General features: G+C 42.8%; 58 protein-coding genes, 1 tRNA gene, 1 pseudogene and 1 other annotated feature (2 of these 61 only partly in view). Of the genes and pseudogenes, 14 read left to right on the plus strand and 46 right to left on the minus strand.

Annotated features, from left to right (window positions below):
* The 9 genes from CALPO_RS0102755 to CALPO_RS0102795 all read right to left on the minus strand — a co-directional run.
* Window positions 1–1,147, minus strand: the 5' portion of a protein-coding gene (locus CALPO_RS0102755) for a bifunctional folylpolyglutamate synthase/dihydrofolate synthase (RefSeq protein ID WP_026485966.1). 152 nt of this gene lie to the left of the window's left edge; only the first 1,147 of its 1,299 coding nucleotides appear in the window; the start codon lies at window positions 1,145–1,147; its stop codon lies beyond the left edge, outside the window.
* A 4-nt stretch (window positions 1,148–1,151) separates the two neighbouring features.
* Window positions 1,152–1,694: a GNAT family N-acetyltransferase gene (locus CALPO_RS0102760; RefSeq protein ID WP_407638212.1), complete on the minus strand. Its 543-nt coding sequence runs from the start codon at window positions 1,692–1,694 to the stop codon at window positions 1,152–1,154.
* A gap of 5 nt (window positions 1,695–1,699) precedes the next feature.
* Complete coding sequence (locus CALPO_RS0102765) at window positions 1,700–4,324, minus strand: valine--tRNA ligase (RefSeq protein WP_026485968.1); 2,625 nt, start codon at window positions 4,322–4,324, stop codon at window positions 1,700–1,702.
* A gap of 53 nt (window positions 4,325–4,377) precedes the next feature.
* Window positions 4,378–4,560 (minus strand) — a binding site (T-box leader).
* A gap of 111 nt (window positions 4,561–4,671) precedes the next feature.
* On the minus strand, window positions 4,672–6,315 hold the full coding sequence (hcp, locus tag CALPO_RS0102770; RefSeq protein ID WP_026485969.1) for a hydroxylamine reductase: 1,644 nt from the start codon (window positions 6,313–6,315) through the stop codon (window positions 4,672–4,674).
* Window positions 6,316–6,404: 89 nt separating this feature from the next.
* A complete protein-coding gene (gene zwf, locus CALPO_RS13095; protein ID WP_035172034.1) occupies window positions 6,405–7,916 on the minus strand; it encodes a glucose-6-phosphate dehydrogenase in 1,512 nt (503 codons plus the stop codon).
* 34 nt (window positions 7,917–7,950) lie between these two features.
* Window positions 7,951–8,472 (minus strand): CDP-alcohol phosphatidyltransferase family protein, encoded by a 522-nt coding sequence (locus tag CALPO_RS0102780; protein WP_026485970.1) that lies wholly within the window; start codon window positions 8,470–8,472, stop codon window positions 7,951–7,953.
* Complete coding sequence (locus CALPO_RS0102785; RefSeq protein WP_026485971.1) at window positions 8,469–8,948, minus strand: ribonuclease H-like YkuK family protein; 480 nt, start codon at window positions 8,946–8,948, stop codon at window positions 8,469–8,471. The genes CALPO_RS0102780 and CALPO_RS0102785 overlap by 4 nt, the downstream gene beginning before the upstream one ends.
* 126 nt (window positions 8,949–9,074) lie before the next feature.
* Window positions 9,075–10,169 carry a DUF362 domain-containing protein gene (locus CALPO_RS0102790; RefSeq protein WP_026485972.1) on the minus strand — a complete coding sequence of 365 codons (1,095 nt, stop codon included), beginning with the start codon at window positions 10,167–10,169 and terminating at the stop codon, window positions 9,075–9,077.
* Between the two features lie 18 nt (window positions 10,170–10,187).
* Window positions 10,188–11,300, minus strand: coding sequence for an aldo/keto reductase (locus tag CALPO_RS0102795; protein ID WP_026485973.1), 1,113 nt, complete (start codon window positions 11,298–11,300; stop codon window positions 10,188–10,190).
* A 136-nt stretch (window positions 11,301–11,436) separates the two neighbouring features.
* Here CALPO_RS0102795 and CALPO_RS0102800 point away from each other — a divergent pair, with 136 nt between their 5' ends.
* Entirely contained in the window at window positions 11,437–11,766 is a 330-nt protein-coding gene (locus tag CALPO_RS0102800; protein ID WP_245589875.1) for a winged helix-turn-helix transcriptional regulator, read from the plus strand.
* Here CALPO_RS0102800 and CALPO_RS0102805 read toward each other — a convergent pair whose 3' ends face one another.
* Window positions 11,767–13,242, minus strand: a complete 1,476-nt coding sequence (locus CALPO_RS0102805; RefSeq protein WP_026485975.1) for a long-chain-fatty-acid--CoA ligase — start codon at window positions 13,240–13,242, stop codon at window positions 11,767–11,769.
* 161 nt (window positions 13,243–13,403) lie between these two features.
* Between CALPO_RS0102805 and CALPO_RS0102810 the strand changes: the two genes are divergently transcribed.
* Complete coding sequence (locus CALPO_RS0102810) at window positions 13,404–14,261, plus strand: DMT family transporter (RefSeq protein WP_035172038.1); 858 nt, start codon at window positions 13,404–13,406, stop codon at window positions 14,259–14,261.
* On the opposite strand, the gene CALPO_RS0102815 is transcribed toward CALPO_RS0102810, so the two are convergent.
* From CALPO_RS0102815 to CALPO_RS0102880, 14 genes are all read right to left on the minus strand, one after another.
* Window positions 14,247–15,062: an ABC transporter permease gene (locus CALPO_RS0102815; protein ID WP_026485977.1), complete on the minus strand. Its 816-nt coding sequence runs from the start codon at window positions 15,060–15,062 to the stop codon at window positions 14,247–14,249. The two genes, CALPO_RS0102810 and CALPO_RS0102815, sit on opposite strands and share 15 nt — an antisense overlap.
* Window positions 15,049–15,783: an ABC transporter ATP-binding protein gene (locus CALPO_RS0102820; protein ID WP_035172277.1), complete on the minus strand. Its 735-nt coding sequence runs from the start codon at window positions 15,781–15,783 to the stop codon at window positions 15,049–15,051. The genes CALPO_RS0102815 and CALPO_RS0102820 overlap by 14 nt, the downstream gene beginning before the upstream one ends.
* A 78-nt stretch (window positions 15,784–15,861) precedes the next feature.
* Entirely contained in the window at window positions 15,862–16,839 is a 978-nt protein-coding gene (locus tag CALPO_RS0102825) for an ABC transporter substrate-binding protein (RefSeq protein ID WP_407638214.1), read from the minus strand.
* 105 nt (window positions 16,840–16,944) lie between these two features.
* Window positions 16,945–17,169 carry a helix-turn-helix domain-containing protein gene (locus CALPO_RS13100; protein ID WP_035172041.1) on the minus strand — a complete coding sequence of 75 codons (225 nt, stop codon included), beginning with the start codon at window positions 17,167–17,169 and terminating at the stop codon, window positions 16,945–16,947.
* Between the two features lie 76 nt (window positions 17,170–17,245).
* A complete protein-coding gene (lon, locus tag CALPO_RS0102835) occupies window positions 17,246–19,567 on the minus strand; it encodes an endopeptidase La (RefSeq protein WP_035172044.1) in 2,322 nt (773 codons plus the stop codon).
* Between the two features lie 82 nt (window positions 19,568–19,649).
* On the minus strand, window positions 19,650–21,329 hold the full coding sequence (lonB, locus tag CALPO_RS0102840) for an ATP-dependent protease LonB (RefSeq protein ID WP_026485981.1): 1,680 nt from the start codon (window positions 21,327–21,329) through the stop codon (window positions 19,650–19,652).
* Between the two features lie 47 nt (window positions 21,330–21,376).
* The gene (clpX, locus tag CALPO_RS0102845) at window positions 21,377–22,651 is read right to left on the minus strand and encodes an ATP-dependent Clp protease ATP-binding subunit ClpX (protein WP_026485982.1); all 1,275 of its coding nucleotides are present in this window, start codon (window positions 22,649–22,651) and stop codon (window positions 21,377–21,379) included.
* A gap of 22 nt (window positions 22,652–22,673) precedes the next feature.
* Window positions 22,674–23,258, minus strand: coding sequence for an ATP-dependent Clp endopeptidase proteolytic subunit ClpP (gene clpP / locus CALPO_RS0102850; RefSeq protein ID WP_026485983.1), 585 nt, complete (start codon window positions 23,256–23,258; stop codon window positions 22,674–22,676).
* Window positions 23,258–24,577, minus strand: a complete 1,320-nt coding sequence (gene tig, locus CALPO_RS0102855; protein ID WP_026485984.1) for a trigger factor — start codon at window positions 24,575–24,577, stop codon at window positions 23,258–23,260. The genes clpP and tig overlap by 1 nt, the downstream gene beginning before the upstream one ends.
* 149 nt (window positions 24,578–24,726) lie before the next feature.
* Window positions 24,727–24,808: transfer RNA gene (locus tag CALPO_RS0102860), tRNA-Leu, on the minus strand.
* 52 nt (window positions 24,809–24,860) lie between these two features.
* Window positions 24,861–25,613 carry an ABC transporter permease gene (locus tag CALPO_RS0102865; protein ID WP_026485985.1) on the minus strand — a complete coding sequence of 251 codons (753 nt, stop codon included), beginning with the start codon at window positions 25,611–25,613 and terminating at the stop codon, window positions 24,861–24,863.
* Window positions 25,610–26,344 carry an ABC transporter ATP-binding protein gene (locus CALPO_RS0102870; RefSeq protein WP_026485986.1) on the minus strand — a complete coding sequence of 245 codons (735 nt, stop codon included), beginning with the start codon at window positions 26,342–26,344 and terminating at the stop codon, window positions 25,610–25,612. The genes CALPO_RS0102865 and CALPO_RS0102870 overlap by 4 nt, the downstream gene beginning before the upstream one ends.
* Window positions 26,345–26,434: 90 nt before the next feature.
* Window positions 26,435–28,207 (minus strand): thioredoxin domain-containing protein, encoded by a 1,773-nt coding sequence (locus tag CALPO_RS14110; protein WP_051585796.1) that lies wholly within the window; start codon window positions 28,205–28,207, stop codon window positions 26,435–26,437.
* 117 nt (window positions 28,208–28,324) lie between these two features.
* Window positions 28,325–29,368: an Mrp/NBP35 family ATP-binding protein gene (locus CALPO_RS0102880; RefSeq protein WP_026485987.1), complete on the minus strand. Its 1,044-nt coding sequence runs from the start codon at window positions 29,366–29,368 to the stop codon at window positions 28,325–28,327.
* 195 nt (window positions 29,369–29,563) lie between these two features.
* Here CALPO_RS0102880 and CALPO_RS13110 point away from each other — a divergent pair, with 195 nt between their 5' ends.
* Both CALPO_RS13110 and CALPO_RS0102890 read left to right on the plus strand, forming a co-directional pair.
* On the plus strand, window positions 29,564–30,793 hold the full coding sequence (locus CALPO_RS13110) for a methyl-accepting chemotaxis protein (protein WP_051585797.1): 1,230 nt from the start codon (window positions 29,564–29,566) through the stop codon (window positions 30,791–30,793).
* Between the two features lie 61 nt (window positions 30,794–30,854).
* The gene (locus tag CALPO_RS0102890) at window positions 30,855–32,612 is read left to right on the plus strand and encodes a GGDEF domain-containing protein (protein WP_026485988.1); all 1,758 of its coding nucleotides are present in this window, start codon (window positions 30,855–30,857) and stop codon (window positions 32,610–32,612) included.
* Window positions 32,613–32,826: 214 nt separating this feature from the next.
* Here CALPO_RS0102890 and CALPO_RS0102900 read toward each other — a convergent pair whose 3' ends face one another.
* On the minus strand, window positions 32,827–33,852 hold the full coding sequence (locus tag CALPO_RS0102900) for a Gfo/Idh/MocA family protein (RefSeq protein WP_026485989.1): 1,026 nt from the start codon (window positions 33,850–33,852) through the stop codon (window positions 32,827–32,829).
* A gap of 190 nt (window positions 33,853–34,042) precedes the next feature.
* Here CALPO_RS0102900 and CALPO_RS0102905 point away from each other — a divergent pair, with 190 nt between their 5' ends.
* Window positions 34,043–35,377 (plus strand): dicarboxylate/amino acid:cation symporter, encoded by a 1,335-nt coding sequence (locus tag CALPO_RS0102905; protein WP_026485990.1) that lies wholly within the window; start codon window positions 34,043–34,045, stop codon window positions 35,375–35,377.
* 44 nt (window positions 35,378–35,421) lie between these two features.
* Here the strand turns inward: CALPO_RS0102905 and CALPO_RS0102910 are convergent, their stop codons facing one another.
* The 4 genes from CALPO_RS0102910 to CALPO_RS0102925 form a co-directional block, all read right to left on the minus strand.
* The gene (locus CALPO_RS0102910; protein ID WP_026485991.1) at window positions 35,422–36,561 is read right to left on the minus strand and encodes a glycerate kinase; all 1,140 of its coding nucleotides are present in this window, start codon (window positions 36,559–36,561) and stop codon (window positions 35,422–35,424) included.
* 30 nt (window positions 36,562–36,591) lie between these two features.
* Window positions 36,592–37,935, minus strand: coding sequence for a PhoH family protein (locus CALPO_RS0102915; RefSeq protein WP_026485992.1), 1,344 nt, complete (start codon window positions 37,933–37,935; stop codon window positions 36,592–36,594).
* Between the two features lie 77 nt (window positions 37,936–38,012).
* On the minus strand, window positions 38,013–38,873 hold the full coding sequence (gene thrB, locus CALPO_RS0102920; protein ID WP_051585798.1) for a homoserine kinase: 861 nt from the start codon (window positions 38,871–38,873) through the stop codon (window positions 38,013–38,015).
* A gap of 17 nt (window positions 38,874–38,890) precedes the next feature.
* Window positions 38,891–39,334: an ACT domain-containing protein gene (locus CALPO_RS0102925; RefSeq protein ID WP_026485994.1), complete on the minus strand. Its 444-nt coding sequence runs from the start codon at window positions 39,332–39,334 to the stop codon at window positions 38,891–38,893.
* Window positions 39,335–39,464: 130 nt separating this feature from the next.
* Here CALPO_RS0102925 and CALPO_RS15200 point away from each other — a divergent pair, with 130 nt between their 5' ends.
* The 5 genes and pseudogenes from CALPO_RS15200 (at window position 39,465) to CALPO_RS14115 (ending at window position 41,433) form a co-directional block, all read left to right on the plus strand.
* A complete protein-coding gene (locus CALPO_RS15200; RefSeq protein ID WP_407638215.1) occupies window positions 39,465–39,653 on the plus strand; it encodes a histidine kinase dimerization/phospho-acceptor domain-containing protein in 189 nt (62 codons plus the stop codon).
* 67 nt (window positions 39,654–39,720) lie between these two features.
* Window positions 39,721–39,870 (plus strand): ATP-binding cassette domain-containing protein, encoded by a 150-nt coding sequence (locus CALPO_RS15005; RefSeq protein ID WP_218915139.1) that lies wholly within the window; start codon window positions 39,721–39,723, stop codon window positions 39,868–39,870.
* An 80-nt stretch (window positions 39,871–39,950) separates the two neighbouring features.
* Window positions 39,951–40,613, plus strand: coding sequence for an ATP-binding cassette domain-containing protein (locus CALPO_RS14810; protein ID WP_281172737.1), 663 nt, complete (start codon window positions 39,951–39,953; stop codon window positions 40,611–40,613).
* A 172-nt stretch (window positions 40,614–40,785) separates the two neighbouring features.
* A pseudogene (locus CALPO_RS0102940) lies at window positions 40,786–41,145 on the plus strand (ABC transporter permease); the annotation flags it as partial.
* 51 nt (window positions 41,146–41,196) lie between these two features.
* Complete coding sequence (locus CALPO_RS14115) at window positions 41,197–41,433, plus strand: ABC-2 family transporter permease (RefSeq protein ID WP_156940120.1); 237 nt, start codon at window positions 41,197–41,199, stop codon at window positions 41,431–41,433.
* A gap of 186 nt (window positions 41,434–41,619) precedes the next feature.
* On the opposite strand, the gene CALPO_RS0102955 is transcribed toward CALPO_RS14115, so the two are convergent.
* From CALPO_RS0102955 to CALPO_RS0102980, 5 genes are all read right to left on the minus strand, one after another.
* Entirely contained in the window at window positions 41,620–41,823 is a 204-nt protein-coding gene (locus CALPO_RS0102955; RefSeq protein ID WP_026485997.1) for a heavy-metal-associated domain-containing protein, read from the minus strand.
* Window positions 41,824–41,941: 118 nt separating this feature from the next.
* Complete coding sequence (locus CALPO_RS0102960) at window positions 41,942–43,051, minus strand: sodium ion-translocating decarboxylase subunit beta (RefSeq protein ID WP_026485998.1); 1,110 nt, start codon at window positions 43,049–43,051, stop codon at window positions 41,942–41,944.
* 203 nt (window positions 43,052–43,254) lie between these two features.
* A complete protein-coding gene (locus CALPO_RS0102965; protein ID WP_026485999.1) occupies window positions 43,255–43,830 on the minus strand; it encodes a DUF5317 domain-containing protein in 576 nt (191 codons plus the stop codon).
* Window positions 43,820–45,094: an HD-GYP domain-containing protein gene (locus tag CALPO_RS0102970; RefSeq protein WP_026486000.1), complete on the minus strand. Its 1,275-nt coding sequence runs from the start codon at window positions 45,092–45,094 to the stop codon at window positions 43,820–43,822. The genes CALPO_RS0102965 and CALPO_RS0102970 overlap by 11 nt, the downstream gene beginning before the upstream one ends.
* A gap of 373 nt (window positions 45,095–45,467) precedes the next feature.
* The gene (locus CALPO_RS0102980) at window positions 45,468–46,364 is read right to left on the minus strand and encodes a phosphate ABC transporter substrate-binding protein (RefSeq protein WP_026486001.1); all 897 of its coding nucleotides are present in this window, start codon (window positions 46,362–46,364) and stop codon (window positions 45,468–45,470) included.
* Between the two features lie 259 nt (window positions 46,365–46,623).
* On the opposite strand from CALPO_RS0102980, the gene CALPO_RS0102985 reads away from it, so the two are divergent.
* A complete protein-coding gene (locus tag CALPO_RS0102985; RefSeq protein WP_026486002.1) occupies window positions 46,624–47,529 on the plus strand; it encodes a DMT family transporter in 906 nt (301 codons plus the stop codon).
* Here the strand turns inward: CALPO_RS0102985 and CALPO_RS0102990 are convergent.
* Both CALPO_RS0102990 and CALPO_RS13125 read right to left on the minus strand, forming a co-directional pair.
* Window positions 47,493–48,185 carry an endonuclease/exonuclease/phosphatase family protein gene (locus CALPO_RS0102990; protein ID WP_026486003.1) on the minus strand — a complete coding sequence of 231 codons (693 nt, stop codon included), beginning with the start codon at window positions 48,183–48,185 and terminating at the stop codon, window positions 47,493–47,495. The two genes, CALPO_RS0102985 and CALPO_RS0102990, sit on opposite strands and share 37 nt — an antisense overlap.
* Window positions 48,186–48,214: 29 nt before the next feature.
* Window positions 48,215–48,655 (minus strand): CBO0543 family protein, encoded by a 441-nt coding sequence (locus tag CALPO_RS13125; RefSeq protein ID WP_156940121.1) that lies wholly within the window; start codon window positions 48,653–48,655, stop codon window positions 48,215–48,217.
* 63 nt (window positions 48,656–48,718) lie between these two features.
* On the opposite strand from CALPO_RS13125, the gene CALPO_RS0103000 reads away from it, so the two are divergent.
* From CALPO_RS0103000 to CALPO_RS0103010, 3 genes are read left to right on the plus strand one after another with little or no spacing between them, the layout of a single operon-like run.
* Window positions 48,719–49,030: an ArsR/SmtB family transcription factor gene (locus CALPO_RS0103000; RefSeq protein ID WP_245589876.1), complete on the plus strand. Its 312-nt coding sequence runs from the start codon at window positions 48,719–48,721 to the stop codon at window positions 49,028–49,030.
* Window positions 49,027–49,974: a permease gene (locus tag CALPO_RS0103005; protein WP_026486005.1), complete on the plus strand. Its 948-nt coding sequence runs from the start codon at window positions 49,027–49,029 to the stop codon at window positions 49,972–49,974. Before CALPO_RS0103000 ends, CALPO_RS0103005 begins: the two co-directional genes overlap by 4 nt.
* Window positions 49,975–49,998: 24 nt before the next feature.
* Complete coding sequence (locus tag CALPO_RS0103010) at window positions 49,999–50,241, plus strand: thioredoxin family protein (protein ID WP_026486006.1); 243 nt, start codon at window positions 49,999–50,001, stop codon at window positions 50,239–50,241.
* 12 nt (window positions 50,242–50,253) lie between these two features.
* On the opposite strand, the gene CALPO_RS15310 is transcribed toward CALPO_RS0103010, so the two are convergent.
* The 10 genes from CALPO_RS15310 to CALPO_RS0103055 form a co-directional block, all read right to left on the minus strand.
* The gene (locus CALPO_RS15310; protein WP_281172719.1) at window positions 50,254–50,652 is read right to left on the minus strand and encodes a class I SAM-dependent methyltransferase; all 399 of its coding nucleotides are present in this window, start codon (window positions 50,650–50,652) and stop codon (window positions 50,254–50,256) included.
* Window positions 50,653–50,675: 23 nt separating this feature from the next.
* Window positions 50,676–50,876: a class I SAM-dependent methyltransferase gene (locus tag CALPO_RS15315; RefSeq protein WP_281172720.1), complete on the minus strand. Its 201-nt coding sequence runs from the start codon at window positions 50,874–50,876 to the stop codon at window positions 50,676–50,678.
* 25 nt (window positions 50,877–50,901) lie between these two features.
* Window positions 50,902–51,726 carry a purine-nucleoside phosphorylase gene (locus CALPO_RS0103020; RefSeq protein ID WP_035172056.1) on the minus strand — a complete coding sequence of 275 codons (825 nt, stop codon included), beginning with the start codon at window positions 51,724–51,726 and terminating at the stop codon, window positions 50,902–50,904.
* Between the two features lie 29 nt (window positions 51,727–51,755).
* Window positions 51,756–53,105: a radical SAM protein gene (locus CALPO_RS13135; protein WP_035172059.1), complete on the minus strand. Its 1,350-nt coding sequence runs from the start codon at window positions 53,103–53,105 to the stop codon at window positions 51,756–51,758.
* Window positions 53,106–53,128: 23 nt separating this feature from the next.
* Window positions 53,129–53,716: a TetR/AcrR family transcriptional regulator gene (locus tag CALPO_RS0103030; RefSeq protein WP_026486008.1), complete on the minus strand. Its 588-nt coding sequence runs from the start codon at window positions 53,714–53,716 to the stop codon at window positions 53,129–53,131.
* Between the two features lie 138 nt (window positions 53,717–53,854).
* Window positions 53,855–54,352 carry a peroxiredoxin gene (locus CALPO_RS0103035; protein ID WP_026486009.1) on the minus strand — a complete coding sequence of 166 codons (498 nt, stop codon included), beginning with the start codon at window positions 54,350–54,352 and terminating at the stop codon, window positions 53,855–53,857.
* A gap of 98 nt (window positions 54,353–54,450) precedes the next feature.
* Window positions 54,451–55,545 (minus strand): GerAB/ArcD/ProY family transporter, encoded by a 1,095-nt coding sequence (locus CALPO_RS0103040; protein ID WP_026486010.1) that lies wholly within the window; start codon window positions 55,543–55,545, stop codon window positions 54,451–54,453.
* 57 nt (window positions 55,546–55,602) lie between these two features.
* Complete coding sequence (locus CALPO_RS0103045) at window positions 55,603–56,193, minus strand: class I SAM-dependent methyltransferase (protein WP_026486011.1); 591 nt, start codon at window positions 56,191–56,193, stop codon at window positions 55,603–55,605.
* A 34-nt stretch (window positions 56,194–56,227) separates the two neighbouring features.
* Window positions 56,228–57,454, minus strand: a complete 1,227-nt coding sequence (locus tag CALPO_RS0103050) for a PDZ domain-containing protein (RefSeq protein ID WP_026486012.1) — start codon at window positions 57,452–57,454, stop codon at window positions 56,228–56,230.
* A gap of 14 nt (window positions 57,455–57,468) precedes the next feature.
* Window positions 57,469–57,671 carry the end of a S41 family peptidase gene (locus CALPO_RS0103055; protein WP_026486013.1) on the minus strand. It continues 1,006 nt past the right edge of the window, so only the last 203 of its 1,209 coding nucleotides appear in the window; its start codon lies beyond the right edge, outside the window — the gene reads right to left on this strand; the stop codon is at window positions 57,469–57,471.

Here is a 57,671-nt window from a genome sequence, read left to right on the forward strand (position 1 = left end):
ACTTTACCCTCATCTTTATCATCTCAGCTAACACGTCAGCATCCAATGCCCTGTAACTATCAGGCCTTGTAGCTATTACCACATCAGCGAAAGGCGCTATATTGTTAAGTATTCCGTCTACGTCCTTGTCTTTCAAAACCCCTATCACCAGTATTAAACGCTTATAAATAAACAAATCCTTTATATTCTTTGCCAGCGTACTGGCTCCCTGAGGGTTGTGCGCTCCATCTATGACTATAAAGGGATGTTCTCTTAAAACCTCCAATCTGCCTGGCCATCTGGCGCATTTCAGCCCTTCCAGCAACGCCTTTTCGCTTATACTTACGCCGTTTTTTTCCAGTGTCCATAGGGCCTCAATGGCAGTAGCAGCATTTAAGACCTGATGCATACCCACCAGCCCTATTTCCACGTTTTTAAGGTGTTTGTAATCAAATACCTCTCCTGCGTGCGTGGCCTTTTTTACCCTCAGCGATGCCATGTCTACTTTTATGAGTCTCGCGGAAAGTTCACGGCAGCGCTCTTCTATGACAGCCATGGCCTCATCTTTTTGCGGATATGTAACTACCAAGCCGTTATTCCTTATTATACCTGCTTTTTCAAAGGCGATCTTCTCTATAGTATTGCCCAGGGTTTTCATGTGATCCATATCTATCGTCGTTATCACGGACACGTCCGTACGCTCTACAGAATTGGTGGCGTCAAACCTGCCTCCTAGCCCTACTTCCAGTACCGCTATGTCCACCTTTTGAATCTCATAGTATTTAAGGGCGATCGCCGTAATGAATTCAAACTCTGTAGGATGATTATAACCTTCTTTTACCATCTGCTCTGCCAGCGGTTTTACGTAATCCACCATTTTCACCAGATCACTATCAGGGATATTTTCACCGTTTATGCGTATGCGCTCGTTAAAAACCTCCAGGTACGGCGATGTGTAAAGGCCAGTTTTATAACCTGCCGCCCTCAAGACGCTGTCAATCATGGCGCACGTAGAGCCTTTGCCGTTAGTGCCTGCTACATGGACGATCTTATAAGACCTGTCGGGATGACCCATCATTTCAAGCAGCTTTTTCATGTTCTCAAGGCCCAACTTTACCCCAAATTTAGATATGCTGTGTATATATGCTACAGCTTCCTCATAAGTCATTTTCTCACCTCGTCAAAAATTTCCCCATCATTATCTCATCTACGTACATGCCTTCTATTATAAATTGCCTCCTCCTTACACCTTCCTCCTCAAATCCAAACTTCTTATACAGGTGTATTGCCTTTTCATTGGTGCTGAATACGCTGAGGCAGAGTTTTTCGTACCCATGGGTACAAGCCCAGCGAATAGCATACTCCAAAAGCCTGCTGCCGATCTTCTGATCCCTATACTCTTTTTTCACGCTGATTCCAATCTCTCCTACGTGCTGCACCTTAGGGGATCTGCCACCGTAATACCTAAAAAGGGTAAGACACCCTACGATGTCATTACCCTTTGCAGCCACAAAAATCATGTCCTTTTTTCTGTCCAATCGCTTGATAAAAGAGCGTTCTTCCTCTTCCGTCCATGGGAAATGTTCGGTTACAGTAAATACTTTTTCGCTGCCCACGTTTTGCATAACCTCAATGATACCTCTGGCATCACAGGGCTTTACCTCTCTTATGACTACTTCCTGTGTATCAGGACCTTTTTTGAAGAAGGCGAAGATAGACGTCATCTTTCCAGTTCACTTATCCTCTCTTTCAAATTATACCACATATTTTTATACTTCTGATACTTTTCTTTTTCCGCATCCACCACATTCTTTGGTGCCTTGCTCAAAAAACCCTGATTTGACAAAAGCTTCTCGGATCGAGCTATCTCTTTTTCTACATCGCTCAATTCCTTTTTCAACCTTTCCAGCTCCTGAGATATATCTATTAAATCCTCAAGGGGTATATATATCCTGCCTCCTTCAAACACAGCTGTCATGGTTTTTTCTGGAGCTTTATCACTAAATATTATATCACTGACACCGGCCAATTTCATGATGTAATCTTTGCAATCCATTAACAATTCGCTTGCGTTTTCGTCGGCATCTACGATAGCCTTAACTCTTTTAGAAGGTGGAACATTTACCTGCGCCTTTATATTCCTTATCTCCTTCACCACATCCATCAAAATACCTATGGCATCAGCTTCTCTTTCAAATATCAGCTCGTCGCTGTGCTCAGGCCATTGAGCCCTCATGATAGTCTCTCCCTGGTGAGGTATGTTAAGCCATATCTCTTCAGTAATAAAGGGCATAAAAGGATGTAGTAACCTTAATGTGTTATCCAGCACGTAACGCAGTACATCCCGTGTAACTTCAGCCCTATCGTCATCGTATGCCATGTTCACTTTAGCCAGCTCGATATACCAATCACAGTATTCGTTCCAAACAAATGTATAGAGTTTTTGAGCAGCTACACCCAGCTCAAACTTTTCGAGGTTTTCGGTTACTTCCAGCACTAGCTGATTGTACCGGTGAAGTATCCACTTATCAATTATACCCAGTTTACTGACATCAGGTATCCTGACAGGTCTATCGCCTATATTCAAAAGCACAAATCGGGACGCGTTCCACAGCTTGTTGGCAAAATTGCGGCTGGCCTCTACCCTATCGTAGCTAAAACGCATGTCATTGCCCGGGGAATTATTGGTGGCAAGGGTAAACCTCAAAGTATCAGCGCCGTATTTTTCTATGACATCAAGGGGATCGATGCCGTTGCCCAAAGATTTGCTCATTTTCCTGCCTTTCTCATCCCTCACCAACCCGTGAATAAAAACGTACTCAAAAGGCGGTTTGCCCATAAACTCTAACCCCATGAATATCATCCTGGCCACCCAGAAAAATATGATGTCATATCCCGTTACCAGCACATTGGTGGGGTAAAAATACTCGAGGTCATCAGTATCCTCTGGCCAACCCAGCGTGGAAAAAGGCCAAAGAGCAGAGCTAAACCATGTATCCAGCACATCTTCATCCTGATGTATTTCCCTGCTGCCACAGTTTTCACATACTTCAACGTCTTCTATAGACACAGTAGTGTGGCCGCAAGCATCGCAGTACCATGCCGGTATCCGGTGACCCCACCACAGCTGCCTTGATATACACCAGTCTTTAATGTTTTCAAGCCAGTTTATATATACCTTTGAGAACCTGTCGGGCACAAACTTAACCTGTCCTTCTTTGACCACTTTGAGCGCAGGCTCTGCCAGCGGCTTCATAGACACAAACCACTGCTTGGATATCAAAGGCTCTACCACTGTATGGCACCTATAGCAATGCCCTACATTGTGCACGTGATCTTCCACTTTTACAAGATAGCCTTCCTGCTCCAGCATCTTTACGATTTTTTCCCTGGCTTCATACCTATCCATGCCGGCAAACTGGCCAGCGATTTCCGTCATACGCCCATCGTCACCGATGACCTTTATAGCTTCTAAATCATGGCGCAAACCTACCTCAAAATCGTTGGGATCATGGGCCGGCGTAATCTTAACTGCCCCTGTACCGAATTCCCTTTCCACGTATTCATCAGAAATCAGGGGTATTTCTCTTCCTACAATAGGCAATATCAGGGTTTTACCTATCATGTCTTTGTACCTGCCGTCCTCCGGATGAACCGCTACCGCTGTATCGCCCAACATGGTCTCAGGCCTGGTGGTAGCTATCGTAACGCTTCCCGATCCGTCTTTGAAAGGGTATCTTATGTACCAGAGGTGACCTTTTTCTTCTTCATACTCTACTTCTGCATCGGAAAGGGCCGTATTGCAATCAGGACACCAGTTTATTATCCTGTCGCCTCTATAGATTAGCCCTTTTTTGTACAGTCGGTAGAAAACCTCCCTCACAGCACGGGAACAGCGCTCATCCATGGTAAACCTTTCGCGGGTCCAATCACATGAACTGCCCAGCTTTTTAAGCTGTTCCAGAATCCTGCTCCCGTATTTTTCTTTCCACTTCCAGGCCCTCTCCAGAAATCCCTCCCGGCCTAGATCAAATTTCGTAAGCCCCTCTTCTCTCAGCTGTTCGACAATTTTCACCTCTGTAGCTATGCTGGCGTGATCTGTGCCTGGCAACCACAGCACGTTGTAACCCTGCATCCTTCTCCACCTTACGAGCACATCCTGCAGGGTATTGTCTATGGCATGGCCCATGTGCAGGTAACCGGTTATATTGGGAGGCGGCATCACAATCGTAAATGGCTTTTTGCTTTTGTCTACAGAAGCAGTAAAATAACCGTTGTCAACCCAGTTTTTATACAGCCTATCTTCAAAACTCGATGGGTCATAGGTCTTTGGCAATTCCTTCATCCTAATACCTCCATAATAGCATTCTCTATCTATAATATTAAAAAAGCCTTCGCACTAAGGGCGAAAGGCTCCGCGGTACCACCTTATTTCCATCAAGGCGCTCTTTAGCGATAACGGGCATACCCGAAAAGCTCCTGAGCTACCTTCAGCGGCCGTTCTTAAGAAAGCCTTTCAGCCTGCGAGCTTTCCTCTCTTTTAAGCCGATACCGCTTACTCCTCTCATTCATCGCCGCTAACCTTTTTATATATTCATATAATATACTAAAAACTGAACAAATGTCAATACAATGCAATAAAAAAACGCGCGATTGATTCCCTCTAAGGGGATCATTCGCGCTATCCAATCCTTACGCGCCCATAAACATCTTGATATCATCGTCTACGTTGGTTATCCCGCCTATGCCAAACTTATCTACCAACACTTTTGCCACATTAGGCGAAAGGAATGCCGGCAATGTGGGACCCAGATGGATATTCTTTACACCCAGGTACAGAAGAGCCAAAAGCACGATTACGGCTTTTTGTTCATACCATGCGATATTGTAGGATATAGGCAGTTTATTTACGTCATCCAGGCCAAATACTTCTTTCAACTTTAATGCGATAACAGCCAGCGAATACGAATCATTGCACTGACCTGCATCCAGTACCCTGGGTATCCCATTGATGTCTCCAAGGCCCAGCTTGTTGTACCTGTATTTTGCGCAGCCCGCTGTAAGGATCACAGTATCTTCAGGCAACGCCTTGGCAAAATCCGTATAATACTGTCTGCTCTTCATCCTGCCGTCGCAACCTGCCATTACGAAAAACCTCTTTATAGCGCCCGACTTAACAGCTTCCACTATTTTATCCGCCAGGCTCAGTACCTGATTGTGAGCAAACCCTCCGACGATCTCTCCTGTCTCTATTTCCACAGGAGGCTTACATCTTTTGGCATGCTCTATTATCTCCGAGAAATCCTTCTTTCCATCAGGTCCCACTGGAATATGCTTTACACCTTCAAATCCCACAACGCCTGTGGTGTAAAGCCTGTCCTTGTAAGAGTCTCTAGGCGGTATCATACAATTGGTGGTCATCAATATGGGACCGTTAAAGCTCTCAAACTCTTTATCCTGTTGCCACCAGGCGTTACCGTAATTACCCGCAAAATGAGAGTATTTCTTAAAAGCGGGGTAATAGTGAGCAGGCAACATTTCACCATGGGTGTACACGTCTACACCTGTGCCCTCAGTCTGTTTTAACAATTCTTCGAGATCTTTTAAGTCATGCCCGCTTATGAGGATACCCGGATTTTTCCTCACACCTATGTTCACTTTTGTGATCTCGGGATGGCCATAAGTAGAGGTATTGGCTTTATCCAGCAAAGCCATGACATCAACGCCGTGTTTGCCCGTCTCCATAGCCAAAGCTACCAGATCGTCCGCTGACAGGGTATCGTCTACCGTGGCAGCCAATGCCTTCTCCATGAATTCAAACAAGCTGTCATCTTTATAGCCCAGGGCATAAGCATGATATGCGTAAGCTGCCATACCTTTGACGCCATAGGTTATAAGCTCCCTTAATGACCTTATGTCTTCATCCTGAGTAGACAATACGCCTACCTGTGCGGCCTTTGCGTAAAGATCCTCGTCGCTCTTTGGGCTCCATCTGGTGGAATCATGTAAACCATCTACTCTGACGCCAGCCTGTACCAGCTTCTCTTTTATTTCGTCTCTTATAGCAAGCGCCTCTTTTATTTTTTCTACAAAGTAATTTTTGTCGAAGTTTACGTTGGTTACCGTAGAGAAAAGCCCGTCAATCAAGAATTTATCCGTTTTCTCCTCAGCTACTCCTTTTTCCCTCGCCTTGACATTGCATATAGCTATGCCTTTCAAGGTGTAAACCAGCAAATCCTGAAGTTTTGCCACATCTTCAGTTTTGCCGCATACCCCTCGCAGTGTACAGCCAACCCCTTTAGACGTCTCCTGGCATTGATAACAAAACATACTCATCTTCAATTTCCCCTCCTACATCACTAAATCAAATTACACATAATAAGATAAACTAAAAAAACGCATTTTTCTGTGATAAACATCACATTTCACAGATCAGTATGCCCTCCAACGCCCTGGGGTGTGACGTTCCACCACTTAAATCCGTCTTTTTTAAGCAATTCATTGGCAGCCTCAGGCCCCCATGTACCCGACGGGTAGATCAGTACGTCGTCGTTTCTGCCATGCCACGCCTCTACAATGCTGTCCACAAAACGCCAGGAACTTTCTATTTCATCCCAACGGGTAAAAAGGGTAGAATCCCCCCTCATCACATCGTACAATAACCTCTCGTAAGCCTCTGGAGAATTATTGTACAGCGCGCAGTTCTGGCAGAAATCCATATGGACAGGTATTATACTGTATTTTTGCCCTGGCTTTTTGGCGTTAAACTGAAGGTAAACACCTTCTCGGGGTTGTATCCATATGACCAGGAGATTGGGCTCAAGAGGCCCATACTCTTTGAAGTACAATATACCTGGCAATTGCTTAAATTGAATTACGATTTTGGCTGATCTGTCAGCTAATCGTTTGCCAGTCCTCAGGTAAAAAGGTACTCCAGCCCAGCGAAAATTGTCCACATGTACTTTAAGGGCCACAAAGGTCTCTGTATTGGAATCAGGAGATACCCGTTCTTCTTGCCTGTACGCCACCACAGGTTTTCCATCGACAAAGCCTTTGCCGTATTGCCCTCTTACCACCGAATCCATCACGGTCTCTCTAGTAATGGACCTCAACGATTTCAAAACCTTGACCTTCTCATCCCTTATAGAGTCAGTGGTAAGGTCCACAGGAGGCTCCATAGCGATTAGTGATAAAAGTTGAAGCATATGGCTCTGTACCATATCCCTCAACGCCCCTGCTCTTTCGTAGTAATCCCCTCTGTTTTCCACGCCCACCGTCTCATCGATGCTGATCTGAACATTGTCTATATACCTGTTGTTCCATATGGGTTCAAAAAGGCCGTTGGCAAACCGTATAACCATTATATTCTGTAGCATTTCTTTTCCCAGATAATGATCGATCCTGTATATATGGCTTTCATCAAAAACCTGGGAAAGCTTATGATTTAAATAGTGCGCAGATTTCAGATCCCTGCCAAAGGGTTTTTCTATCACCACCCGCTGCCAGCATTTATCGTTCTTTGCCATGTCGTGAGCGTATAACTGTCCTGCTATGACTTCAAAGTACTCAGGAGCTACCGCCAGGTAATATACCCTGTTACCCCCTGTATGGTAATTTGTATCCAATCTATCTAAAAAAGCTTTTAATGATCTATACCCCTGGTCATCGTGAAATTCAGATTTTTTGTAGTAAATCCTTTGTGCTAAAACACTCCATTTTTCATCGTCGATAGATTTTCGGGAAAAATTTGCAACAGCCTCTCTGGCTAGATTTCTATACACCTCGTGGCTGTAGTCTCTTCTGCCCACCGCCACTACTGCAAAATTTTCAGGTAAAAGGCCATCCGTATACAGATTGTAAATAGCCGGCAATAATTTTCTCCGCGTGAGATCCCCTGTGCCCCCAAATATAACCATAATGCAGGACATATCGGCCATAGAATCACCTCTTGTGTAGCGTTGCTCTGATAAATCACTTGATGGTCATGTAAAATTTCTTTGCGTAATTGACCAATGCTACAATGGTCATAACTATAGCCGTAATCATCAAATAAATAGCATAAGGTATCTTCACCACCACAGCCACCACGGCTATATAAAATACCACTGTAGCCATTTTGCCGAACTTATCTGCTTTAATAGCAGACTTTCTCTTACCATATAAAAACGCTGCACCTGCCACCATTATAACTTCTTTTATAACGACGATAAAAAGGATAGGAAAGGGAATTAAATTTTTTGCCGCCAGAGAAAACAGTACGGTCACCAGCATGAGCTTATCTGCCAGGGGATCTGCCAGCGTTCCAAACTTCGTTACAAAACCGTACCTTCGGGCAACCATGCCATCAACCACATCGGTTATTCCTGCTAGTAAAAAGACTAAAAGCGCGTAAAAGGCGCTGTTGCCTTTAGAGAAAAAAAAGACCGCAATATAAACAGGGACCAGTAACATGCGAAAAATCGTCAGCGCGTTAGGGATGTGCCTTAACATCATATAGCGTACTTTGAATGCTTATCCGCTACCTTACTGGCCCCGTACGCGTCAGGCTTTACGTGAGGCAAAAATCCGCACCCTGTCACCATGCTTACAACCTCTTTCACAATGTCCCTGGTCTTGCCCTTCTCACCTACATCCAGGTGAATTTCCACGTTCATGTACTCGTACCCTTTCTGTGAGATAATCTCGTATACCTGATTAGCAACGTCAAGGCTGTACGTCGCCTCCATTACAATCCTCTGGCGCAGGGAATTTACTTTCTTATTAAAAAACCTCCTGTAATAGTACCTCGCTCCCTTACCTTTCCTGTAAATAATTATCGCTGTGACAAAACACACGTTGTTACCAGGCTGAGAATCTGTACCTATAATAAGGGTGTATTCACTTTTGTCGTCTTCTTTTATAAACCCAATTATATCATTGCAAAGTTCATCTAAATTCATACGACCTCTGGTAGGACTAATAAACTGCAACAAACCCATCCCCTTTATCAGTTCTATTACTAACTCTATTACTAATATTAATACAATTTTTAAAAATTGTAAATCAATAATTTCACTTCACATAATAAAAAGGGAATCTCCTGTGAGATCCCCCCTTTAAAATACCTCCTCTACTGTATACTCCTGCGTACCTAAATTCCTATTTTCCAACTCTCTGAGCTGGACAAAAGGATCTTTGCCATGCAACCTCTCAAAGAGATGGCCTTTTTGACCTAATTCCAACCCCTGAGGTATACCTGATGGTATCAAGTCTTCCACTTTTATGGCATCAAGGCAAGCTCGTTCAATGGCTACTATATCCTGAGACGCCATAACGCCTATATCCGGTACCAGCGAAGGAGTGGTAAGTCCCCAACAATCGCATAAAGCGGTGATGTTTGTCAGGAAGTTGATGTAAAATACGTGTCCTGGCTTGAACGTCTTCAACACCTCTTCGGTGCATATCGCCATGCCTTTCTGAAAATCCTCGTACTGGTGGGCGTTCATCTTTATAGCACCCGTAGGGCACACTTTTACGCAGTGCTGACAAAGAGTACAGTGGTGATAAAATACCCGGTACTTGCCATTTTCATCAAAACTGTTGGCGTTGTGGTTACAGCTTTTTACGCACATCTCGCAGTGTATGCACAGTTCCTCATCCCACTCAAGCCCGCCTTCCAGGCCATGGATCTGTTGTCTAGTTCGATCTGTAACGCAGCCCATTGCTATGTTCTTGCAGGCTCCTCCGTAACCGCAGGCGCCATGTCCTTTTACGTGGGACAAATTTATCATGACCTCGGCGTCGTGTATGTATCCCCCTACATCCACGTTCTTAAACGTCTTAAAATCCACTTCTTTTTCATAATAATATCTGTTCATTAAACCACAGACAGGGACAATGGGAACGCCCAATAACTCTTCAGTATAGCCTCTGTTCCTAGCTCCTTCTACCACCTGATCGGTTATGAAAACTTTTGCCCCATAGCCTTTTAATTTGTCCACCAGTAACTTTACAAATAGAGGATGGATAGTGCTATAACCTATTCCCCTCCCTAAGTGCATTTTTACAGCAGTCCACTTATCTTTCACTACTTCTTCAAGAGCCATCTCCTGGCTCATCCTGTCTATAAGCCTGCCAAATTTGGCGGGAAGAGTAACATCTGCGTCGTACTTATTATATTTTACCGATGCAAACAAAACCTTTGAACCCATTTTCCCCTCTCCTTCGCTTTAAAAAATCTCTTTGTTGCCAAGCTTATAATCCGCTATATGTAATTTCTTTATAATATCAATATTGTAAGGGCATCTGGTCATACACTGACCGCACTTCGTACATCTGTCTGCTTTCACATCCAATTGGCTGTACCTCTCCCTGGCCATCTTATCATTGCCAAACCAAAAGCGCAGCCTGTCCCTTAATGCAAACTCCGCTGGATCTCTCACTACGCCATCCCTCATCTGCCTGTCATAATACCCCTCGAGCTTAAATATCTCAGGTATATTAATGCCTTCAGGACAGGGCAAACACTTACTGCATTGCCTGCACACGTAATTCCCCAGTTCAATGGCATTTTTAAATATTTCCTCTTTTTCCTCCTCAGCAAGGGGGACAAATTCATTGGCGTACCGCAGATCTTCTTCCAGCATCTCGCGGGTATTTATCCCCGTGACCACCACAGAAACCGGCTGGCTCATAGCATACCTGAAAGCCATTGGCGCTGATCTCCACAAAAAGCCATCAGCAATAGGTTTCATCAATATTATGGCAACCTGTTTTTCCATTGCCAGTGGCACCAGGACATCCTCGATTTCGGGGAAATTAAATCTATCATAGTAGTTTATTGTAGTCATAACAGCATCAAAAGGATAGCGTTTTAAAGCTTCTATCAAAACGTCAGGTTGCCCGTGCATGGAGATTCCCACAAATCTCACTTTACCTTCTTTTTGGGCTTGTTGCACACCTTCTATGGCGCCACCGGGACCCAATATGGCGTCCAATTCTTCTATAGTCCCCACGCCATGCATAATAAGAAGATCAACCCAATCGGTGTCAAGGTTTTTTAAACTCCTGTCTAGGCTATCAAGGCAGCCTTTTTTAGTCCTTTCCCCCGTCTTGGTGGCTAAAATAAATTCATTGCGCCTCCGAGACACAACCCGACCTATTTTCCTCTCTGATTCACCGTTGCCGTAACTGGCAGCTGTCTCTATATAATTGCCACCCTGGTCAAGATAACGATTTAACAGGTACTCTGCTTCATCTGCGGGTATCTCCAGAAGGTGAAAACCGCCAAAGCCCAAAATGGAAGTTTCCAGACCTGTTTTGCCGAATTTTCTCTTTTCCACCCTTTCTCCCCCTCTATTAAAAAGTGTGATCCTTAATTGACAGTATATCATGATTGGTTTATCATGAAAAGTAGTTACATTCACGTCACATAGTTACAAAAAGGATACCAGCTTTCTAAAAAGGGGGTTGTTTTAAGTGCAGGATTATTATGAAAAAATGGAATGCCCTGACGTAGAATGCTCCATAGAAAAAGCCATGAGCATACTAGAGGGCAAATGGACATTTTTAATAATAAAAAACCTTTTTGATGGAAAAATGAGATTCGGCGAGTTAAAAAAATCCCTGGGGGGTATAAGCCCAAAAACCCTTTCCCAAAGGCTTAAAGAGTTAGAACAAAAGGGCATTATAAAGCGCACCGCGTATCCTACTATACCCCCCACCGTCGAATATTCTCTTACAGAAAAAGGCAGGAGTTTGAAACCTATCATAATCGAAATGAAATTATGGGGAGCAAGGTGGGGATGACTATCTTAAAAGCTTTTTCATCACCTTGCCTGTAGGGGTTTTGGGCAACTGGGGTACAAATTCATAGATTTTAGGTATCTTGTAGGTGGCCAGCCTGCCCTGCAAAAATTTCTGGAGTTCATGTTTGGTCAATTCATATCCTTCTTTTAACACTATAAAGGCCTTGACGTCCTCACCTTTCAGTTTATCGCCAATGCCTACCACAGCTACATCCTGAACCGCTGGATGCTGGTATATAACCTCTTCCACCTCTCTCGGATAAACGTTATAACCACCTACAATTATCATGTCTTTAAGCCTATCCACAATGTAAAAGTATCCATCCTCATCCTGTTTTGCCAGATCCCCCGTATGCAGCCAGCCGTTTCTTAAAGTCTTAGCCGTCTCCTCTGGCAAATTGTGATACCCTGCCATGACTATGGGACCTTTTATCACCAGCTCTCCTACCTCTTCTGGTGGTAACTCCATATCGTTGTCATCAACTACCTTCGCCTGAACCCCTGGAAGAGGAATACCGACAGAACCCACTTTTCTCACAGCATCAGGCTCCAGAGGATTTAAAAGAGCCACAGGAGAAGCCTCAGAAAGACCATAACCTTCTATTATCTGATAACCAAATATCTCTTCAAATCTCCTGTGCACCTCCAGCGGCAGTGGCGCTCCTCCTGAGATGCCTAGTTTCAGTGTTTTCAGTTCACCCTTTTTAGCCATCCTGACTAAAACAGCAAACATGGACGGCACGCCGCAGAATACGGTTATGCCTTCATTTACAAGGGTAGTGTATATATCCTTGGGCATAAATGAATCCTTTATGGTGATAGTGCTGCCCAGGTATAAGGCTAAAAGCACATTGACGGTCCACGAAAAACTGTGAAACATAGGAAGAACACAGAGAAAGTTATCCGAAGGACCTAAATCCGACGCCTCATCCAGCGCGATGACGTCAGATATCAGATTGTCATGGGTCAACATAGCTCCTTTAGGGTTGCCGGTGGTACCTGATGTATAAAGATAAGTGCAAATATCTGCTGAAGATACATCCACATCCATAACCTCTCCCTGTTTTAACACTGAAGACTTAAAATCCTCATCCAAAACCACCACATTTTTTACGTTAAGCGATGGCAAGGTGGACCTATCTATCCTCTGCAACACTTCGGGATGTATAACTATTGTAGAGGTACCTGATTCTTTCAAGATATAACCTATTTCTTGAAGGGTAAGCATCATATTTAAAGGCACCACTATAGCTCCTGCTTTAGACGCACCCAGGTACGTATACACGAATTCGGGGCAATTAGGCGAACTTATGGCTATCTTGTCTCCCTTTTTTACCCCTATCGATTGAAAATACGCAGCGTATTTGTCTACGTACATAGATAAATCCTCATAAGTTACCACAGTATCCCTGTACTTAAGTGCCACATGGCCTTTCTCCAGGTTTTTTTGGTTTTTAAATACCTCGAATATCCTCATATCTTCTCTCCTCTTGATAAAATTTAAACGGGTTTTGGATTAAACACCTCAATTATTTTATATCTACACCTCTATAAATGCAACCATGTATTATTCATGTTCTTTTGCGTTGTAAATTGTGTTATAATCATCATATATCACGCCAAGGGGATGTATAAGAAGTGAACAGCAGGCAATTGAAAAGCGATCTGGCACTACTGGCAATCACCGTAATATGGGGTTCAACGTTCGTCACTGTAAAGAAGGCCATAGAAAGCATACCCGTATTTAACTTCTTAGCCATAAGGTTTTTCATAGCTTTCATTGCCCTTGTTGCGATCTTTCATAAGTCGGCCTTGAAAGTGGATAAACGCACTTTACTTTATTCCCTGGCAACAGGGACATCTCTTTTTTTGGCTTATGCTTTTCAGACGTTGGGCCTTATGTATACCAGTGCCTCTAAATCGGGCTTTATAACAGGGCTTAGCGTCATTATGGTACCGGTGTTTGAGGCGCTTTTATTGAAGCAAAAAATAAAAAAACTTACTGCTTGCGGCACCGTAATGGCTTTTATAGGCCTTGGCCTTTTAAGCATGGATATTAACAGCCTCAAAAACATGTCATTTAACGCTGGCGATGTATACACGTTTATATGCGCCTTTTTCTTCACTGCTCAAATACTGCTTATATCAGCATTTAACGGCCACACCAGTTCCATACCCTTTGCTATATACCAAATCGGCACAGTGGCTCTTTTAAGCACCATAACCAGCTTTGCATGGGAAAAGCCCTCAATACCCACCAGCGCTTTTACATGGGAGGCTTTGCTCATAACCGGTCTTTTAGCCACAGCTATAGCTTATGCTGTGCAGACCCACGTGCAGAAGTACACTACAGCAACCCATACCGCCCTCATATTTACCGCTGAGCCTATATTTTCAGCAATCTTCGCCTACTTCCTGGCAGGCGAAACCCTGACGTTTCAAAATAGTATAGGCGCCATGCTGATACTGGCAGGAATGTTATTATCTGAATTTTGATCCAAGCATCTTTTTCTCCAGGTAATCAATCAATACGTACATTAAGGCCGCCAAAATGCTCAGGATCAGCACGCTGGACATGACGATATCCAGTTTAAAAATCTGCCCTCCGTAAACTATAAGGTACCCCAGTCCGGCCTTTGAGACCAGGAATTCTCCTGTTATGACACCCACCCACGACAGTCCCATGTTGATCTTTACCGCCGACATAATGGTGGGCACGCTAGCCGGAAGAATTACCTTTGTCAACACCTGTTTTTTTGTGCCTCCAAAGGTCTTTATAAGCTTTATTTTATCTTCATCTACCTGATTAAATCCAGTGACCACGCTTATAATGGTGACAATAAGGGATATGGCCAAAGCCATGGTGATGACCGGAGCCTGATTATTTCCCATCCAGACGATAAAAATGGGCCCTAAAGCTGTTTTAGGAAGGCTATTGAAGACTATAAGATACGGCTCGAGCACTTCTGATATAAAATCAGACCACCACAGTATTACGGCAATCAGAATGCCCAATACAGTGCCCAGCGTAAAACCCAAAAGCGTTTCGCTCAACGTAACCCACACGTGCAAAAAAAGAGAACCGCTTTGAGACAGGGATATTATGGTGCTAAACATCCTTGAAGGCATACTTATTAAAAATGAATCGATAATACCCAGCCTGCCAGTTATCTCCCACAAGCCAAAAAAAGCAATGAGAATCAAAATCTGGACTGCCCTCACCCACATAGTTCTGCGCTTCATTCTCCGCAAAAAATCCTCATGCTCTTTAGAAATCACTCCATCACACATGAACATCCAGCTCCCTCCATATAGCGTCAAAGTACTCTTTAAATTCAGGCGCCTTTCGACAACCTATAGGCGTTCTGTCAGAACATGTCAGCTCAATTTTGTATATGTTTTTTACCACAGCAGGTCTCTTAGATAAAACCACAATTCTATCGCACATAGCTATAGCTTCAGCCAAATCGTGGGTGACTATCACTGCCGTCTTTTTTTCTTCTCTCAATATCCTCCACACCTCGTCGGATATGGCTAGCCGCGTCTGATAATCCAAAGCAGAAAAAGCCTCGTCCAAAAGCACTATATCAGGTCTCAGTGCCAATGTCCTTATCAAAGCAGCCCTTTGTCTCATGCCTCCTGAAAGTTGATTTGGATAATAGCGTTTAAATTCCCCCAGGCCATATCTGTTCAGAAGGTCGTTGACGTACGCCACAGTTTCATCGGTGATCAGCCCTTTTACCTCAAGGCCCAATAAGACGTTTTGAAATATGTTCCTCCATTCAAAGAGGTGATCTTTTTGCAGCATATACCCTATTTTCCCGTTTACAGTAACCGTACCTTTAGACGGTTTCAATAGCCCTGCAATGATGGACAAGAGGGTAGATTTTCCGCATCCAGAAGGACCTATGACTCCTACAAATTCCCCTTCATCCACTTCAAAAGTCACATCTTCGATGGCTTTTGTTTCCCCATAAAGAGTGTGATACGTCAACCCAATCCCGTCTATCGTTATCATCTTATTTTCCACACTACCACCCTCAATTTATCCAAATCCAAGCGACACGGTCAAAAACCATGTCACTTGGAAGGATCATCATTTAATAGATTTTATAGCCTTCTCTGCAAAGGTATTGTCTATGAGCTTTGCGCTGTCTACCTTATTCTCTATCTCTCCTGCCTTATAGAGCACATCCTGTAGCACGTCAAAATCCTCTACCTTCATAACAGGCGCTGTGCTCCACGTATCCTGTTTCTTATACCTATCCACGACCGTAGCTATAAGGTCAACGTCAGCATCAGGGAAAAAGGACTTTATAGACCGGGCAATTTCTTCAGCTGAATGGGATTGTACCCAACGCTGCCCTTTGTAAAGAGCATTGGTAAAATGCTGTATGATATCAGGGTGTTTTTGAATATAGCTCTTTTTTGCGCTAAAGGCTGTATAGGGGACAGGATGACTGGCTGCTCCTATAGACGCGACAATATAACCTCCTTTTTCCTTTTCTACCAGAGACGCAGTAGGTTCAAAAAGGGCCACATAGTCAGCATCAGATCTCATAAAAGCCCCTGCGGTGGCTGTAAATTGAAGATTCGTCACAAGGGTTAAGTCTCTTTTAGGGTCAAGACCGTGTTCCCTTAATACGTATTCTAGGGTCATCTCAGGCATACTGCCGGGCCTTCCTCCTATCACTTTCTTCCCTTTTAAACCCTCCCATTTAAAGTCGGGCTCAGGTTTCTTGCCCACAAGAAAAGAGCCATCTCTTTTAGTGCACTGAGCAAAGTTAACCAAGGGATCTTTTCTGCCTTCTTTAAGTACGTAAACCGTCGCTTCAGGGCCCATAAGACCTATATCCGCACTACCTGACAGGACAGCCGTCGCAGCCTTGTCTGTGCCCTGCGCCGTGGATATGTTGAGCTCAAGACCCTCTTCCTTAAAAAAGCCTTCGCTGACCGCCACATAATAAGGGGCATAAAATATAGATCGAACCACTTCTGTAAAATTCACCCTTGTCAACCTGTGCTTTGCACTACAGCCCACTGCAAAAAAGGCGATAACCAGAAGAACTAATATGGTCAGTAATATCTTTTTCACAGCAACACCTCCTACTTCATAATATTCTTTCGGTTACAATTGGTGATTAGCTAAAAAGGCGCAAAAAAAAGGGCATACGCCCTTTTATGAAGTTTTTCTCAGCATACTGTACTTTACCTCTCGACCCAACAGGTAATCAACGCTCACATCAAAAATATCCGCCAGTTTAGTTAAAATAGAATAATCGGGCTCCCGCCTGCCGGTCTCATAAAGGGATATCGCGCTCCTGGACAAGCTCAACATCTCAGCCAATTCATCTTGAGTCATATTGTGAGACTTCCTCAACTTCTTTAACGTTTTGCAGAACACAACATGTCACCCTCCTATAAAATAGTAAGGGGTACATGCCATATGAAGTCACTATATGCAACCATTAGTTATTTTATCATTTTTGTAACACATTGTCCAGTACTTGATCGAGATTGTTCACAAATACAAATCCTATTTTGCGCCTGATGCTCTGGGGTATATCGCTCACATCCCGCCTGTTGTCTTCAGGCAGTATGACCTTTTTAATCCCTGCTCTGTAAGCTGCCAGAACTTTTTCTTTTACACCGCCTATAGGAAGCACCTTCCCCACCAGCGTAATCTCCCCGGTCATGGCTACATCGCTTAAAGCAGGTCTGCCTGTAAGCGCCGATACCATCGCAGCAGCCATGGTTATACCCGCAGAAGGGCCGTCTTTAGGTATAGCACCTTCGGGGACATGCACGTGAATATCGTAGTTTTTGTAGAAATCATCGTCTATGCCCAGCTCTTTAGCTTTCGACCTTATATAGGTAAGCCCTGCCTGAGCGGACTCTTTCATGACATCTCCCAGCTGACCTGTAAGCACCAGTTTACCACTACCGGGGACCTTCAGGGCTTCCACTGACAGTATCTCTCCACCCATAGGTGTCCACGCCAGGCCTGTTACCACACCTACCTCGTTTTTTTCAACGGCTTTTTCACGCCTATACACAGGTTTGCCCAGATAACTTTCTACGATTCTGGCGCTCACCGTCACATTAAAGTCCTTATTCTCCGCTATCCTGCTGGCGATTTTTCTCACCAATGACCCCAGATTGCGCTCCAGATTCCTTACACCAGCTTCTCTGGTATATTCTTCAATTATCTTTTTTATGGCCTTATCAGATATAGCTATAGACTTCTGAATGCCATGTTCTTTTAGCTGCTTTGGCCATAGGTACTTTTTAGCTATATTCAATTTTTCTTCGTCGGTATAACCGCTTATATATATAATCTCCATTCTGTCTAAAAGCGGTCTCGGTATGGTGTCGGTGGTGTTGGCTGTGGTTATAAAAAACACTTTAGAGAGGTCAAAAGGTATATCCATGTAATGATCTCTAAACGAAACATTCTGCTCGGGATCCAGAACTTCCAGCATAGCTGACGCCGGATCACCCCTGAAATCGCTACTCATTTTATCGATCTCATCCAGAAGAAAAACAGGGTTGGCAGAGTGGACGTATTTAAGAGACGATATTATCCGTCCAGGCATAGCGCCTATATACGTCCTCCTATGTCCTCTAATCTCCGCCTCATCCCTTAGGCCACCCAGGGACATCCGCACAAATTTTCTCCCCATAGCCCTCGCTATGGACTTGCCCAAAGACGTTTTGCCTACCCCTGGAGGACCCACCAGGCAGAGTATAGGCCCCTTTACATCTTCCTTTAATTTCCTTACCGCCAGGTACTCCAGTATCCTCTCCTTAACTTTTTCCAAACCATAGTGATCTTCGTTTAAGATTCTCCTGGCTTCTTTTATGTCCAGCTTATCCTCAGTAAAAGAATGCCACGGGAGGTCCAAAATCCAATCAAGGTACGTCCTTATCACAGAACCTTCGGGAGAACCCGGTGCCATCTTAGCCAGCCTGTCCAGCTCTTTTAACGCCTTTTCTCTGGCTTCATCAGGCAAACCGGCTTTCTCAATCCTATCCCTGTACTCGTCTATTTCCTGTTGAGCGTCATCTGACTCGCCCAGCTCTTCTCTTATAGCGTTCAACTGCTCCCTGAGGTAATAATCCTTTTGCACCTTGTCTATCTTTTTCCTCACCTTGGCCGCTATTTCTTTTTCGATCTCCATTATGTCCAATTCGTTTAACAGCATACCGTACAGCTTTTCCAGCCGCTCTTTCACATCCAGACTTTCCAGAATCTCCTGCTTCTGTTCAGTGGTGAGGGATATATGGGACGCAATAACATCAGCCAACCTGCCGGGCTCTTTAATCGATACCACAGAAAGGAGGACCTCAGGGGATATATTGTTCATATAGCCAATGTACTCCTCAAAAGCATTGGCCACATTCCTCATCAGAGCTATGATCTCTTTGCTCTCTTCAATGGGTTGATCGACATGCTCCTTTATATTTACACTGACAAACGGCTCGTCTTGCTGTACCGATAGGATTTCGCCTCTGCTGATGCCCTCCACCAATACCCTGACCACACCGCCCGGCAATTTCAAAAGCTGCTTCACCTTAGCTGAAGTTCCGATTTTATATAAATCCTCTATGGAAGGCTCTTCCTCTTCTGAATTTTTTTGCGTTACAAGGAACACCACCTGATCGTTAGCCATAGCTTCTTCTATCGCCAGTATGGACTTTTTCCTACCCACGTCAAAATGTACAATCATGTATGGATATACTGTTAACCCCCTTAGCGGTATAAGGGGAATGGTCTTTACTTTTACATCAACGTTTTGCATCTGGTCACCTCGACATTTACAAAATATAAATATAGCATATAATATAATAACACACAAAAAAGCCAATGGCAAAACCATTGGATTAGTTTTTTACTGTCTTAAGTTGTGTATTAAAGTGTATTACCTTTTCTCTATCTTCAGGCACATCATCTTTTATAGCCGCTTTTATAACTTCTCTTATATCCTTTACCGGCATCACTTCAATACCTTCCATATGCGCAAAAGTTTCTTGAAAGTTCTCATGAGGTATAATAACCTTTTTAACCCCAGCGTCTTTAGCTGCATTGATTTTAGTTACCACGCCACCTACCGGCTTTACTTCTCCTCTTATGGATATCTCCCCTGTCATAGCTACCCAGTTGTCCACAGGCCTGTTAAGTACTGCCGAATACACCGCCGTAGTAATGGCAATCCCCGCTGAAGGTCCGTCCACAGGTATGCCCCCGGGGAAATTCACGTGAACATCATAATCGGCCAGATCGATGGAAAACACATTTTTCAACACAGTCATGACATTCTCGATGGAATCGCTAACCGCGCTCTTTCGCTTTACCCTTCTGTTTTGGTTGCATATCTCTTCTTCATCTATAATACCCGTAACTTTTACCCTTCCACTTCCTTTAGAAACAGATTTCGCTGTCACCTCGATCTCCATAAGGGCTCCTAATCCTGGCCCGTAAACCGCCAGGCCATTTACGCACCCTACCTGAGGTTTGTCTTTCACCTTAATGTCAGGTCTGGGGTTATAATGGCCATTATTTATAACCCACTCAATATCCTCCAGTGTAATTGCGGATCTTCCCTCTGTTATAGCAAGCCCTCCAGCCAGCTGAACCATATTCACCGCTTCCCGCCCATTGGCGGCGTACCGGGATATAAGATCGGCACCACCCTCCTGTAGCTCAAAACCGCCTTTTTTAGCTGCATTTTCAGCGATAGTCGCCACCTCACCTCTGGTAAGCTCCCTAAAATACACCTCCACACACCGGGACCTTAAAGCAGGAGGGATTTCTTCGCTGGATCTGGTAGTAGCTCCTACCAGCCTGAAATCAGCAGGCAAGCCATTCTGAAATATATCGTGTATGTGCCTAGGTATGTTAGTGTCTTCAGAATTGTAATAAGCGCTCTCCAGAAAAACCTTTCTGTCTTCCAATACCTTTAATAGCTTATTCATCTGCACAGGATGGAGCTCTCCTATCTCGTCGATAAAGAGTATGCCGCCGTGAGCCCTGGTGACTGCCCCCGGTTTAGGCTGAGGTATACCAGCGATGCCCAGAGGTCCTGCTCCCTGGTATATAGGATCGTGAACCGACCCCATAAGGGGATCCGCAATTCCTCTCTCGTCAAATCTCAATGTGGTCGCGTCCATCTCCACGAATTTGGCGTCAGCTTTAAAAGGTGAAAAAGGATTGGCCTTGGCCTCCTCCAACACCAATCGCGCGGCTGCTGTCTTCCCCACCCCCGGCGGACCGTAAATCAGCACGTGTTGTGGGTTGGGACCGCATAAAGCCGCTTTTAAGGCTTTTATACCTTCTTCCTGCCCCACTATCTCTTTAAGTGATTGTGGCCTTGTCTTCTCCGCGAGCGGCTCTGTCAGATGTATATGCCTGAGTTTATTGAGTTTTTCCATCTCTTTTTTAGATTCCCTATCGATTGCCACCCTATTGTACTGAGGACCTTTAGCAGTATTGTAAAGGTATAAGCCCAGAATAGCTGCAAAAACCAGCTCAATTAAGAGCAAAATGCTGCTAATAAAAATCACCTCCTCATGCATATTATGTGCACTTAGAGGTGGTAATACTCAAGGATTCAAGATACGCTCTCTGATTTTTTCCGGCCTTTTTTGGAGGATTTCTGCTCGTTTATCACCAGTGTAGGCCTCAAACGCTTTTCCACAGTTTCGGCTGTGATGATGCACTTTTCTACGTCGTCTCTCGTGGGTATTTCAAACATGACATCCAGCATAATATCCTCCATGATAGCTCTTAACCCCCGAGCACCTGTTTTTAGCCTTATGGCTTTATCAGCAATGGCTTCTAGAGCGTCTTTCTCAAATTCCAGCTTCACGTTATCCATCTCAAACATCTTCTGGTACTGCTTTACAAGGGCATTTTTCGGCTCCACCAAAATCCTTATAAGCGCATCTCTATCCAGGGAGTCCAGCGTCACGACGATGGGCAGTCTCCCGATAAACTCGGGTATAAGGCCAAATTTCAATAGGTCTTCGGGCATTACTTTTGATAAAATCTCACCTATCTTCTTATTCTCCTTGCTGATTATCTCGGCCTCAAAGCCCATGGATTTTCTCGCCGTCCTGGCTTCAATAATCTTCTCAAGGCCGTCAAAAGCACCGCCGCAGATAAACAGTATATTCGTAGTGTCTATCTGTATAAACTCCTGATGTGGGTGCTTTCTCCCACCCTGAGGCGGAACGTTGGCAATCGTCCCTTCCAGTATTTTAAGCAATGCCTGCTGAACCCCTTCTCCCGATACATCTCTGGTTATAGAGGGATTCTCCGACTTGCGAGCTATTTTATCTATCTCATCGATATAAACAATGCCTTTTTCCGCCTTTTCCACATCGTAATCTGCTGCCTGTATGAGCTTTAAAAGTATATTTTCCACATCTTCACCTACATACCCTGCTTCAGTAAGGGATGTAGCATCAGCTATGGCAAAAGGCACATTGAGGATCTTTGCCAGCGTTTGAGCCAACAGCGTCTTTCCTGAACCGGTAGGACCTAACATCAAAATATTGCTTTTCTGCAGCTCCACGTCATCGGTTTTCACCTTGGAGTTAATCCTCTTGTAGTGGTTGTACACAGCTACGGATAATGCGATTTTGGCTTTCTCCTGGCCCACCACGTATTCATCCAGTATGGCCTTTATCTCCTTAGGCTTAGGAAGGTCGTTGAACTCAAAGCTATTTTCATCTTCAAATTCTTCTTCAATAATCTCCTGACACAATTCTATGCACTCATCACAGATGTAAACACCAGGCCCTGCCACCAGTCTTCTTACTTGATCCTGAGTCTTTCCGCAAAAAGAACATTTTAACTGTTTAGAGTTGTCGTATTTCGCCATTTTTTCACCTCTCTTAAAGCAACTATTTCCTCTTGTAAATCACGTCATCGATCAACCCATAATCCTTTGCTTCTTCCGCACTCATCCAGAAATCGCGATCTGTATCCCTCTGAATCTTTTCGAGAGGCTGTCCTGTTCTCTCTGCCAGTATTTTGTTTATCTTTTCTTTTAATTTCAGTATATGCTCAGCCTGTATCTTTATATCACTGGCTTGCCCCTGAGCACCACCCAGCGGTTGATGTAACATAATCTCGCTATTGGGCAATGCCAACCTTTTGCCCTTAGCGCCAGCGGCCAACAAAAACGCTCCCATCGACGCGGCCATGCCCACGCAAATAGTAGAAACATCTGGCTTTATATACTGCATGGTATCATATATGGCCATACCTGCCGATATAGATCCGCCGGGGCTATTTATATACAGCATAATATCTTTATCGGGGTCCTCTGACTCCAAAAACAGGAGCTGGGCAACCACCAGACTAGCTGTTACATCATTTATCTCGTCGCCCAAAAAGACGATACGCTCTTTGAGCAGCCTGGAATATATATCATAGGACCTTTCGCCTCTATTTGTTTGCTCTATAACTATAGGTACGAGATTCATCATTTTGCCTCCTTGTTCTGATCTTCCCCTTTATCTACTATTTTACTATTATTAACTAAAAAATCAATTGTTTTTTCCACTAAAATATGCTCCTTTAAGTGCTCTATACGCTGCTCATCATAACTTTCCTTGAGTTTTTGCACGTCCACGTTATTTATTTTAGCCATTTCCTCTATCTCTTTATCTACATCTTCCTGGGTTACTTCTATGTTTTCTTCCTTCGCTACCTTTTCTATCACCAATGTGGTCTTTACCCTGTTGGTGGCCTCTTCCTTTACGTTATTTCTGAACTGTTCTTCAGAAATACCTGCATACCTTAAATATCTGTACATATCCAGGCCATAATATCTCATATTTAAATCAAACTCAGCCAGTATATTGTCTATCTCCCGATTTACCATAACATCAGGGATATCCACGCTGGCGTTGTCAACTACCTTTTTCAGCACAGCATCGGTAAGCTGGTTCTTTGCTTTGAACTCAGCCTCTTTCTCCAGCCGCGCTCTTATGTCTTTTTTTAACTCATCAAGGCTATCAAACTCGCTGACTTCTCTGGCAAATTCGTCATCCAGGGCAGGAAGCTCTTTCACTTTTATATCATTAATTTTTACTTTAAACGTCGCGTCTTTCCCGGCCAAATCTTTAGCGCCATAATCTTCTGGGAATTTGACTTTTACATCCAGCTCAGCGCCAGCTTTAGCACCTATTAGCTGATCTTCAAATCCCGGTATAAACGTATTAGAGCCCACTTCCAGCGCATAATTTTCCGCCGATCCTCCCTCAAAAGGCTTACCGTCCACATACCCTGTAAAATCGATATACACTATATCGCCTTTCTGCACAGGCCTGTCTTCAACGGCTACTAACCTGGCGTTTTTATTTCTCATGTCTTCAAGCTCTTTCTGCACATCTTCGTCTGTAACATTATACTCTACTTTTTCCACTTCTATTCCCTTGTACTGGCCTAGCTTAACGTCAGGTTTTAGCGTCACTTCGGCTTTTATAATAAGGTCTTTATTTTTACCCACCTGCTCTATATCAACTTTAGGCAAATCCACAGGTATAAGGTTGTTTTCCTTTATGGCGTTATTGTACTCTTCATGGAAGATCTCATCGATAGCATCTTCATAGAATACGCCTTCGCCGTAAAATCTCTCAATAATCTTCCTCGGCGCTTTGCCCTTCCTAAATCCCGGCACATTAAACCTAGAGACGTTTTTTAAATAAGAGACCTGCACCGCTTTATCAAACCTATCATAGGGTATCTCCATCCTTAGCGTAGCCACATTGTTTTCTATTTTTTCCAAACGTACACTCATCAATTATCCTCCTACGTATTATTTTATTTTTTGTATTTTACCAGTAAATTATAACACACAAAAAATATCAATTACAAGCGCACATCACAGCATTTAAAAATATAAGCATACTAAATAAGAGATATTGCAAAAGCAATATCTCCCTACCGTGCGGGAGAAGGGACTTGAACCCCCATGCCTTGCGGCACCAGATCCTAAGTCTGGCGCGTCTGCCAGTTCCGCCACTCCCGCAAACGACAGATATATATTATCACATAATCAAAGAAAAAACAAGAGTGCAAAATCAAAACGGCTGCACCAGCTGGTGATGAGCGGTGAAAAACCTCCTGTAGGTCAAAAAGGCAACGCAAAAACAGGATATAGATACCGTCGAGGCCATCATAAAGGCCACCATAATTTGATATTTTACTGCGTTTATAGGATCCACTCCTCCCAATATCAAACCTGTCATCATACCGGGTAATTGAACAATGCCCAACGTTTTCATGCCATCTATGGTAGGCATCATGCCCGTCTTTATAGCTATCTTCAGTATTCTCTGCACTGATTGCCTGGCACTGGCTCCCAGCGCTAGCGATGCTTGAATCTCAAGAGCCCTGTTTTTTACCTCATCTCTAAGCCTTGATACAGCAAGCCCTGATGATACCATGGAGTTGCCTATTATCATGCCGCTCACCGGTATGACTTCCTGAGGTACAAAGCGAATTGCTTTAAAGAGCACTAACACCGAGAGAGTTATGGTAGCAGCTATGGCGATGGAAATGGTTATGTAGTAAAAAACTCCCGGTATTCCTTTACCTCTTTTAGCAGCGTTATTTCCCGCCACCAATATCATGACGCCTATCATAGCCAGTGTAAATAAATAATAGTCCGCTGCGAATATGTAGTGAAGTATGTATCCAACCACCGTAAGCTGCGCTACTGCCCTTACCGTCCCCACTATTATCTCTCTTTCAATGCCTAGCTTTTGATAATATGATATGAACATGGCAATGAGTACGAGACTGGAAGCAAACACTAGCGAAAGCACATTCACTTTGAAGTCCCCCTTTTTAACTTTCCCTCTATAAAAAGGCGTGTTATTTCGCTCTTAGGCTTTTCAAAGAGCTCCCGGGTGCTATTGTGCTCAATCAGCCTCCCGTCCACGATCAAAAGAGTGTAATCTCCCACCCTTATAGCCTGCTCCATATTGTGGGTAATCCATACAAAAGTGAGCTTCAGCTCTTTTTTTAACCTTAATATGAGGTCTTCAATCAATTGGGAAGATGCTGGATCCAGCGCCGACGTGGGCTCATCCAGAAGCATTATTTCAGGGGAATTGGCCAAAGTCCTGGCAATGGATACCCTCTGCTGCTCTCCCCCTGACAGCTGGCTCACATCTCTGTGCTGATAATCCTCATCAAGGCCCACCATGTGGAGAAACCTTACCACATCCACATCCCTATTGCCCTGTAAACTAGGACCGTACCTTATATTATCAGCTACCGTTCCTTCAAAAAGACATGCCTGCTGAAAAACCATGCCAATTCTTCTCCTGAGCTTTATTACGTCTACGGACCTTATGTCTTCTCCGTCCACGTACACCGTGCCAGCGGTGGGATCTATTAGGCGATTTATAAGCTTTATCATAGTGGACTTACCGGCGCCTGATGGGCCTATGACCGTGTGTATAAAACCTTCAGGAAGATCAAAACTTAAATCCTTTAGTATGTCTTTTCCTCCGCTGCTGTATGACACGCGCTCAAAAGTAACCTTGGCCTGCTGCATCTTTCATCCCCCTTGTATTTTGAAACAGATGTTACATACTATATTAAACCTTCCAAATCTACATGTCAATAGCTCTGGCAGCTTTCTTGGTCATCGGTATACAGCTGTCAACAGTTCCAGAAGCTCCTTGGTATTATAAGCGGGCTCCATGCACTTTGTGCCCACACAAACGTATGCCGCAGGTATTTTCACCCTATCGTATCCCCGAGTCTCTATTATTTCAGAATCCTTTACAATGTCCAGTTGCTCCACAACCATATCCGGCGCGTACAACTTTAAAACATCTTTTGCCATACTCTTGTTTTCATCGCCCACCACAGATACATGAATAATGCCCTCTACATAGGCTTTGAATCCCTTTACATACGGTGTTGAAAATATGCCGTAATCGGTGTACATATCGCTAAAGTACCTTATCACTTCCCCAGCAATCTTTTTGTATTTATCATCGCCTTTTAAGGCATTTAGGACTACATAAACCCACGCCATAAAGCTGTTGTCACTTATAGATTGAGTTATGTCGCCCAGGGTCTTTAATACCTGATCTTCCGGCACATCCCCTGCAAATACCTTCTCCTCCTCATCGTAAAAACGGCTGTAAGCAATATCCGCCACCTCTTTTGCCTTATTTATATACTTTCTATCCCCCGTGTACTGAAACCCATCCAGGTTTGCCATGGCCATATATACCTGTTCTTTTAATATATTGTAATTATGAGGCTTACCGTCGTAATACCTGCAATACCCTTCTCTCTGCCTGAAGCATTCTTCGTTGAGGAAATCCAGTGTTTTCAAGGCCATAGTCTTGTACTCCTCTTTTTCCAAAACCGCCCATGCCCTAAAAAGAGCTGATACAGCTCTGGCATTCCACGATACGTACACATTTTTGTCTATATATGGCTGCTTACGCCTTTTTCGCTCTTCCAGACTCAGCTTGTAGAATTCTTCATCGGCGTCTTGGCTGCCATAAAATGCCGATAGATCGCGATCGTAAAGCGCACTGGTGACGTAATCTAATGTTTTTTCGGCTATATCTTTAAACCTCACCACACCCATAACCTGATACGCTTTGAGGTAGACATCCACAAGCGCCGCATTATCCTCCAGCAACTTCTCGTAATGGGGCATCGACCAATCCCTAGCAGTAGAATATCTAAAGAAACCGCCTTGCTGTTTATCGCATATATCCCCATCGGCCATGTTATTTAGCGTCTTATCCAGCATCCTGTATATACCATCATCTTTTGTCCTGGCATACTCGTCCACGAGATAATCCAGCACTTCTGTGTACGGAAACTTTGGGGCAAGGCCAAACCCACCGTAAAGGTCGTCGTAATTGCTCCTTATATTATCCATAACATACCTTTCTACGCCCTCTAAAAGACCTCTTGATGTCGGCTTGTAAACCTTTCTTTTTCTCCTAGCACCCTTTTTATCTTTTGCCTTTCCTTCATATACCGCATCTGGTTTATGCTCATGGTAGTAATCCGCCGTTTCCTTTAAAAAATCGTATAAAGCCTCAGGGGGAATATAGGTTGCCCCGTTTAATATCCTACCTCCAGGAGTCAGCACCACAGTAGAAGGCCATCCTCCCATATTGTAGCGCTCATTTACATCGGGCCTCTGGTCTGTGTCCACCCTAACAGGGATGAAATTTTTATTGATGTAATCGATAATTTTATCGTCAGAATAAGACGTCTCGTCCATGACATGGCACCAATGGCACCATACAGCGCTTATGGACAAAAGCACAGGTTTGTCTTGCTGTTTAGCTTCTTTAAAAGCCTCATCGCCCCACTGGCGCCACTTTATCCTGTGGGCATCGTTAGGCCTCGGGGAAAAGCGAAAATTCGTTTTTGACATATGATCATCCTTTCACCGTAGATACTACAATCATATTATTAGCCAATAGCGTAATGAACTATTATAAAATTAATAAGGACCACATTATACATGTGGTCCCTTTTCTACAGTTTATTTTTATCTTGCCTGTGCAATCTTTCTCGCGATTTCACCGTATATATAAGCCACAGGGGTATTATTTAGCACGACAGGTCTACCCTCATCGCTGCACTCCCTCACTTTAATGTCAATGGGTATACTACCCAAAATTGGAGCATTCAATTCCTTGGCTAGTCTTTCTGTATCCCCTTTGCCGAAAATGTAATGCCTCTTACCGCAATCAGGGCACTCAAAGTAAGCCATATTTTCAATAATACCTAAAAGCCTCATAGAGGTCTTTTGAGCCATATATGCCAGCCGCCCTGCCACGTGGGATGCCGCAGCCTGCGGCGTGGTCACCAGTACCAGTTCAGCATGAGGCATCGTCTGCATTACAGTAAGAGGTACATCTCCCGTACCAGGCGGCAAGTCCAGCAACAAAAAGTCCAGATCCCCCCACAATACGTCGTTAAAAAATTGCTGCAAGGCCCCAGCCAACATAGGTCCCCTCCATATGATAGGGGTATTCTCTTCAGCAAAACAACCCATAGAAATCACTTTTACTCCGTAAGCCTCCAGAGGAAGTATGGTATTGTCATCTACCGCCACTGGCCTTTTTCCGCTTATACCCATCATCCTGGATACGCTAAATCCAACTATATCCGCATCTACAAGGCCCACCTTATAACCCTCTTTAGCCAGGGCGATGGCAAGGTTTACCGTTACAGTGGATTTGCCCACACCTCCTTTGCCGCTACCCACGGCGATTATGCGGGCATTTTTAAGCTGAGATTCCCGCTGAGGATGAAGCTTTCTGACCAGTTCCTCCCTCTCTTCCTGCGACATGACGCCAAAATTGACCTGTACCTTTTCAACGTCCCCGAGGCCCTTTATAGCATCCACAATGTCCTCTCTTATCGTGGAGTGCAACGGACATCCGGCTACCGTCAGATTCACATCTACCACTACTTTTCTCCCATCTACCCTAATATCCTTGACCATGCCTAGATCAACTATACTTTCCCCGATTTCAGGGTCAACAACGCCCTTTAAGGCATTTAGCACGTCATCTCTCGTAAACAATTTGTAAACCTCCCCACTTAAATGCGCTGCATAATCGATTATACCACTATGAACCTCACATACAAAGCCCAAGTACTATAATAATGCTCAACCTTGTTAAATCAAGATAAAAGTTTACATATTGTACTATCGCAAACAGATAATTCATGATATAATTGTATTATAATAAACAACAAGAGGAAGGGGGTAATGTCTGTGCTTAAAAAAGTGCTTTCTAACAATTACCTTATAGCCTTAATATTGCCTATTCTGGCAGGGATAATATTTTTAATAGCCCGTGTAAGCGTAGGGCTAACGTTGGCATTCACGATAATATCATTAGCAATATCAGAGTTTATATCGTACTTAAACAACAAAAACAACAGCGACATACTACATACCATATCGTACATAATCGAGAGAATCAAATACAGGGATTTCACTGAGGTGGCCGTAGAATCAGGCGGAATAGGAGTGCTGTCAGAAAATTTCAATAGCATGGTAAAGGAAATGAAATCAATAATACTATCTTTAAGCGATGTGACGTCAAAACTATCGGATTCCACCCAGCAACTGGTAGATGGCTCTGAAAAGATCAAATCCTCAGTGGATCAGATTGCCGTAACCATTGAAGAAATAGCCAAAGGAGCATCAGAGCAAGCCACAGAGGCCGAAAAAGGTGTATCACTGATCACGGATTTGTCAGATCAGATAAAGACTGTATACGACAGCGCTTTACAAATAGTAAACAGCAGCGAGACTATAAAGAAATTAAATGAAGAGGGATTGAAAGCTGTAACCCTCTTAAAGGAAAGATCAGACACGAGCGCCAAGACATCGTATCAGCTTATGGAGCTTATAAAGTCCTTTAACGAAAAGACAAAAGACATATCCAACTTTGTAAACGCTATAAATAGCATCGCAGAACAGACCAATCTCCTGGCATTAAACGCGGCCATAGAAGCAGCGCACGCCGGCGATGCAGGTAAAGGCTTCGGAGTGGTTGCCGAAGAAATAAGGAAATTAGCGGACGAAAGCAAAAAAACCACAAAAGAGATTCAGGATATAGTAAGCGGCATACAGAATGAATCCAAAAAAGTCGAGGCCATGATGGACACTATCGAAGAGGTTTCTCGCTTTCAGGCTCAGGCAGTGGAAAACACCAACAAAGCTTTTGCGACGATCGCCAATGGCGTCGAGGAAAGTATAAACATGCTAAATGGCGTATTCAAAGCCATAGAGAAGATGGAAAACAGCAAAAATTCCGTTATCAACGCCATACAGAACATATCAGCCGTATCCCAGGAAACTGCGGCTGCCAGTGAAGAGGTTTCTGCCAATACGGAAGAACAGCTGGAGTTCATTGCGACAATAGCCAACTCTGTAAAAAACCTCGACGAGCTGGCTAGAGAATTGAAGAAAAACGTCAGCAAATACAAAGTTTAGCAATAAAAACCGCGTAGCGGTTTTTATTTGCTATTTAAAAAGCGAGGGATATAATGCAGAAATGGCAGAAATGGAAATGGTAGAAATATTAAAACACATTATAGCTTCAAAAAATGTAATCAGTGTATTTCAGCCAATCGTATCACTGACCACAGGAAATGTGATCGGCTATGAAGCTCTCAGCCGCGGGCCGAAAAACACTCCATTAGAAAAACCCGAAAAAATGTTTGAAGTAGCAAAGCAAAACAACATGTTGTGGGAACTGGAAATGCTGTGCAGGTCAAAGGCCTTAGAGAAATCCTGTAGCAACTCTACTGCTAGAATCATATTTCTAAACGTGGATCCTCACGTAATAAACGACGAAAACTTTGTCAGCGGCTTCGCAAGGGAATTCCTGGCCAAGTACAAGATTGATCCCTCATCCATAATATTTGAAATAACCGAAAAAACCGCTATAGAAGATTATAAATCTTTCAAAAATATCCTGAAATATTACGTCGAGCAAGGGTATAAAATAGCTATAGACGACACCGGGGCAGGATATTCGGGTCTTAAAACCATTGTGGAAACAAATCCCCAGTATATAAAGGTAGATATGTCACTGGTGAGGGATATAGACAAGGACCAGCTTAAACAAAATCTTATGAAGACCTTTTATCAATTTTCCATAAACACCAACTGCAGGATTATCGCAGAGGGAATCGAAACCCATAGTGAGCTGGACGTACTCATAGACATAGGTATACAGTACGGACAGGGTTACCTGTTGCAAAAACCCGCTGAAGATTTCGTTGACATTCGGCCTGAGGCAAAAGAGTACATAATAGAAAGAAATAAGGTCAAAAGGCAATTTAGGCTTTTTAAACCCCATTATATGCCCATTGAAAATATCTCCAGAAAGGATCTCCCCGTAAAAAAGGATTTATTGGCTTATGAACTGGAGAAAATATTTGAAAACAGCCGTGCATTACAGGGCGTCTGTGTGGTTAACGAACAATTTGAACCGATAGGGCTCATAATGAAAAAGGACTTCTACAGCTATATGGCTCGCCCGTACGGCAGAGACGTCTTTGGCCACAGGCCTATATCCCGTCTCATGAACCAACAACCCCTCATCGTAGACAGCAATACCCCTATTGATGAGGTATCGAGGATGGCCATGAGCAGAGACGATGAACACCTCTACGATTACATCATCATCTCCAAAGGCGGAAAGTACTTCGGCATAACCACGGTAAAAGACCTTCTGGAAAAAACCACAGAAATAGAAATAAATGTGGCTAAATACTCCAATCCTCTAACAGGTCTACCAGGCAATGTGATAATAGACAATAACCTCAAGGAATTATTAAATGAGGCAGGGCCTTTTTCCCTCATCTATATCGACATCAATAACTTCAAGGCATACAACGATACGTACGGCTTCGAAAACGGTGATAAAGTGATTTTGTATACTGCAGATATCCTCAAATCGACTTTAAATAAATACCACAAGAATGGTTTCCTGGGCCATATAGGCGGCGACGACTTCGTCATAATCGCGTACGACCACGATGTGGAAAACATGTGCCAAGAGATAATAGAGCTGTTTGACAAGAACATAAGAGGGTTTTACAATGAACAGGACGCAAAAAACGGGTTTATAGTGGCCAAAAGCCGATACGGCAAGGTGGAGAGAATACCTATTATGGGCATAGCGGTAGCAGCCATAACTAATAAACATAAAAACTATGCCAATGTATACGAACTAAGCGAAAGCGCCAGCAGAGTTAAAAAACTCTGCAAGCAATACGTAAAAAGCCACTATATCATCGATTAACTGTTTTTATTTTTGTTTTTTCTCTTCTCTAAATCGTTGATAAAAAGCGGTAAAAATGAAATAACCGCGTATATTATGCCTATTGAAATGAGAAACAAAAGGCTTATCTTTGAAAAAATAACCTGCATTAAACCCTCACCACCTTCTTCACTAATCAATATATGTGGCAGAGGGCACAAAATGAACAGCACCCCATGGTGCTGTTCATTTTACCTCAGAATACAATCTTTTTTCCGCTTTTGCCTGAATCGTATATAGCACATACCATCGCCTGGGTTTTTCTCGCTTCTTTACCGTCTATCTCAGGCTTTTCACCCTTCTCAAGGGCCTCGTAGTACTTCCTTATCTGCTTAGCGTGGCTTACACCCCAATAGGACTTTACATCGCCGTAGTTAAAGGTTTCATTGGGATTTCTGTCTGCTGAATACTCTCTGCCGTCATTGAATTTTATAACAGCTTTATCAGCGATCATCTTGGCAACGCCTTTTTCACAGTAAAGTTCTATCTCCACAGGAGCATCATATCCGTAGTAATTAACCGCCCAAAAACCTGTTACAACACCATTTTTGTATTTTATAACCCCTTCCGCGGAATCCTCCACTTCAATGATATCATGAGCCCTATTGGATATCGTAGCGTCCACATAGTCGATATCGTCCCCCACAAACCATCTCATAAGGTCAAGGGTGTGAATAGCCTGATCTATTATTACGCCACCCCCCTCTTTATCCCACGTTCCTTTCCAATCACTATGGCTGTAATATTCATCGGTGCGTTTCCACGTGACAATAGCCTTTCCGGCGACGATCTTCCCCAGTTCACCAGACTCCAGCGTCTTTTTAATTAACTGGGAACCAGGATTATATCGATTCTGGAATATAACGCCTAATGCCACGTTATTATCCTCACAGGCCTTTATCATGGCATCAGCATCTTCCAATTTTATAGACATAGGCTTTTCCGTCAGGACATTTACCCCTTTACTGGCAGCATATATACATATAGGAGGATGCATATAATGGGGCGTGCAGATGTGAATGACATCCAGTTTCTCTTTATCTATCATCTCTTTGTAATCCAAGTAATACCTGCAGCCTAATTCTTCAGCCTTTTTTTTAGCCCTGTCCTCTTTGATATCGCATACTGCCGCTATCTCCGCATTCTCCAATAACTTAACCGAATAGGCATGCATTGGGAATATATTTCCGCAACCTACAATACCAGCTCTGAATTTTTTCATTGAAAAACCTCCATTCCCTTTTATAGAGTTTACCTTTACTTATTCTACGCACGAACAAAAAATCCTCTTCTTTCTTACGAAAGTTGACTTTTTATTTTTACATCTGTATAATAAAAATACGAATTATAAGTATTCATATATGTTTAATTGGATTTTCTCCCCCCATAAGCATTTTTAAGGAGGTATGGTTATGTATTTGAGTTATGTAAGTTTAATTCTAGCTTTTATAAGTTTAGGCTTTTTGTTCTATTTAAAACGTAAAAAAGTCAATTTTGGCATCCGGGTATTTATCGGCTTAATCCTTGGTATAACCATAGGCTCTATCTTTAAAGAAAAAGCCCAAATAATTGAGCCTATCGGGAAAATATATATAGGATTAATCAAAATGGTCGTAATACCACTGGTAATGACCGCTATTATATCAAGCATTACGTCGCTTAAGAGCCCCGACCAGCTCAAGAGCATCGCAGTAAAATCTTTTGCATGGCTGCTATCTACAACCGCTATCGCTACAGCTATAGGAATCTTAGTAGCCCTTTCCCTTAATCTCGGTTCAGGCATGAAGTTTACCCCTGATACCAGCTTTAAAGCTCGTGAAATACCCACATTTTCTCAAGTTTTGTCGAACATGATCCCGTCCAACCCCGTCGCTTCCATGGCAGAAGGTAGTATCATTCCTATCGTGGTCTTCTCGCTCTTCATAGCCGTAGCAATCATAATAGAGAGAAAAAAGCACCCTGAAGAAGTAGAGCCCGCAGTAAACTTTATTATTTCCATGGAAAAAATTATGTTCAGAATTACCAAAATGGTGATTTCCCTTACACCTTATGGAGTTTTGGGATTAATAGCAGCCATTTCTGCAAAATACGGTCTGAAAACCACTATACCTCTTGCCAAAGTTATAGCAGCGGTGTACATTGCATGTGCAATACAACTTATCGTAGTTCACGGCGGACTAGTATCCTTTGTAGCAAAAGTAAATCCCTTGAGATTTTTCAAAAAGATATATCCTGCTCAAGTAGTAGCATTTACTACCCAGTCTAGCTATGGCACACTTCCCGTAACTATAAGATCACTAGTAGACAGGGTAAAAATCTCAGAAAAAATCGCCAGCTTTGTCGCTTCGCTAGGCTCTACAGTGGGAATGAATGCTTGCGGAGGGCTATATCCAGCTATAGTAGCGGTATTTGTAGCAAAAGTATTCAATATAGAACTTACTTTTAGCCATTATCTGTTTCTCATTGCCATGACCACAATCTCATCCATCGGCGTGGCAGGCGTCCCGGGTACCGCGTCTATTGTGACTACCGTCGTACTTGCAAGTTTGGGACTTCCTATTGAAGGGCTGGCCATGGTTCTGGGCATCGACGTAATACTGGATATGGTCAGAACCATGACCAATGTGACAGGTGCCTCAGTGGCAGCATTGCTAGTGGCTACTTCTGAAGGAGAATTTGACCGTGAAGCATTCTACAGAGATGACATAGATGAAATCGAGCTCAACACGGTGACAAAAACTATATAATAATTATTGAAATACAAAAAGCCCCCATATTACGTGGGGGCTTTTCACATTTTCCAAAAGCACGCGATCGCCCGCATTATCTCTTCTGTGACTTTTTCCAGGTTCTCAGGAGATTCCTTTATAGATTCGCTTAAAGTCATGGTACGGGGGTTTATATCAAAAAGAGCATCAATGCCGTAATCGTGCAGCACCTCATAACCTTCTCCCAACATGCCTCCTATGGCAAACACAGGCACACCGTGTCTCTTAGCATAAGACGCTACCCCTACCGGCGTCTTGCCGTGGGCAGTCTGACCGTCTATTTTGCCTTCCCCTGTTATCACCAGGTCAGCTCCTTTAAGTTGCTCATCCAGATTTACTGCATCACATACCAGCTTTATGCCAGGCTGCAAACAAGCCCCCAGAAACGCCACCAGTCCACCTCCTGCACCCCCTGCTGCTCCTGCGCCAGGCATGTTCATTATGTCAATACCCAGGTCTTTTTTAACGACATCGGCGAAATGAGCCAACGCTTCATCCAGCCTTATAACCATTTCCGGCGTGGCGCCCTTCTGAGGGCCGTAAACCGCAGATGCCCCTCGCGGGCCGCATAGGGGATTGTCTACATCGCAGGCCACCAGCACCTCCACATCATTTATCCTCTTATCCAGCTCGGACATGTCTATATGGTGCAGGTTTTTGAGGTTAATACCACCAAGATCTATAGCATTACCTTTTTCATCCATGAGCTTTACGCCCAGAGCCTGTGCAATACCAGCGCCCCCGTCATTGGTAGCACTGCCTCCAAGCCCTATTATGAGCTTTTTGATGCCATGATTTAAAGCGTCTCTTATAAGCTCACCAGTTCCGTAAGAGGTAGCTGTCTCTGGATTTAACCTATCTTCAGAAACCAGTGGCAGACCTGATGCCGCTGCTATTTCCACAACAGCAGTTTTTCCATCGCCTAGAATGCCGTAAAAACCCTTCACCTTATCCCTTTGCGGGCCCATTACATCCAAGGATATAATCTGCCCTCTGGTAGCTTTGACAAGGGCTTCCACAGTACCTTCTCCGCCATCAGCCATAGGCAAAATAACTACCTCTGCGTCTTTAAATACCCTTTTTATACCTTTTTCTACGTGATAAGCCACCTCATAAGCCGTCATATTGCCTTTAAATGAATCAGGTGCAACTACGATTTTCATCTTTAATAAACTCTCCACCTTTCAAAAAGGTCACAATAAACCAGCTGCCAGTTCGGCCAATTTCGAACGCTCACCTTTGACAAGCATAACATGACCTGCCAAAGGCTGTTCTTTAAAGGCTTCTACAACCTGGGTAAGGCCATTGCTGCTGGAATCCAGATATGGATTGTCAATCTGTTCAGGGTCACCTATAAGGACGATCTTGCTGCCTTCCCCTACCCTTGATATGATGGTCTTGACCTCGTGGCGCGTAAGGTTCTGCGCCTCATCAATGATTATAAACTGATGAGGGATGCTCCTTCCCCTTATATACGTCAACGCCTCTATTTCAATATTTTTAAGGCCCACGATGATGTCATCTATCTTCATGTTTTTCTTGCCGCTGAAAAGGTATTCCATATTATCGTATATAGGCTGCATCCACGGCCTTAATTTCTCATTTTTATCACCTGGCAAATAACCCAGATCTTTTCCCATGGGGACTACAGGCCTGGCCACCAACAATTTACTGTATACCCTTTCATCTTGGGTCTTCAAAAGCCCTGCCGCCAGTGCCAGAAGAGTCTTTCCAGTACCTGCTCTACCGGTAAGGGTTACGAGAAGCACATTGTCATTTAACAAAAGGTCCAGGGCCATTTTCTGCTGCGCGTTGCGAGGTGTAACTCCCCATACGCCCTCACCGGGCACGATAAGTGGCTTAAGAGAATCACTGGCTAAATCGTACCTGGCCACAGCTGACTTGCTTGATCCCAACTCATCTTTTAAAATCACATACTGATTAGGATAGAATTTCACACTGGAACCTAAATTAGAAGCCAGATCTTGTAATAAAATACCTCTTTCCATGTAGAATTCATCTATCACAGAAGGATAAACCTTTAACTCCATAAAACCCGTATATATATCGCTGTACTGCACGGTTTTATCAGAAAGGTAATCTTCCGCCGCCAGCCCAAAAGAATCAGCTTTCACCCTCAATATAACATCTTTGCTGACCAATACCACCGGCATGGGATTTTCTTTTTTAAGCTCTTCATCCCTTAGGTTCAAGGCCACAGCCAGTATCCTGTTATCATTGCTGGCATCAAAAAACACTTCTTTTAAGCAATCCATCGCTCTGTGATTTAATTCCACCTTTAACGTCCCACCGCCATCAAGAGACACTCCGTCGGATAGCTTGCCCCTCTTTCTCAGCTCGTCAAGTATACGCGCCACCTTTCTGGCGTTTCTCCCCACCTCATCGTTATCTCTCTTCTTTTCATCGATCTCCTCAATCACCACAGCAGGCAAAATAATGTCATTGTCTTGAAAATTAAACAGGCATTCAGGATCGTGCAACAACACGTTTGTATCCAGCACGTACTTTTTTTTCAAAGCTATGTCCCCCTTAAATGGCTTTTTACCATTATACCATATTTATATGAAGCCTGCTTAAAATTTTGTTAAATAACTTACCCTACCTCTACTATTTTCGCCCCTTCGGAGTTGGCAAAGAGCGGAATAACGTTCCACTTAATCTGCAGATCATCCACAGTCCTCTCTATGTTTTCTATAAAAGTGGTGTTATTTACATCATTGACTGCGATTATTGTAGGACCTGCCCCGCTTAAAAAGACCCCTCTAGCCCCATAATATCTGCACGCATCGAATATAACATCAAAATCAGGTATCAATGTCTTCCTGTAAGGTTGGTGCAGCCTGTCCTGAAGGGCAAAATTCAAGTTATCAATCTTTCCAGTCATTAACGATGAAATTAAAAAAGCCACCCTGCTCACGTTGAACACAGCATCTTTCTGAGTTATCATATCAGGCAAAACCGCTCTGGCTTTTTTGGTAGACAGCTTTATCTCGGGAATCAGGCCCACAAACATTATACTTTTTGGCACATCTATTTTTATAAAGTAAGTCTTTCCACCGTCCTGTATGGACACAGTCATACCGCCTACAAAAGCGGGAACCACATTGTCCGGATGCCCTTCTATCTCTACAGCCAGGTTAAGCATTTGCTCAAAGCTCAATACGTCTCCTAAAAGCTTGTTTGCCGCAATTACACCTCCCACTATGCACGAAGCGCTGCTACCCAGTCCTCTTTCCAAAGGTATGTCGCCGTAGACATTCACCTCTACTTGCGGCATGGCCCTTCCCACGCTATCAAACACCTTTTTTACCGTTTTGTACACCAGGTGATCTCTGTCTGCATTACCTCCCAATCTCACTTCTACGGTATTGTACAGGTTAAGAGCTAGACCAAGGCAGTCAAAGCCAGGTCCTATATTAGCCGTTGTAGCCGGAACTTTAACTTTTACAATCATTCCTCCACTCCCCTAACTTACTCCTGCGCTATGATATCCAGGTTTTCTACTCCTTCTATGCTATTTAAGTCATCAATAAAACCTTTTATTTCGCCTTTCAATTTGGATACGTCAATCGTTATTGTAACATTAGCCTTTTGATGAACCGGTATATTCTGATTAATCGTCAACACATTACCGCCATACGAAGCTATCCTGTTCAAGACATTGGAAAGCACTCCAGGTTTATGTTGCAATGTCATGGATAACGTCAGTATTCTAAAGCTATTGCCTTTAAAATATTTAAAGACACAATCCTTGTATTTGTAAAAAGCGCTTCGGCTTATACCTGTCTCTTTAACCGCTTCGTTTATAGTCTTAGCCTCTCCTGACTCCAGCATATCTTTGGCTCGAATGACCTTGGTGTATATCTCAGGTAGCACGCTGGCATCCACAATGTAGTATGTGGCATCTCTTTCCAACTGTACCTCCCCCTGTCTTTAAATAGTATACATATGTTTTTGCTATACGGATAAATAATAGCATAAAAAAAGAAAATGTTCAATAGAAATACGCCTGCACGATAGTGTCAACACTCTTCAGGAGGAGTGGATTGAAAACATCTTTCACGACCTAAAGATCCCTCTTACATCCATAAAAGGCTACGCTGAAATCCTGCTGGAGAATACCTACCATAAGACTTACGAAGAAAAAACCCGGTATTTGAAGATAATCAAGGAAAAAGCCGACTACATGAGAAAGCCAGCATGGCAAAGGAGCCACAATAACCATGGTATTTAAATTATAGGATATAATCATACATTCTGAAAAATTTTTGCGGGAGGGAATAGGATGAGCGAATTCATCGTTGAAACTCAAAGCCTCACTAAAAAATACGGGAATTTTACTGCCGTTGGACGGCATCGACCTCAAGGTGAGGAAAGGAGAAATTTACGGTTTCCTGGGCCCTAACGGCGCGGGCAAATCTACTACCATCAGGATGCTGCTGGGCTTATAAAGCCCACCCGGGGCGACGCCCGCCTTTTTGGCCTTTCTATAAGGCAAAAACCGATGGAAATACTGAAGAGGGTGTGAGCCATAGTTGAGTCCCCTTCCTGTTACGGAAACTTAACAGCGGCAGAAAACCTGGAGATTACAAGAAAAATTCTCGAGGCTGATAAAAAGGAGATTGACAGGGCGCTGGAAATAGTCAACCCATCCCAGTGGAAAAATAAAAAGGTGAAAAATTTTTCCCTGGGGATGAAGCAGCGATTGGCCATAGCTCAGGCTCTTCTCGGAAAACGAGAGCTTTTGATCCTGGATGAACCTACCAATGGCCTTGGCCCGGCAGGAATTCACGAAATCCGGCAGTTAATAAAAAACTTGCCCAGCATGTTGGGAGTCACGGTGTTGGTGTCCAGCCATATATTGAGCGAAGTGGAGCTGACGGCTACCAGCGTAGGCATCATATCCCGGGGGCGGCTGCTTTTTCAGGGAACCCTGGAAGAATTGAAAGCCAAAAGCAAACCCGAAATATGCATTGAGGTTTATCCACAGGATAAGGCTTTAAAATTTTTAGAAAATAAAGGCTTAAAAGTCAAAGTAAAAGAAAATCGGCTTTTCATAAAAAAGAATAGCCTCGATGTTGCTGCCGTAAATAGAGCGTTGGTAGTGGAAGGCTTTGATGTGACGCATCTTTCGGTGGTAGCAAAGAATCTGGAAGATATTTTCTTAGAGATCACCGGAGGTGATACGTTTTGAAGAAATTTTTTGACCTATTGTGGACCGACATTTTAAAGCAAAAACGAAGCCTCATGTGGCCGGCAGCTTCCTCGCACCACTTATTACAGAGGCGTTGCTATTTCTTGACCTTTACCTTCGCCGCGACTATATTCTCAATTAGGGCTCAAAAGAAGGTTTAAACGCCTGGCAAACACTGGTCTTAGAACATCACTTGAGCGCCTTGTGGTTTATGATGCTACCCATGACAATTACAGTAGTATCTGCCATAATATATCATACAGAGTATGTCTCAGGGGGATTGAGGTATACCCTGAGCCTTCCCGTTGGGAAAGTCAGGCTGTATTTATCCAAATGGTGTACCACTGCCGCCTTTGTCGGCTTGTTGCTACTCTGTGACACCCTTATGCTTGCCATTACAGGTATGGCATTCCACCTTCCCGGCGAGAATAACAGCCTGGCGCTGGAGGGAGGAATATTTTTTGCAGTTACCTTTTTACTGGTAGGACTCTTTTGCTTTTCAAAAAAAAGATGTGACTGGATAATGAGGTAAAAACATGAAAAAATATTCGTAAAACTTACAGTAGGGTGTATGATCTCCCTGTTGAATATTCTGGTTTTTTCATTAAGCCTGCCGGTGGCAGGAAAGATCATAGGTGCCCCTGGTAAAATACCTTATGACCTCATACTGGTAAAGCCCAGCATGGCGTATATAGCCTCGCTACCGGTCATGATAATCATCTTTCTTTTGAGCATAAATTTTTCCCAGATAGGAGTCCCTCTGGGTGTAGGCGTCGGGTTTGCTGTACCCTCTCTACTGGTAGCCAATACCAGGTACTGAATTTTCTATCCCTGGGCATACCCTATCATGGCGACATTGGGAGGAGATATGTTCAAAAAGACATATTTTCCCTACGTAGCAGGATTTTTGATTTTTGTAATATTGACTCTCGGAGGTTTACGCTGGTTTAAGAAAAAGGATGTACTTGATTGAATAGATAAAAAGTAAAGTTGCTTCGCAGCAACTTTACTCTACATCATATCCTACCTCTTCTATGGCGTTGATCATAGCTGATTCTGTTACTATATTCTCGTCGTAATCTACATCCACCGTCTTTTTGTCCAGATCTACCGTTACATCTTGAACGCCTTTAAGCTGTTTCAACGAGTTGGTAATAGCCATAACACAATGCTGACAGCTCATAGAAGGAACGCTAAACTGTTTTTTCATAACTTCACCCCCTACCCGGTATATGTATATTATACTATCGCCGTGCTCATCTGTCAAATTATCAATACTATGCCTTATCTTTCCCCCATCTTATCTCATTTATACCCATATACCGGACCTATAGTATTGAGCTCACCATTGACAGCACAATTCCCCCAGCGATTATAGAACCGATCTGGCCTGCCACATTGGCTCCTACAGATTGCATAAGGATAAAATTAGAAGGGTTCTCACTTTGAGCCATTTTCTGAATAATCCTGGCTGACATAGGAAATGCAGAAATGCCTGCCGCACCCACCATAGGATTGACCTTATTTTTAAGAAACAAGTTCAATATCTTGGCAAACACAACCCCTCCCGCTGTGTCAAATACAAAGGCGACAAGGCCCATTGCAAATATAAGAAGGGTTGTAGGAGACAAAAACCTGTCTGCAGTCATAGTGGAACCGACGGTAATACCCAAAAGCAATGTAACGAGGTTTGCTAGCTCGTCTTGTGCAGTTTTAGAAAGCCTATTCAAAACCCCGCACTCCTTTATTAAGTTACCAAACATCAATGATCCTACGAGAGAAACGCTCATGGGAGCCAGCAACCCTGCCACAAAGGTTACCACAATGGGAAACAATATTTTCATCTTTTTAGACACTTTAATCAAATGCAGGTCCATCCTTATTCTTCTTTCCTGTGGCGTCGTCAAAGCCCTTATTACAGGAGGCTGTATAATAGGAACCAGTGCCATGTAAGAATAAGCCGCCACTGAAACAGGGCCTAACAGGTGAGGCGCAAAGAGGTTTGTCACGTATATGGACGTAGGCCCATCCGCTGCTCCGATAATGCCTATGGAAGCCGCTTCTTTTAAATTAAAGCCCAATAGAGAAGCGAGAAACATGGTAAAAAATATGCCAAATTGAGCAGCTGCGCCAAAAAATATCATAAACGGCTGTTGAAGAAGCGGGGTAAAATCCACCATCGCTCCCACAGCTACAAATATAAGAAGGGGAAACAGCTCTGTTTTTATGCCGGCATTATAGAGAATCGTCAAAAAACCTTCTTTGCCAATAGCCGACGAAAAAGGTATGTTAGCCAATATAATGCCAAATCCTATAGGCAAAAGAAGCATCGGTTCATATTCCTTTTTAATAGCCAGATAAATAAGCACAGCGCCTATTAAAAACATAACAAAATTGCCCCAACCAAGGCTTAGCAGGCTACGAAAAAAACCTTCCATCTAAGTTCCTCCTCATATGATTCTAGCTTAAGATAAAAACCACATAATAAAAGCGAGACTTTTACAGTAAACCGGTACTGTAAAGGTCTCGCTCTCAGCCTCGCTGATAGCCAACCGGGATGATATCCGTGATGACGACTGGCTAGACCCTAAGGCGAGCTACTCCCCTTTACTCTCAATATTATAATATATTATACACGGCATCAATGCAACAGATTTTTGCCTTTCTCCCTCTTTTTGCTTTTAAACATAGCATCTACAATTATAGCAAAAGTACCTGAGGCGATAAACAAATCCCCTACGCTGAAAGCCTTAGGTAAAGGGTAGGGCTTTGGCAACATCATCACATCTGCCAGAAGTTTTAAGCGCGTGTCGCTATCCAAGACCTGATGAGTAGCCACTCGATTGGAAACCAGATCGGGTATCAAATTGTTCAAACCCGCAGCTCTCAGAGCATTCAAAGACACTGGCATCCTCCCACCGTTGGCAAAAATTACGATAAAGTTCAGGATTACACCTATGCTTATTAACCTCATGTACCTATTGTCCTTGTTATACCAAAGCCCTGCGAACAACATGGCATAATCAAAGAAATGTATGTACACCCTATAAGCCATAATTAAAGGAAACCTGGAAGCAAGGTAGAGCATCGCAAACTCCGACCCAAAGCCCAGCACGAAGAAAAGCGGTTTTTTAATAGTTATATCAGCTATTGCGTAAAAGTCGCCTCTCCTCAACAACCCGTAAATCAACGCTAGCCCCAGCGCATCAAAAATCATGGGTAAAGTCCTCCTTATGCTTTTCGTAAGCCTTCTTGAAGACCTCTATTATTTCAGGAGAAAATTGAGTGCCATTGCTGTTCAGGATTATATCGTAAGCTTCCTCACGGGTAAAAGCTTTGCGGTAAGGTCTGTTCGATACCAATGCGTCAAAGACATCCGCTATAGAGAGTATTTGAGACTCCAGCGGTATCTCATGTCCTTTCTTGCCATCAGGATAACCCGTGCCGTCAAACCGCTCGTGGTGATGCTTAATCCAAAGGCTTATATCCTTCAGGCCAGACACATCCTTTAAGATCTCATAGCCGTATTCCGAGTGATACTTTATGACCTCAAACTCCTCTGAAGTTAACTTCCCCGGCTTATTCAATATGCTCTCGGGAATGCCTATTTTGCCTACATCGTGCAAAAGAGCTGCTATCTGGACCCTTTCGGTGAGGTATTCACTAAAACCCAGTTCTCTGCACAAGAGGCTGGTTATCTTTTCCACGCTTTTAGAATGGCCTGCTGTATATTTATCCTTTGCTTCCAAAGCCTTTATCAAGACATTTATAGTCTCATAATAAGATTGCTTGGAATCCATATAAAGCTTAAACGTATACCTTATCATAAACAGAGGCACAAAGAAAAGCGCGAAGCTTATGTACCCATATTGCATAAAAGCTGAAGCCATGATAATGCCTAAAAAGATCAAAAATAGCATATCAATCTGGGTCCATTTAAAATCCTTTCTCCATACGTATAAAAAAGGTTTATTACTGAGTAATGTTACCAGATAGCTTATCATTAATGAATTTAACATGTAATAAATCAATGCGCCTATAAACGCTGGCACAATATATATGTATACTATCTGCTTTCCCGGTATACCACCCAGTAAAACATACGCAATACCACCAGCTCCTGTACTCAACGCTATTTGAGATATGTTAAAAAGGCTTTTGTAAAACGGCCTGTTGAATATGTGAGTTATCTTGTTGTGGTCTGTCTTGTCCAGCTTTAACACGTAACCCAACACCGCCACAAGAGCACCGCTATAAGGGCCTAAAAGCAAAACAGCCATTAAGTCTACAGCAAAGGCCACAGAAAGGGTAACCTGCTTGGATATGTATATAGGAGATGATTCCGCCAGAGCAGCTAATGCGCCAAATAAAACGATGTTTACAAGCTTTGTAATATCTACGTTAATCAACGAATACGCTATGAATAAAACACCGAACATTGATACCAAAAATATGTATACGCGGCTATTTCTGTTTAGCATCTTCATGCCTCCGTAAAGATTGCTACATCGATTATATCATGACAGGGACGTTTGCACAATAAAATTAAAAGCTATGCTTTTCCTAAAACGTAAACACACCTCCTTATTGGAATAAGGAGGTGTGTCATAAGAAATCAACCCCAATAGAAATTTGCGCCGCCCGCCAGTGCCAGGGCCGCCAGCACCAGGAGGACCTTTACCAATAACAACTTCTTCACGGTATTTCCCCCTTTCACTGCAGTAGTTTTCAAAATATGTAAATAATAGAGCTGCTACTCTTAGTATACCATATTGTAATTTTTTATGCAATTTGGTTTTGTCAACCTGAATTCGCTTTCAACGTTAGTAGCAACTCCGAAATTCTTCTTTAAAATCATCGCGATACTTTCATGTCAGAAATGGGGATATAACCTAATTGCTTTATCAATGGAGCAACTTCATCGCTTATCATATAGTCCAGAAATGCCTTTGCAGCACCTGTGGGTTCACCCTTTGTATACATATGCTCATATGACCATATGGGGTATTTACCTGACGTTATATTTTCCACAGTAGGCGCTACGCCGCCGATCTTTAAGGCTTTAACAGAATTATCCACGTAAGAAAGCGCTAGATAGCTTATGGCACCCGCTGTATCCGCTACAGCTTTTCTCACAGCACCTGATGAATCCTCTGTCAATGCAAGACCTTGTGTCTCTTCTTTACCGTCAAGGGCGTATTTTTTGAACGTAGCTCTGGTCCCTGAGCTAGCAGGCCTGTTTATAACGGTGATTTTTTGATCAGGTCCTCCTACATCTTTCCAGTTTTTTATCTTACCTGTAAATATGTCTATAAGCTGTTGCTTCGTGAGGTTGTCCACCGTAACCTTAGGATTCACTATGGTCGCAAAGCCTACCACGGCCACTTTATGGTCAACCAGCTGCTTCGCGGTAGCGGCATCCAACTTTTCTTCAGCAAATATATCAGAGTCTCCAATGTTGATACTGCCATCTGCTACCATAGAAAGACCGCTACCGCTTCCTCCTCCCTGAACAGTTATCTGGACGCTGGGATACTTGCTCATAAACTGGTTAGCTGCTTGCTCCACCAGCGGTTGCAATGCCGTAGAGCCAGCTATCGTCAATGTACCAGAGATATTGCTAGAACTGGAACCAGAACCTCCTTGTCTGCCATCGCTCGTCGAATTGCCCTGGCTTTTACACCCTGCAAACACAAAAATAACTGCCAACAGGATTGCCAATGTCGCAAGTAGTTTTTTGCTCGCTTTCATGCAAAACACCTCCGCAAAATTTATTCACAGGTAAATGATACAAGTTTATTGTTAACTCAATGTTATAAGAATATAAAATCAAAGTAAATTTTATATTAAATTTACGTTAAGTGTATTTTCAACACCAGTTTCAACATACCATGTCTACGATTACTCAACCGCTTTAGACTAACGAATGGAAAAATTCTTGTAAGTGATATATAATAAATTTGTATATCGCCTCAGAAATGCAAAATAAAATTACAGGAAGGGATCAGCAATGAACAAAGGTCTTATCTATCTAGCGATTACAGTAATGCTCTTTAGCTCCTACGAAGTAGTAGGAAGAGTGCTTTCAGGTCTTGTGAACCCCTATCAGCTGAATTTTATAAGGTTTTTGATAGGCGGGTTGATACTTCTGCCTATGGCTATAAATCACATAAAAGATAAGAAAATAAAATTAACTGTAAAAGATGTGCTCTATGTATCCCTCATAGGCGTGGTAAATGTGGTCCTTAGCATGTCTTTTTTGCAGATAGGCATAAATACCACAAAAGCTAGCCTTGCAGCTGTAATATTTAGCTCCAATCCCCTCTTCGTGATGATTTCAGCTTACTTTATTCTAAAAGAAAATCTAAACTTTGAAAAGATACTGGGGCTTATCATAGGAATCATAGGGATTATCATCGTCTTTTATAGGGACCTAAACCTGGGAAAATCCTACACCTATGGCATCGCCATGTTGATACTCTCCGCCATAACTTACGGAATTTATACATCCATGGGCAAAAAATTCTCTCAAAAAACCGACAGCATGATAATGAATTCCCTTTCATTTATAATAGGAAGCTTGCTTTTGCTGCCGGTACTTTTAATAAAGCACTATCCTATATTTTACATGCCGCATAAGGCGCTGTTGCCGATGGCTTATCTTACGTTTTTTGTAACAGGTATAGCCTATTACACCTACTTCGTAGGACTTACATATATGAACGCGGGAGCTGGATCCATGGTATTCTTTGTAAAGCCCATACTGGCCAGCCTGCTGGCATGGTTATTTCTCTCAGAAAAAATATCCATACAGTTAGTTATTGGAACGCTGGTAATCCTGGTAGGTATCGTAATCGTTCAACGCGCAGATAAAAAACGCTACGAGATCATCACCGATGATATAACAGGCAGATGATCAGAGCAATCAGCCTCAATGACCCCAACGTACTGAGGTACCACCTCTTCTGTGTGCATGATGTAGTCGATCTTTACACCGTGACTCTCATGCATGGCAAAAGAGTAATAATCAGATGATACGACCTCAGAGGCATCCAACAGCAGCTGTTTAAGACAGCTATGAGCTCCACAACCAGGCGTCTCATTAAAATCCCCCGTAAGTATCACAGGACCACTCAATCCCTCTACTACCTTCAATATTTCTTCGGCCTGTCTTATGCGCTCATTGGCTTTTAGCCCCAGATGGGTTGTCAAAAACCATAGTGAGTTACTGTAAAAAACTATACGGGAAAGCAATAACCCCCTTCTTTCGCCCTGTGAGGGCAAATGGTAATTTTTGCTCATCTCTATAGGGAAAGCGCTTAAAATTCCATTGCCGAAAAAACCAATACCCAGCCTTATATTAGGCCCATATGCGTAATACATGCCCAATTTCTTGGACAGGTACCTAATCTCATCAATCATGTGTGACCGGACTGTCAATGAATCGACTTCCTGAAGGCCGATCACTTGGGCTCCTGACTGCCGTATAACATCAGCTACATCATCAAGGTTTATCCTTCCTGATCTATCTCTACCGCCGTGGATATTATACGTCATTACATTTAGCTTCATATAAACACCTCTACCCACCGCTTTAGCCACTATCCGCTGGTATTATACCAGGTATAAACCTTTCGCAGAAGAAACAGCGTAATCATATATACCAATACAGAATAAATAAAGTTCCACCTGTAAAACGTCAATTCCCCTGTTAGTACAAAGAGGATCTCTATACCCAATAATACCCCTGCCCAGACAGCCATATATAAATACGTCCATTTTCTGAATTTATCCAGGTAATTCATATAAATAACACCTATCAGAGGCCCTATGATAACCTCCATCAATAAAATACACCACCCATTGTTGAGAAGATGGTCTGTATATTTATAATATTCTGCAGCTACAGAAAATAACACGTCCAGAGCAAAACCGATCTCTGTGGCAAGCAAATATCCTGGTAAAAATACTTTAATTCTCTTTTTATCTACCAGAAGAATAACCAAAACTACGGTTATTAAACTTAACAAAATATACGGCATAAACAAACCTACCCTTCTAAGTAAAAATAAACCTGATATTATTTTATCCAAAAGTTCATTATCTTGTTGACTTTTGTATTTTATAAAGCTCTAGCTCATCCTACCCGCATCAAAATTCTCGACCTTCTTAAAAATGGCGAAAAATGCGTATGCAATATCATAGAGGAATTGAGTCTGGAGCAGTCTAATGTATCTCAGCATTTAAACGTATTGAAAAACCAGGGTATCGTAGCGTCCAGGCGTGAGGGAACCTTTGTGATGTACTATGTGCTAAACCCAAAGATATATGACCTCATAGATACAACCGATGAAATACTGGAAATGCAACTGGAAACAACGCAAAAAGAACTTAGAAAAAGGAGAAATAAAATATGATACAATCATTGGCAGATTATATCGTATACAACCTCATGAATATAGCCCCCCAAACCAGAGCAGGCAACGCCTTAAATTTCTTCATATACGATACCATAAAAATTTTTGTGCTCCTTGCGGTTTTAATATATACTATTTCTTTTATAAGAAGTTTTCTACCCCCTGAAAAGGTGAAAAAAATACTGAGCAGGAAACATGAATACATAGGCAACACACTGGCAGCGCTGCTGGGCATCTTTACACCCTTTTGCTCATGTTCTGCAGTACCGTTATTTATAGGATTTATAGAAGCAGGTGTGCCCTTGGGGGTAACTTTTTCGTTTCTCGTGGCATCCCCTGTGATAAATGAGGTAGCCGCAACAATGCTTTTCGCTTTATTCGGTTTTAAAATAGCTGTTATATACATTTTATCAGGACTCATTATCGCCATTATCAGCGGCTTGATTATAGGAAAGCTGCATTTAGAGCATCTGGTAGAAGACTACGTCTATAATATACATGTTGGTGAAACTGCCGTGACTTCCATGAATTTAAGAGCAAGGCATGACTTTGCCTTCAACAGCATGAAGGACATTGTAAAAAGAGTATGGCTATTTATAATACTGGGAGTAGGATTCGGAGCATTTATACACGGTTATGCCCCTGTAGACTTTATGGGCAAAATCGCTGGTAAAGACAACCTTCTGGCTGTACCTATAGCCACTATTATAGGGATTCCGCTGTATTCCAATGCAGCGGGAACTATACCCATCGTGCAAGCCTTAACTGAAAAAGGCGTCAGCATTGGCACTGCACTATCATTCATGATGTCAATAACGGCATTATCAGTCCCTGAGATGATTATACTGAGGAAGGTCATCAAACCCAAACTCATAGGAATATTTATAGGAATTGTAGGTATTGCCATTATGTTTACAGGCTATCTATTCAATATTATTATCTAAAATTTCACAGAAAGGATGGTTAAAATGGAAATCAAAATACTGGGTGGCGGATGTGCCAACTGCAAAGCACTGGAAAGGTTAACAAGAGAGGCTATACACGAACTTAATATAAGCGCAGATATAACAGAGGTTAAGGACATCCAGGAGATACTCAAATATGGCGTCATGAGCACACCAGCACTGGTTGTCAATGAAAAGGTATTAGTATCAGGAAGGGTTCCATCAAAAAGCGAAATACTTAATCTCATAAAAGCAGCAGTACAATAATGCCTCACTTCATCATTTAATCGGCCTCGCTTTTATCAATTTCACTATATCCAACGCAAGGTTTTTTTCATAGTATACATCAAATCCCGCTTTTTTTACGTTTTCAACCGTATTTCTATTTATATTAGCACCGTACAGGCCTACAACCAGAGGATTAAGCATATCCATAACCCTTCCCAAAACCTTTACATTACTTCTAACGTGTTCCAGCATTATCAGTTCACCACCGCGTTTTAACACCCGGCGGATCTCCATTAAGCCTTTTAATGGATCAGGAACAGAGCAAAATACGCAAGTGGTTATAACCGCATCAAAGGACTCATCAGGAAAATTCAGATGCTGCACATCCATAAGCTCGAGACTCACCTTTTTATTTAGCTGCTCAGCTTTGATCTTCGCTCTATCAAGCATCCTAGGGCTAAAATCTATAGCTACTAATCACATCCTTCGGGGTAGTATGGGATGTTCTTTCCTGTACCTACGCCCACTTCCAGAATTTTGAAACCTTTTACGTGGCTGAACAGTTCCTTTCTCCAAGACGCTATCCATCGCTTTTCCATAAAACCTTCCAATACATCATAGTATCTTGCCGCTCTATCGTACCTCTTTTTTATTATCTCAGTATTATCGCTCATAACAACCTCCTACTTACCACATGTATTATATAAATTTTTGAGCTATTCTTTTGACAACCTCTATCAAAAGGCGCCTGAAATCACCCATGGATTTTCTAGAACCCTCAACCACTTCCTGGTGAGATAGCGTTCCTTTTGCTTTTCCTGCTGCAAGATTTGCAATGCAAGAAATCCCTAAAACTTTTATACCGCAGTGTCTGGCCGCTATAACTTCAGGGACAGTAGACATGCCTACCGCATCCGCCCCCAACCTCTCAAAAGCTCTTATCTCAGCCGGAGTTTCATAGCACGGCCCTGTCACAGCGATATAAACGCCTTTTTTAATGTTTATGTCTAAATCAGCCGCAGCCCTCTCAGCGATTTGAAGCAACTCTTTGTCGTAGGCCTCGGTCATGTCAGGAAATCGTGGCCCGAATGCGCCGTTGTTTTGCCCTATAAGGGGATTATTCCCCATGAAATTTATGTGGTCTTGTATAAGCATAAGGTCTCCTGGCTTAAACAAAGGATTTATGCCGCCGGAGGCATTGGTTACAATAAGCACTTCTACCCCCAGCAGCTTCATAACCCTTATAGGAAATGTCACCTCTTTAAGGTTATAACCTTCGTAATAATGAAATCTACCCCTCATTATCAACACAGGAATACCTTCTACTTCTAACATACCCAATTTGCCAGCATGGCCTTCCACAGTAGGCACAGGAAAATATGGTATTTCACTGTAATGGATACACCTTACTCCATCGGCCTCACCCCATACGTCAAGTCCGCTTCCAAGGATGACACCGATTTTAGGATCTTTCCCAAATTTTGCCTTAATATACTCAGCTGCTTTCACGTACTGTATTATCAAAAATTATGCCTCCTCTATAACGAATTATATCAATTTGCGCGCTTTAACCTGTTATTGTATATGCCTTCAGATACGTGCTGCCACCGCTGCGACAGCTCATCGAGAAAAACTGCCCCTTCGCCTTTCAATATATTATCCGCTCCTTCATAACTGGGAGTTGCACCCGTCTCCTCCACAATCGCCCTTAGCACCTCAGGTCTATCAATTATGGGACAGGGGCGCAGGAAGTTTTTTGAAATAGGCTGGTATTTCTGGTATGCCTTGAAAACTTTATTGCCCAGAATTTCCTTAAGCGATTTATCCTTAAGATTGCCACAGTACACATGAGCAAAGGCACAGGGTTCCACATTGGCATTGGCGGTGATGTGAAAGTACTGCCTTCCTCCAGCGATACAGCCATTGGTCAGCTCACCGTCGTTCCAGAAATCAAATAGCATTATGGGGTATTTACTCCTGATCTCAAGCACCCTTTCCGCCAACCATCCCCTCTGTTCAGGCGTAACCATAGCTGAGTAATCAGGCTGCCTTCCCACAGGTATGTAGTGAAATGACCAACCGTACAAAGCCCCTTTATCTATCATAAATTGCACGAACTCGTCACTGAACAATTCCCTATAATTTTTAGAAGTAACCGTTATGCTGTATCCAAAAGGTATGCCATTAGCCTTTAACAGATCCATAGCCCTCATTACCCTTTGAAATACCCCTTTCCCCCTGCGTTCATCTGTGTCTTTTTCCCAGCCCTCCAGGCTTATAGCCGGAGATATATTGCCTGTCGCCAGGAATTTCTTTACCATCTTATCATCTATGAGGGTTCCATTGGTATACATCATAAAAGCTGTATTTTTGTGCTTTGAGGCTATATCAAATAAATACGGGTATGCGGTGGGCTCTCCCCCTGACAGAACTATAAAGTTGATACCCAATTCTTCCGCTTCGTTTAAAATCCTGTCAAATAACTCAAAAGGCATGGTGTTGACTTCATATTTACCCGCCCAGCAGCCCTTGCACCTTAAATTGCATATTTCAGTAGGATCTATTAAAATGGTCGAAGGGACGTTGGCACCGATCTTTTCGCTTATAGCTTTTCGCCTTGGTACGCCTATTAGCGTAGACCTTATAAGCAGATTGACTACAAACCCACTTAAATACGCATCGTTGCACCCCTTTAAAATCCTAGTTATATAGTTCCTGATATTATCGTCTTCTAGAAAAGCTTTTCTTATGCTTTCTATATCTCTTTTTGACTCATCGTTTAGAGCGATTTTTTTAAGAACCCTGACTAGTTTATCCACGTTGTTGTCAGGGTCCTTTTTAAGATACCTTATTACAAAATTACCTATGGCCTTATAAGCTGTCTCTTTTAACAGCCCATCCATTCTACCAAACCCCTTCCCCTATCTTATTCATGCCCTTCCAGCAGTATACCTACTGTGTTCAACGCCTCAGGTAAGTTTTCTTCATCCTGGTCCAGAACAGCTTGCACTACCGTACCGAAGATAGCACCTAAAACCAATCTGGCCAGATGTTTAGGAGAATAGCCGTAGTCGTTTGCTTTCGCACGACTTTTTTTCAGGACAAATTCTTCTATCATATCTGATAAGTCCCTAAAAAAATTTCGAAGTAAACCGCTAAAGGAGGGAGACCACAGCGCCAGATCTGTAAAGTCATACCATAATCTGAGAAATCCTACGTTGTCTTTTAACATTCCTTTAAAGAAAGTTATCAGTGAAGCTAGCTTATCCTTTGCCGTTTCTCCTTTTTTAAGGTAATCTTCTACTTCTACAATGTATTTCTTTGTCACAAATTTTATTACTTCTACAAAAAGACCCTCTTTGTTGCCGTAATAGTAGTTTAACTGGCTTAAGACAACACCGGCTTTATCAGCGATTTCTCTCAAAGATACATTAGCATATCCTCTTTTAGAAAGGCATTCATAAGCTGCATTTAATATCCTTTGAGATTGTGTATTTTTCCCCTGAGCATCCACGGTATCATCCCTTTCAAATATATCGGACGTCCGTTCTGATTAAATTGTACCACAAACTTCCATATTGTCAATATATTGAACGTTATATGATAAAAAAAGGGGTAAATCCCATTACCCCTTTTTACGCGTTTTTCTTCATCATAAAGTCTTATCTCCAGGTTTCCAACCAGCAGGGCAGGCTCCACCGGTCTGAAGTGCTTGAAGTACGCGGAGTATTTCGTCCACATTCCTCCCTATCAAAGGCTCATGAACTACCTCATAACGTATCTTGCCCTCTGGATCTATGATAAATGCGGCCCTCAAAGCAATTCCCATATCTTCTATTAATATATCAAATTTCCTCACTAATTCCTTGTTATAATCCGATATAAGGGGAAAATCAATTCCGCCCAGTTGTTCAATCCACGCGTTATGGGAAAAAACACTATCGGTATTGGCTCCTATTAAAACGGCGTTGAGATTGTCAAACTCCCCTTTTTTAGCGTTAAAAACCGGCAACTCACTAGCACAAACAGGCGAAAAATCCAAGGGATAGAAAAACAACACAACCCATTTGCCCTTAAAATCAGCCAGGGATATGTCCCCTTTCGTGCTAGGCAGCCTCATATCAGGAACCTGTTTGCCTACCATTGACATTTACAAATCACTCCTTAATTGAGATTATAAAATAGAATAATCTTTATGTAAGAATCGTTCTAAATATATTATATCATAAGATTATTATTTGTAAATAATTATTTTCCATATATGCTTGGACTTCTAAACCATGAAGCAATAAATGTCACAATAGGTATAAAAACCTGCAAAGGCAATTGTACATACGGTATTACAAGGCGAAGCCCTAATTCAATGTGCTCAGTGTAATTCCGCCCATAGAATAGAGCAAAAGCAACGATAAAAACGCTGATAGGCACGAGCAAGAACTTACAGTCCTCAAATTTAAACAATTTCTTGAGGCTTTCAACACCCGCATAGTAAAAAACGTAAACCTTAAAAAAGCCATTTAGCACTAGTATAATAACGGCGATGGCATCCAAATTTTCTAAAAGGCCCAATTTAATCATCGTCACAACCACGTACAGCGGGAAACTTGCCCTGGCTGTTTCATTTACCCCAAGTATTGATACTATGAAAATGTCATTTAAAGATATCACCACAGATGCCGCTGTTAAGGCCAAAAACGTCATCTTAAATGCCTTTTTAGGTTTTGCCAGCATCGGGTATATAGTGGTAAAGGCTATGATTTCAGTAAAAGGAAATCCCAGCGTTATCCTATAAGCCACTTTTAAGGGAACGATTATTCCATTTTCTAGCACAGGCAAAATGCTGGAAAAATCCACGAGTCCAGAATAAAAAAATAGTAAATACTGCACGATGAGAATTATCGCTATTATCGGAACGTATACAACAGAAACACGGACCACACATTCAATTCCTAAAGCTATAGCATACGCAATTAGCCCAACACCCATTAGAACAATTATTGATGAAGGGGTATTCTTTAGGATAGCTGTTTTCAATAGCTCCAAAAAATTCCTCGTTACTATTGCCGCCAGGATAAAAAAGTATATTATATACACAGTTGAAATAACGCTACCCACATACCTACCCCATATTTTTATTAAATACTCTACTAAATCACACTTGTATTTATAATATAACCGCGTGTATATAAAGGCCATAATCACTGACCCTAAATACGAAAAGATAACAACAATCCATATATCTTGCTTTGCCTGAATTCCCAATGCGAACAATACAGCACTGCCTAATTCAAACACAAATATAAGGCTGAAAAGCTGATAAGGGTAAATCCTCTGTTCATCCATAAATCAATTCACCTGAGCTTAGTGTATCAATACCACAGGTGCTTTATACATATGCTCTCATTTAACTGACTGCAAAACCCAGTAGCCCCCGCTCTTAGCGATCTTTTCGCAGTTACCGTAAATGCTCATCAATTTCTCCACAGCCGACGGGCCTCCTTGTCTTTTTTGTATAACCACAAAAAACATACCTCCTTTTCTCAAATAATCCCTGCTTTGTTCAAAAATAGTGTAAACTTTATCTTTGCCAGCCCGTATCGGAGGATTTGTAACAATATAGTCAAAGGTTCCTTTTACATTGGAAAATCCGTCGCTTTTATATATAACCACATTATCTACTCCATTTGTCTTTGCGTTTTGCCGCGCCAAATCTAAAGCACGCTGGTTTATATCTACCATGGTCACACAAAGGGATGGATTTACCTTAGCCAGCGAAAGCCCTATAGCGCCGTATCCACAGCCCATATCCAACATACAGCCGCCAATGCCTTCAGGGATAGACCTTATCAAGAGGTCTGAGCCTTTGTCCACATTTAGCCTGGAAAATACCCCTTTATCTGTGGTAAAAAAAATCTTGTGGCCTTTTACTTCGTATTCAAATTTTCGCAACTCATGAGCTGTTGATGGATTTTCTGAAAAGTAGTGCTCCATGATGCTTCTCCTTTCTAAGCCATACAATTCGCGTTCACCGTTTATTAAAAAAGCGCTTAAACAACCTCTTTAAAAGACCGTGCATCTCCTCAATAGAAAAGCTCATCAAGGGATTTGACGGCACAAATATTATGCCAAGGCTGTCAATCCCATTCCTGAAATCCGAATATTCTACCGTCCTTATATTGCCATCCAAATCCTTTACTTCCATCCATATAAACGTGAGATACTTCCCCAATATATTGACGATATCTTCGTCGCTGCGCACAGGCTCATTGTTTATCTTTAATATGGTATCCCCCGATTTCAATCCCATAGCTTTAGCCGGCGAATCAGGAAAAACATCCAGCACCTTTACTCCACCCATAGCAGGCGCAAAGGCCGGCTTCCCTTCTTTTTCTATCTTTTGCCCGTAATAAATCAGATATTCATGGGCTACAGGCGCGAATACCGCTGCAATCCACTTTAATGGGTGATAACTCGCCGCCAATACCGCAAGGGTAGTCAAAATAACACTAAAAGCCATAAGCCTGAAAGCAGAACCTTTTGTGTGCACCTCAGGAGTCTGAGTAAGGGATATATCTCCGTAACCCAACGCAGCCACGGCAGGCACCATCATATAACTGGCGTGAACGCCTATTGCAGGCTTTATGACAGGCCACCAATCAGGCATAGGAATACTGGTTGCCCCTTGAACAGTTCCTCCCGCAGATACTGCCAGGATGACAAAAGGTATAGGCCAGAATCTCTGTAAGCTAAATCCTCCTACTACAGTCCCCCCATCTCTGGCCGTAAAAATAGGCACGCGGCTTTTATATCCGTCCAGCCATATGAGAAGGCTCTCCATAAGGTGAAGTATTCCCACCAGCGCCATAAGTCCTGCCACATCCACGTGGGGATACCCTGTTATGAGTGAAAAAAGGGATAAAAGACCACCAGCGTAAGAAAAACAGATATACCTGGGGTGTACAAGCATGAACAAAAGCGCCAGCAGCCATACGTACTCTATTCCTGAACCTTCAATGGTTACCCCCAGCAAGACCATTATAAAGCTGCCTATAAAACCGCTCAAAAAACTGAAAAGTAGCGCATCTACCACCTGATCCCTAAAGGGGTACAGCGCCTTACCGTAAAGCTCTTCCTGTACCTGCGTAGATCTTCTGTACTGGAAAAACATAAAAATAAAAACCAGCCAAAAAAATGGCTGAAAAACACCTAATAAAACGCCTTTAAAAACCATGGAAAACAACTGAATAAACATTTTTTCACCACACTTTAACCCTTAATTCTAGAGCTCAATACCTCTATGGCCTTTTTAAGCTGCGTGTCTTTGTCCTTTGGAACGGTTATAGAATTATACCCTGCAGGCAATTGTACCACAATATCAGGCATTATTCCCTTTCCCTGTATATTATAGCCATCAGGCGTATAATACTTTGACACCGTGTACTTTAAAGCAGAACCATCGTTGAATTCTG

This window comes from Caldanaerobius polysaccharolyticus DSM 13641 (assembly GCF_000427425.1).
Classification (GTDB): domain Bacteria; phylum Bacillota; class Thermoanaerobacteria; order Thermoanaerobacterales; family Caldanaerobiaceae; genus Caldanaerobius; species Caldanaerobius polysaccharolyticus.

What these genes read in the sequence shown, in the direction of transcription:
- CALPO_RS0102765 (WP_026485968.1), bottom strand. Translation starts at nt 4,324, where the DNA reads ATGAAGGAATTGCCAAAGACCTATGACCCATCGAGTTTTGAAGATAGG.
- hcp (WP_026485969.1), bottom strand. Translation starts at nt 6,315, where the DNA reads ATGAGTATGTTTTGTTATCAATGCCAGGAGACGTCTAAAGGGGTTGGC.
- zwf (WP_035172034.1), bottom strand. Translation starts at nt 7,916, where the DNA reads ATGGCCGATATGTCCTGCATTATGGTTATATTTGGGGGCACAGGGGAT.
- CALPO_RS0102780 (WP_026485970.1), bottom strand. Translation starts at nt 8,472, where the DNA reads ATGATGTTAAGGCACATCCCTAACGCGCTGACGATTTTTCGCATGTTA.
- CALPO_RS0102790 (WP_026485972.1), bottom strand. Translation starts at nt 10,169, where the DNA reads ATGGGTTCAAAGGTTTTGTTTGCATCGGTAAAATATAATAAGTACGAC.
- CALPO_RS0102805 (WP_026485975.1), bottom strand. Translation starts at nt 13,242, where the DNA reads ATGAGGATATTCGAGGTATTTAAAAACCAAAAAAACCTGGAGAAAGGC.
- CALPO_RS0102815 (WP_026485977.1), bottom strand. Translation starts at nt 15,062, where the DNA reads ATGTTCATGTGTGATGGAGTGATTTCTAAAGAGCATGAGGATTTTTTG.
- CALPO_RS0102820 (WP_035172277.1), bottom strand. Translation starts at nt 15,783, where the DNA reads ATGATAACGATAGACGGGATTGGGTTGACGTATCACACTCTTTATGGG.
- lon (WP_035172044.1), bottom strand. Translation starts at nt 19,567, where the DNA reads ATGCAAAACGTTGATGTAAAAGTAAAGACCATTCCCCTTATACCGCTA.
- clpX (WP_026485982.1), bottom strand. Translation starts at nt 22,651, where the DNA reads ATGGCGAAATACGACAACTCTAAACAGTTAAAATGTTCTTTTTGCGGA.
- clpP (WP_026485983.1), bottom strand. Translation starts at nt 23,258, where the DNA reads ATGAATCTCGTACCTATAGTTATAGAGCAAACAAATAGAGGCGAAAGG.
- tig (WP_026485984.1), bottom strand. Translation starts at nt 24,577, where the DNA reads ATGAGTGTACGTTTGGAAAAAATAGAAAACAATGTGGCTACGCTAAGG.
- CALPO_RS0102870 (WP_026485986.1), bottom strand. Translation starts at nt 26,344, where the DNA reads ATGCAGCAGGCCAAGGTTACTTTTGAGCGCGTGTCATACAGCAGCGGA.
- CALPO_RS14110 (WP_051585796.1), bottom strand. Translation starts at nt 28,207, where the DNA reads ATGTCAAAAACGAATTTTCGCTTTTCCCCGAGGCCTAACGATGCCCAC.
- CALPO_RS0102890 (WP_026485988.1), top strand. Translation starts at nt 30,855, where the DNA reads ATGGCAGAAATGGAAATGGTAGAAATATTAAAACACATTATAGCTTCA.
- CALPO_RS0102900 (WP_026485989.1), bottom strand. Translation starts at nt 33,852, where the DNA reads ATGAAAAAATTCAGAGCTGGTATTGTAGGTTGCGGAAATATATTCCCA.
- CALPO_RS0102905 (WP_026485990.1), top strand. Translation starts at nt 34,043, where the DNA reads ATGTATTTGAGTTATGTAAGTTTAATTCTAGCTTTTATAAGTTTAGGC.
- CALPO_RS0102910 (WP_026485991.1), bottom strand. Translation starts at nt 36,561, where the DNA reads ATGAAAATCGTAGTTGCACCTGATTCATTTAAAGGCAATATGACGGCT.
- thrB (WP_051585798.1), bottom strand. Translation starts at nt 38,873, where the DNA reads ATGATTGTAAAAGTTAAAGTTCCGGCTACAACGGCTAATATAGGACCT.
- CALPO_RS0102955 (WP_026485997.1), bottom strand. Translation starts at nt 41,823, where the DNA reads ATGAAAAAACAGTTTAGCGTTCCTTCTATGAGCTGTCAGCATTGTGTT.
- CALPO_RS0102960 (WP_026485998.1), bottom strand. Translation starts at nt 43,051, where the DNA reads ATGGAAGGTTTTTTTCGTAGCCTGCTAAGCCTTGGTTGGGGCAATTTT.
- CALPO_RS0102965 (WP_026485999.1), bottom strand. Translation starts at nt 43,830, where the DNA reads ATGATTTTTGATGCGCTGGGGCTAGCGTTGATTTACGGGTTGTTGAGG.
- CALPO_RS0102970 (WP_026486000.1), bottom strand. Translation starts at nt 45,094, where the DNA reads ATGCTAAACAGAAATAGCCGCGTATACATATTTTTGGTATCAATGTTC.
- CALPO_RS0102980 (WP_026486001.1), bottom strand. Translation starts at nt 46,364, where the DNA reads ATGAAAGCGAGCAAAAAACTACTTGCGACATTGGCAATCCTGTTGGCA.
- CALPO_RS0102985 (WP_026486002.1), top strand. Translation starts at nt 46,624, where the DNA reads ATGAACAAAGGTCTTATCTATCTAGCGATTACAGTAATGCTCTTTAGC.
- CALPO_RS0102990 (WP_026486003.1), bottom strand. Translation starts at nt 48,185, where the DNA reads ATGAAGCTAAATGTAATGACGTATAATATCCACGGCGGTAGAGATAGA.
- CALPO_RS13125 (WP_156940121.1), bottom strand. Translation starts at nt 48,655, where the DNA reads ATGCCGTATATTTTGTTAAGTTTAATAACCGTAGTTTTGGTTATTCTT.
- CALPO_RS0103005 (WP_026486005.1), top strand. Translation starts at nt 49,027, where the DNA reads ATGATACAATCATTGGCAGATTATATCGTATACAACCTCATGAATATA.
- CALPO_RS0103010 (WP_026486006.1), top strand. Translation starts at nt 49,999, where the DNA reads ATGGAAATCAAAATACTGGGTGGCGGATGTGCCAACTGCAAAGCACTG.
- CALPO_RS15310 (WP_281172719.1), bottom strand. Translation starts at nt 50,652, where the DNA reads ATGCTTGATAGAGCGAAGATCAAAGCTGAGCAGCTAAATAAAAAGGTG.
- CALPO_RS15315 (WP_281172720.1), bottom strand. Translation starts at nt 50,876, where the DNA reads ATGAGCGATAATACTGAGATAATAAAAAAGAGGTACGATAGAGCGGCA.
- CALPO_RS13135 (WP_035172059.1), bottom strand. Translation starts at nt 53,105, where the DNA reads ATGGATGGGCTGTTAAAAGAGACAGCTTATAAGGCCATAGGTAATTTT.
- CALPO_RS0103035 (WP_026486009.1), bottom strand. Translation starts at nt 54,352, where the DNA reads ATGTCAATGGTAGGCAAACAGGTTCCTGATATGAGGCTGCCTAGCACG.
- CALPO_RS0103040 (WP_026486010.1), bottom strand. Translation starts at nt 55,545, where the DNA reads ATGGATGAACAGAGGATTTACCCTTATCAGCTTTTCAGCCTTATATTT.
- CALPO_RS0103045 (WP_026486011.1), bottom strand. Translation starts at nt 56,193, where the DNA reads ATGGAGCACTACTTTTCAGAAAATCCATCAACAGCTCATGAGTTGCGA.
- CALPO_RS0103050 (WP_026486012.1), bottom strand. Translation starts at nt 57,454, where the DNA reads ATGTTTATTCAGTTGTTTTCCATGGTTTTTAAAGGCGTTTTATTAGGT.